The sequence below is a fragment of the Streptococcus loxodontisalivarius genome (assembly GCF_016908645.1).
Lineage (GTDB): Bacteria > Bacillota > Bacilli > Lactobacillales > Streptococcaceae > Streptococcus > Streptococcus loxodontisalivarius.
On record NZ_JAFBEH010000002.1, the window covers coordinates 57,672 to 105,187 of the forward strand.

General features: G+C 40.2%; 48 protein-coding genes and 1 pseudogene (1 of these 49 only partly in view). 42 read left to right on the forward strand and 7 right to left on the reverse strand.

Annotated elements, in window-relative coordinates; all coding sequences use genetic code 11:
• From JOC28_RS01030 to JOC28_RS01040, 3 genes are all read left to right on the forward strand, one after another.
• On the forward strand, positions 1–658 hold the final stretch of the coding sequence (locus JOC28_RS01030; RefSeq protein ID WP_205008788.1) for a YhgE/Pip domain-containing protein. It extends 1,829 nt beyond the left edge of the window; only the last 658 of its 2,487 coding nucleotides appear in the window; its start codon lies off the left edge, out of view; its stop codon occupies positions 656–658.
• A gap of 92 nt (positions 659–750) precedes the next feature.
• Positions 751–1,104, forward strand: coding sequence for a DUF1304 domain-containing protein (locus JOC28_RS01035; protein ID WP_205008789.1), 354 nt, complete (start codon positions 751–753; stop codon positions 1,102–1,104).
• Between the two features lie 114 nt (positions 1,105–1,218).
• Positions 1,219–1,824 carry an NUDIX domain-containing protein gene (locus JOC28_RS01040; protein WP_205008829.1) on the forward strand — a complete coding sequence of 202 codons (606 nt, stop codon included), beginning with the start codon at positions 1,219–1,221 and terminating at the stop codon, positions 1,822–1,824.
• Between the two features lie 33 nt (positions 1,825–1,857).
• Here JOC28_RS01040 and rpmG read toward each other — a convergent pair whose 3' ends face one another.
• The 3 genes from rpmG to JOC28_RS01055 form a co-directional block, all read right to left on the reverse strand.
• Positions 1,858–2,007 carry a 50S ribosomal protein L33 gene (rpmG, locus tag JOC28_RS01045; RefSeq protein WP_001265622.1) on the reverse strand — a complete coding sequence of 50 codons (150 nt, stop codon included), beginning with the start codon at positions 2,005–2,007 and terminating at the stop codon, positions 1,858–1,860.
• Between the two features lie 15 nt (positions 2,008–2,022).
• Positions 2,023–2,205: a 50S ribosomal protein L32 gene (gene rpmF, locus JOC28_RS01050; protein ID WP_000290414.1), complete on the reverse strand. Its 183-nt coding sequence runs from the start codon at positions 2,203–2,205 to the stop codon at positions 2,023–2,025.
• Positions 2,206–2,305: 100 nt separating this feature from the next.
• Positions 2,306–4,156, reverse strand: coding sequence for an APC family permease (locus JOC28_RS01055; RefSeq protein WP_205008790.1), 1,851 nt, complete (start codon positions 4,154–4,156; stop codon positions 2,306–2,308).
• 214 nt (positions 4,157–4,370) lie between these two features.
• On the opposite strand from JOC28_RS01055, the gene JOC28_RS01060 reads away from it, so the two are divergent.
• The 14 genes and pseudogenes from JOC28_RS01060 to JOC28_RS01125 all read left to right on the forward strand — a co-directional run bounded on the left by JOC28_RS01060 (position 4,371) and on the right by JOC28_RS01125 (position 21,342).
• Positions 4,371–5,735 (forward strand): PTS transporter subunit EIIC, encoded by a 1,365-nt coding sequence (locus JOC28_RS01060; RefSeq protein ID WP_205008791.1) that lies wholly within the window; start codon positions 4,371–4,373, stop codon positions 5,733–5,735.
• A gap of 247 nt (positions 5,736–5,982) precedes the next feature.
• A complete protein-coding gene (gene hisS, locus JOC28_RS01065; protein WP_205008792.1) occupies positions 5,983–7,260 on the forward strand; it encodes a histidine--tRNA ligase in 1,278 nt (425 codons plus the stop codon).
• A 184-nt stretch (positions 7,261–7,444) separates the two neighbouring features.
• A complete protein-coding gene (locus JOC28_RS01070; protein ID WP_205008793.1) occupies positions 7,445–8,170 on the forward strand; it encodes a MerR family transcriptional regulator in 726 nt (241 codons plus the stop codon).
• Between the two features lie 455 nt (positions 8,171–8,625).
• Positions 8,626–9,465, forward strand: a complete 840-nt coding sequence (locus JOC28_RS10790; RefSeq protein ID WP_338058051.1) for an ABC transporter ATP-binding protein — start codon at positions 8,626–8,628, stop codon at positions 9,463–9,465.
• The gene (locus tag JOC28_RS01080; RefSeq protein ID WP_205008794.1) at positions 9,458–10,195 is read left to right on the forward strand and encodes a hypothetical protein; all 738 of its coding nucleotides are present in this window, start codon (positions 9,458–9,460) and stop codon (positions 10,193–10,195) included. The genes JOC28_RS10790 and JOC28_RS01080 overlap by 8 nt, the downstream gene beginning before the upstream one ends.
• Positions 10,196–10,214: 19 nt before the next feature.
• The gene (locus JOC28_RS01085) at positions 10,215–10,940 is read left to right on the forward strand and encodes a MerR family transcriptional regulator (RefSeq protein ID WP_205008795.1); all 726 of its coding nucleotides are present in this window, start codon (positions 10,215–10,217) and stop codon (positions 10,938–10,940) included.
• 84 nt (positions 10,941–11,024) lie between these two features.
• Positions 11,025–11,729, forward strand: coding sequence for a TMEM175 family protein (locus tag JOC28_RS01090; RefSeq protein ID WP_205008796.1), 705 nt, complete (start codon positions 11,025–11,027; stop codon positions 11,727–11,729).
• Between the two features lie 155 nt (positions 11,730–11,884).
• On the forward strand, positions 11,885–13,639 hold the full coding sequence (gene aspS / locus JOC28_RS01095) for an aspartate--tRNA ligase (RefSeq protein WP_205008797.1): 1,755 nt from the start codon (positions 11,885–11,887) through the stop codon (positions 13,637–13,639).
• Between the two features lie 81 nt (positions 13,640–13,720).
• Positions 13,721–14,662, forward strand: a complete 942-nt coding sequence (locus JOC28_RS01100; RefSeq protein WP_205008798.1) for a YitT family protein — start codon at positions 13,721–13,723, stop codon at positions 14,660–14,662.
• 27 nt (positions 14,663–14,689) lie between these two features.
• Positions 14,690–15,571 carry a YitT family protein gene (locus JOC28_RS01105; protein WP_205008799.1) on the forward strand — a complete coding sequence of 294 codons (882 nt, stop codon included), beginning with the start codon at positions 14,690–14,692 and terminating at the stop codon, positions 15,569–15,571.
• 9 nt (positions 15,572–15,580) lie between these two features.
• Positions 15,581–16,450, forward strand: a complete 870-nt coding sequence (locus JOC28_RS01110; protein ID WP_205008800.1) for a YitT family protein — start codon at positions 15,581–15,583, stop codon at positions 16,448–16,450.
• A 245-nt stretch (positions 16,451–16,695) separates the two neighbouring features.
• A pseudogene (locus tag JOC28_RS01115) lies at positions 16,696–18,102 on the forward strand (PTS transporter subunit EIIC); the annotation flags it as partial.
• Positions 18,103–18,206: 104 nt separating this feature from the next.
• Positions 18,207–19,715, forward strand: coding sequence for a prolyl oligopeptidase family serine peptidase (locus tag JOC28_RS01120; RefSeq protein ID WP_205008802.1), 1,509 nt, complete (start codon positions 18,207–18,209; stop codon positions 19,713–19,715).
• A 10-nt stretch (positions 19,716–19,725) separates the two neighbouring features.
• Positions 19,726–21,342, forward strand: a complete 1,617-nt coding sequence (locus tag JOC28_RS01125) for a DUF1593 domain-containing protein (RefSeq protein ID WP_205008803.1) — start codon at positions 19,726–19,728, stop codon at positions 21,340–21,342.
• A gap of 39 nt (positions 21,343–21,381) precedes the next feature.
• Here JOC28_RS01125 and argS read toward each other — a convergent pair whose 3' ends face one another.
• On the reverse strand, positions 21,382–23,073 hold the full coding sequence (gene argS / locus JOC28_RS01130) for an arginine--tRNA ligase (RefSeq protein ID WP_205008804.1): 1,692 nt from the start codon (positions 23,071–23,073) through the stop codon (positions 21,382–21,384).
• Between the two features lie 400 nt (positions 23,074–23,473).
• On the opposite strand from argS, the gene argR reads away from it, so the two are divergent.
• From argR to JOC28_RS01165, 7 genes are all read left to right on the forward strand, one after another.
• Positions 23,474–23,911, forward strand: a complete 438-nt coding sequence (gene argR / locus JOC28_RS01135; RefSeq protein WP_205008805.1) for an arginine repressor — start codon at positions 23,474–23,476, stop codon at positions 23,909–23,911.
• Positions 23,911–24,261: a YlbF family regulator gene (locus JOC28_RS01140; protein ID WP_205008806.1), complete on the forward strand. Its 351-nt coding sequence runs from the start codon at positions 23,911–23,913 to the stop codon at positions 24,259–24,261. The genes argR and JOC28_RS01140 overlap by 1 nt, the downstream gene beginning before the upstream one ends.
• Positions 24,251–26,821, forward strand: coding sequence for a DNA mismatch repair protein MutS (gene mutS / locus JOC28_RS01145; RefSeq protein WP_205008807.1), 2,571 nt, complete (start codon positions 24,251–24,253; stop codon positions 26,819–26,821). Before JOC28_RS01140 ends, mutS begins: the two co-directional genes overlap by 11 nt.
• Positions 26,822–27,089: 268 nt before the next feature.
• Positions 27,090–29,057, forward strand: a complete 1,968-nt coding sequence (gene mutL, locus JOC28_RS01150) for a DNA mismatch repair endonuclease MutL (RefSeq protein WP_205008808.1) — start codon at positions 27,090–27,092, stop codon at positions 29,055–29,057.
• Positions 29,058–29,156: 99 nt separating this feature from the next.
• Positions 29,157–29,609 carry a helix-turn-helix transcriptional regulator gene (locus JOC28_RS01155; RefSeq protein ID WP_205008809.1) on the forward strand — a complete coding sequence of 151 codons (453 nt, stop codon included), beginning with the start codon at positions 29,157–29,159 and terminating at the stop codon, positions 29,607–29,609.
• Between the two features lie 426 nt (positions 29,610–30,035).
• Positions 30,036–30,626: a Holliday junction branch migration protein RuvA gene (gene ruvA, locus JOC28_RS01160; RefSeq protein WP_205008810.1), complete on the forward strand. Its 591-nt coding sequence runs from the start codon at positions 30,036–30,038 to the stop codon at positions 30,624–30,626.
• Between the two features lie 10 nt (positions 30,627–30,636).
• The gene (locus JOC28_RS01165) at positions 30,637–31,188 is read left to right on the forward strand and encodes a DNA-3-methyladenine glycosylase I (RefSeq protein WP_205008811.1); all 552 of its coding nucleotides are present in this window, start codon (positions 30,637–30,639) and stop codon (positions 31,186–31,188) included.
• A gap of 20 nt (positions 31,189–31,208) precedes the next feature.
• Here JOC28_RS01165 and JOC28_RS01170 read toward each other — a convergent pair whose 3' ends face one another.
• On the reverse strand, positions 31,209–32,057 hold the full coding sequence (locus JOC28_RS01170; protein WP_205008812.1) for a helix-turn-helix domain-containing protein: 849 nt from the start codon (positions 32,055–32,057) through the stop codon (positions 31,209–31,211).
• Between the two features lie 242 nt (positions 32,058–32,299).
• Here JOC28_RS01170 and JOC28_RS01175 point away from each other — a divergent pair, with 242 nt between their 5' ends.
• The 16 genes from JOC28_RS01175 to nrdG all read left to right on the forward strand — a co-directional run bounded on the left by JOC28_RS01175 (position 32,300) and on the right by nrdG (position 44,352).
• Positions 32,300–32,581 carry a hypothetical protein gene (locus JOC28_RS01175; RefSeq protein WP_239548718.1) on the forward strand — a complete coding sequence of 94 codons (282 nt, stop codon included), beginning with the start codon at positions 32,300–32,302 and terminating at the stop codon, positions 32,579–32,581.
• 33 nt (positions 32,582–32,614) lie between these two features.
• Positions 32,615–33,745 carry an ABC-2 family transporter permease gene (locus tag JOC28_RS01180; protein WP_205008813.1) on the forward strand — a complete coding sequence of 377 codons (1,131 nt, stop codon included), beginning with the start codon at positions 32,615–32,617 and terminating at the stop codon, positions 33,743–33,745.
• On the forward strand, positions 33,745–34,353 hold the full coding sequence (locus JOC28_RS01185; protein WP_205008814.1) for an ATP-binding cassette domain-containing protein: 609 nt from the start codon (positions 33,745–33,747) through the stop codon (positions 34,351–34,353). The genes JOC28_RS01180 and JOC28_RS01185 overlap by 1 nt, the downstream gene beginning before the upstream one ends.
• An 84-nt stretch (positions 34,354–34,437) precedes the next feature.
• Positions 34,438–35,709, forward strand: a complete 1,272-nt coding sequence (locus JOC28_RS01190) for a competence/damage-inducible protein A (RefSeq protein ID WP_205008815.1) — start codon at positions 34,438–34,440, stop codon at positions 35,707–35,709.
• Positions 35,710–35,745: 36 nt separating this feature from the next.
• Positions 35,746–36,888, forward strand: coding sequence for a recombinase RecA (gene recA, locus JOC28_RS01195; RefSeq protein WP_205008816.1), 1,143 nt, complete (start codon positions 35,746–35,748; stop codon positions 36,886–36,888).
• A 148-nt stretch (positions 36,889–37,036) separates the two neighbouring features.
• Complete coding sequence (spx, locus tag JOC28_RS01200; protein ID WP_205008817.1) at positions 37,037–37,435, forward strand: transcriptional regulator Spx; 399 nt, start codon at positions 37,037–37,039, stop codon at positions 37,433–37,435.
• Between the two features lie 142 nt (positions 37,436–37,577).
• Positions 37,578–37,847, forward strand: coding sequence for an IreB family regulatory phosphoprotein (locus JOC28_RS01205; protein ID WP_205008818.1), 270 nt, complete (start codon positions 37,578–37,580; stop codon positions 37,845–37,847).
• The gene (ruvX, locus tag JOC28_RS01210) at positions 37,844–38,263 is read left to right on the forward strand and encodes a Holliday junction resolvase RuvX (RefSeq protein ID WP_205008819.1); all 420 of its coding nucleotides are present in this window, start codon (positions 37,844–37,846) and stop codon (positions 38,261–38,263) included. Before JOC28_RS01205 ends, ruvX begins: the two co-directional genes overlap by 4 nt.
• Before the next feature lie 46 nt (positions 38,264–38,309).
• Entirely contained in the window at positions 38,310–38,615 is a 306-nt protein-coding gene (locus tag JOC28_RS01215; protein ID WP_205008820.1) for a DUF1292 domain-containing protein, read from the forward strand.
• Positions 38,616–38,681: 66 nt separating this feature from the next.
• Positions 38,682–38,810, forward strand: coding sequence for a hypothetical protein (locus JOC28_RS10795; RefSeq protein ID WP_275582116.1), 129 nt, complete (start codon positions 38,682–38,684; stop codon positions 38,808–38,810).
• A 51-nt stretch (positions 38,811–38,861) separates the two neighbouring features.
• The gene (locus JOC28_RS01220) at positions 38,862–40,454 is read left to right on the forward strand and encodes a glycosyltransferase family protein (protein WP_465270017.1); all 1,593 of its coding nucleotides are present in this window, start codon (positions 38,862–38,864) and stop codon (positions 40,452–40,454) included.
• 93 nt (positions 40,455–40,547) lie between these two features.
• On the forward strand, positions 40,548–42,749 hold the full coding sequence (nrdD, locus tag JOC28_RS01225) for an anaerobic ribonucleoside-triphosphate reductase (RefSeq protein WP_205008822.1): 2,202 nt from the start codon (positions 40,548–40,550) through the stop codon (positions 42,747–42,749).
• Between the two features lie 21 nt (positions 42,750–42,770).
• Positions 42,771–43,040 (forward strand): IreB family regulatory phosphoprotein, encoded by a 270-nt coding sequence (locus JOC28_RS01230; RefSeq protein ID WP_205008823.1) that lies wholly within the window; start codon positions 42,771–42,773, stop codon positions 43,038–43,040.
• Entirely contained in the window at positions 43,022–43,153 is a 132-nt protein-coding gene (locus tag JOC28_RS10800) for a hypothetical protein (protein WP_275582117.1), read from the forward strand. Before JOC28_RS01230 ends, JOC28_RS10800 begins: the two co-directional genes overlap by 19 nt.
• A gap of 100 nt (positions 43,154–43,253) precedes the next feature.
• Positions 43,254–43,787, forward strand: coding sequence for a GNAT family N-acetyltransferase (locus JOC28_RS01235; RefSeq protein ID WP_205008824.1), 534 nt, complete (start codon positions 43,254–43,256; stop codon positions 43,785–43,787).
• Positions 43,753–44,352 carry an anaerobic ribonucleoside-triphosphate reductase activating protein gene (gene nrdG / locus JOC28_RS01240; protein ID WP_205008825.1) on the forward strand — a complete coding sequence of 200 codons (600 nt, stop codon included), beginning with the start codon at positions 43,753–43,755 and terminating at the stop codon, positions 44,350–44,352. The genes JOC28_RS01235 and nrdG overlap by 35 nt, the downstream gene beginning before the upstream one ends.
• A 168-nt stretch (positions 44,353–44,520) precedes the next feature.
• Here nrdG and yaaA read toward each other — a convergent pair whose 3' ends face one another.
• On the reverse strand, positions 44,521–45,246 hold the full coding sequence (yaaA, locus tag JOC28_RS01245; RefSeq protein ID WP_205008826.1) for a peroxide stress protein YaaA: 726 nt from the start codon (positions 45,244–45,246) through the stop codon (positions 44,521–44,523).
• A gap of 31 nt (positions 45,247–45,277) precedes the next feature.
• Entirely contained in the window at positions 45,278–45,844 is a 567-nt protein-coding gene (locus JOC28_RS01250) for a macro domain-containing protein (RefSeq protein WP_239548745.1), read from the reverse strand.
• 78 nt (positions 45,845–45,922) lie between these two features.
• On the opposite strand from JOC28_RS01250, the gene JOC28_RS01255 reads away from it, so the two are divergent.
• Both JOC28_RS01255 and JOC28_RS01260 read left to right on the forward strand, forming a co-directional pair.
• Positions 45,923–46,249 (forward strand): winged helix-turn-helix transcriptional regulator, encoded by a 327-nt coding sequence (locus JOC28_RS01255; protein WP_205008832.1) that lies wholly within the window; start codon positions 45,923–45,925, stop codon positions 46,247–46,249.
• A 206-nt stretch (positions 46,250–46,455) separates the two neighbouring features.
• The coding region (locus JOC28_RS01260; protein ID WP_239548753.1) for a collagen binding domain-containing protein at positions 46,456–47,516 on the forward strand (1,061 nt) is incomplete at its 3' end.

Here is a 47,516-nt window from a genome sequence, read left to right on the forward strand (position 1 = left end):
GGCTAGCCAACACCTTTCTCTCGTTTCAGTCGGTGATGACAATGCTACTGCAGTGTCAAGTCCTGTGTCTAGCAAGAAAACAGACAAGGATAATGTCAAAACTAATGGGGTGGGACTGGCTCCTTACATGATGTCGGTTGCCTTGATGGTAGCGGCACTTTCAGCCAACGTTATCTTTGCTAAGCACTTGGATGGTAAGGATTTCGATTCTCGTTGGGATTGGGCTAAGAGCAAGCTCTTGATTAATGGAACCATTGCGACTTTGGGTGCTGTGATTCTCTATGGTATCGTTAGATTGGTTGGAGTTGATCCTAGCTTTAAATTGGAGACACTAGGTTTCACTATCTTGATTTCCTGGACCTTGATGGCACTTGTGACCGCCCTTATCGGCTGGAACAGTCGCTTTGGTTCATTTGCAGCGCTGATTGTCCTGCTTTTACAGTTGGGATCTAGTGCGGGGACTTATCCGATTGAGCTTAGTCCAAAATTCTTCCAAGTTATTCAACCTTACCTTCCGATGACTTATGCAGTGTCAGGACTTCGCCAGACGATTTCTATGACAGGGCAGATTGGTCAGCAGTTAGGAGTGCTATCTGGCTTCCTTCTAGCCTTTATGCTTTTGGGACTTCTGGTCTATCATCCAGAAAGTCAGGATTAGTTTCGTTGGAAAATAGCAGAGCAGATTATTTGCTTTGCTATTTCTTATGAGCTAGACTAGAACAGTTAAGAAATTTAAGAAAAGGAAAAATCATGTCAATTATTACACTTATCTTGGCTATCTTGGTAGCCTTGGAACATGTTTACATCATGTATCTCGAAACATTTGCTACACAATCTGATAGCACAGGCCGTGTTTTCAATATGTCTAAGGAAGAACGCCAACGTGATTCAGTCGACAAACTCTTTAAAAATCAAGGGATTTACAATGGTCTGATTGCCCTCTTTATGCTTTACGGTATCTTTACAGGCAACGTGACTGTTGTGACTATTTTCCTATTAAATGTTGTTTTTGCAGCAGCCTACGGCGCTCTAACAGCGGATAAGAAAATCATCTTGACTCAAGGTGGTTTGGCAATCTTGGCTCTCATCAGCCTACTCTTTTAAGCTAAAAATCCATCTAGTTTTTGCTAGATGGGTTTTGTCTTTTAACATCAAAAAGTTGACCAAATCTCCTAACTTCTGTAAGATGAAGGGGATAGAAAGCGAGTAAACATGGATATTAAAGCGATTTTAGAAAACTATACTCCAAAGCCTTTGGGAGAGGAGTCACGCTATGCGGTTTTTCTTCCCCTCATTTGGGATGGTAAGGACTGGCAGGTGCTTTATCAGGTGCGCAGTCAGCATATTTCTCAGCCTGGTGAGGTTTCCTTTCCAGGTGGGCGCGTGGAGGCAGGCGAGACCTATCAAGAGGCTGCCCTGCGTGAGACGGTAGAGGAGCTCAACCTTGCTCCCAGCCAGATTGATATTTGGGGAGAGATTGACTATTTCGTCTATCAGACCAGAAGTATTCATTGCTTTGTTGGTCAGCTTAAGGTGGACAAATGGCAGAGCATCAAAGCAAATGAAGAGGTTGACCGCCTCTTTACAGTAGCTTTACGAGATTTGCTAGCCCATGAACCAACCTATTATGAGCTAAAAGCTGATGTGAAACTGGATAATCAGTTTCCCTTTGACCGCATCAGAAATGGGAAAGACTATGGTTTCAGTCATCAAAATCGTAGCATTCCTTTTTATGAAGCCTTTCCAGAAAATATCTGGGGCATGACAGCCCAGTTTACACACCGCTTTACAGAGATTTTAAAAGAAAACAACAAAAAAGCCTAGAAACATGAGTTTCATAGGCTTTTTTTAGTTCAATTATTTAACCTCTGTGAAAACAACGTGTTTACGAAGTTTTGGTGAGTATTTTTTCAATTGAAGACGGTCTGGAGTGTTACGTTTGTTTTTTGAAGTAAGGTACAAGCGTTCACCAGATTCTTTGTGTTCAAGTGTAATATTTACGCGCATGGTATCTCCCTTCTATTATTTAGCTTCGTTAGCTTTAGCGATTTTACGTCCTTTGTAGTATCCTTTAAGTGATACACGGTGTGAACGTGAGTAATCTCCAGTAGTTTCGTCAAATTGTACTGATGGTGCAGTCAATTTGTAGTGTGTACGACGTTTGTTTTTCTTCGCTTTTGAAGTGTGACGTGCAGGTACTGCCATTTTTTTGTTTCCTCCGATTAATTTTTAATGTTCTTGATTTTCATCAACTGTACCATAATAACACAACTTTTTTGTAAAGTAAAGTTACTTGACAGATTTTTTAGTCTTTTAAGTGGAAGGAGTAAGATGCGATGACAATATCCTCATTCCAACGTAGATAGTATTTCAAGCGTAGGCTCATTTGGTTGTGAAGGAGATTTTGCCAAGATTTTTTAGGGACAAACTGTGGGATTAGGACCGTTAGGGTTTCTTCTTTCTCACGGGCTTCTTGGCTAGCTTGACGGACATAGTCCACAGTTGGTTTGATCACATCACGATAGCTGCTGACAACGTTGACCAACTCTAGACCAGGAAACTCTCTCTGGAATTCTTCCTGGAGCTCAGCGTCCTTATCTTTTGTTTCTGCGGTTGAGACATGCAGAGCAGTCACGTTGTCTGTCAAAGATTGAGCATAGCTGATGGCTTCGATACTAGCCTGTGTCAGATTTCCGATGAGGACCAAGACACGGTTACCTTTGTAGTGGGTAACCTTGGCTTGACTTTCTTGAATGCGGAGCTGTTTAGCAACATTGGTGTAGTGGCGTTTGATAGCGTAGAACATTACCATAAGAACACCGATAATTGGGAAGAAGAGCCAGATGTCTGCAAGGCGGAATACCAAGAGAATGGCAATGATACCATAACAGATAAGGGCACCAACGACGTTTGCGCTAGCTTTTTTGAGATAGTTTTGTGGGCTCTGCTTTTTCCAATAAAGGACCATACCAGTTTGCGCTAAAGCAAAGGGAATGAAAACACCGATTGTGTAGAGGGGAATCAAGCCTTCGGTTGAACCGTTTGAGGCTAAGAGTAGGACAATGGCACCTACGGCTAGGGTAATAATTCCGTTTGAGTAGCCGAGGCGAGCACCTTTTTCAAGGTAGAGATGGGGCATGTATTTATTCTTAGCCATGTTAAAGGAAAGAATAGGAAAGGCTGAGAAACCAGTATTGGCAGCGACAGCCAAAATCATAGCAGTAGCAAGCTGGAAGATGTAAAAGAGAACCTGACCAATCATGCTTGAACCAAAGACTTTTTGAGCAATCTGTGCCAAGATAGTGACCTTGCTAGAAGGCAAAACTCCCAGCCAGTAGTTGAGGAAGGTGATTCCGACAAACATGAAACCGAGAATGGCAGACATGATGACCAAAGTCTTGACGGCATTTTTCGTTTTTGGCTTTTTGAAAAATGGCACAGCGTTTGAGATGGCTTCGACCCCTGTCAATGAAGCAGATCCGCTGGTAAAGGCTCTAAGGAGAAGGACGATAGACATCCCAGAAATAGATTGTCCAACATGAGCCGTTGCTGCATAGTCCAGTTGACCTGTTAGAATTTTAAAAATCCCAAAGACCAAAAGGAAAATGGTTGAAGCGATAAAGAGATAGACTGGTATAAAGAGAGCTGAAGCAGACTCTTGAAGTCCTCTCAAGTTCATCAACATAAGAATCAAAACCAGAACAATAGAAATGGTCAGATTATAGGGATGAAGCTGTGGAAAGGCTGAAGTGATAGCATCCGCACCTGATGAAACGGATACGGCAACGGTCAGCATGTAGTCAATCAGAAGACTCCCTCCAGCTAGTAAGCCCAGGCTAGGATTGAGATTTTCAGTTGAAACCATGTAGGCACCACCACCGCTAGGATAGGCGTGGATAACCTGGCTATAAGAAATAGTCAAGCTAATCAGCAAAATCAAAACCCCAATACCGATAGGGAGTGACCACCAGATGGCTGCAGCTGACAGGGCGGTAAGAACGAGAATAACCTGCTCTGGACCGTAAGCGATAGATGACAAGGCATCACTAGACAACATAGCGAGGGCTTGAGATTTACCAAGCAGATGCTCATCTCCAGCTCCGTCGTCTGACTTTAGGGGAGACCCTAAAAGGACGTTTTTTAGTTTTTCCAACATCCTAAACATTCCTCCAATAAATGCAATATGAAGGCATTATAGACTTATTATTGCGGAAAAGCAATCATTTTAAATGACAATTAGATTAAAAGTGCTTCTATTCAGAGCGGTTATAGTTAAAAACTATGGGAAAGCATAGAAAATATATATTTTACGCCTATAATCTTTTAAGGTAAGATAGTTTTAAAATCAAATGAATGAAAAAGAGGTTTTTATGAATTATCAAGAACTAGCAGATATCATTTTAGAAAAGGTCGGTGGCAAGTCCAATGTCACAAGTCTGACTCACTGTGCGACTCGTCTTCGTTTTGTTTTGAAAGATGACAGTCTGGCAGATGATGAGACAATTAAGGCGACCAAGGGAGTCGTTGGTCTAGCTAAGAGTGGCGGTCAGTATCAGATTGTTATTGGTTCTGATGTGCAGAGCGTTTATCGTCCTTTGACAGAACTATTGGATCTAGATGAGTCTGGTCAACAGCTTGAGGAGACTGATAAGGCAGAAGGTCTAGGTCAGAAGATTCTAGCAACTATTTCTGGGATTTTCACACCGATTCTTCCTATCATTACTGCAGCGGGTATGATCAAGGCAGTGCTATCACTCCTTGTCGTCTTTAAAGTTGTAACGGCAACGGATACTAACTATCAGATTCTTAACTTTATCGGTGATGCTGGTTTTTATTTTCTTCCTATTTTCCTTGGTGGAACGGCTGCGCGTCAATTTAAGTCAAATCAATACTTGGGTATGCTGATTGGTGCTATTCTCTTGCACCCAACGTTCACGACCTTGGTAACAAGTTTGAAGGAATCAGGAGATAGTCTTGCCCTGTTTGGTCTTCCTATTAGTCTTGTTTCTTACTCATCAACGGTTATTCCAGTTATCTTGTCTGTATGGTTTATGGCATACGTGGAACGTTTTGCGGATAAGATTTCACCTAAGGCAGTTAAGTTCTTCCTTGTTCCAATGATTACAACCTTGGTGACTGCAGTCATCGCTTTGGTTGTGATTGGTCCCTTGGGCTCTATCTTAGGTGACTGGTTGGCAGCTTTCTTCACTTGGTTGGAAAATTTCGGTCCATGGGTAGTGCCTACCTTGGTTGGTGTCTTCTCACCTTTCCTTGTTATGACAGGGACTCATTATGGTTTGGTTTCGCTCGGTATCAACAATCGTATGACTATTGGTTACGATACGATTGCTCAACCAGGGATGTTGCCATCTAACGTTGCACAAGGTGGTGCAGCGCTAGCTATTGCCATCAAAACCAAAGATGCCGATAAAAAAGCCCTAGCTTCATCAGCTGGTATTACAGCCATTTTTGGTATCACTGAGCCAGCCCTCTACGGGGTAACCTTGCAGAATCGCGCTGCTCTTATCGGTAGTATGGTGGCAGGTGGTATCGGTGGTTTCTTCTTGGGAATTATGGGTGCCCGTAACTTCTCAGGCGGTTCACCAGGTCTTCTGACGGTTGCGGCTTATATCGGTGACAATACACTCTATTATTTCTATGTTGCCTTGGCAGGGATTGCCTTGTCTGTCCTTATCGCATTTGTTGTGACCTTTATTCTTTATAAGGAAGATTAGTCATGATTGTGGGAGTGGGTTGAATTTTCAACCTGCTCTTCTTTTTCTATCGAAAAATGTTTGAAAACGTGGTAAAATATAGGGGATTACGAGAATAGAGAAAGGAGAAGGTCTGCAAACCTGTCAGGGAAACTGAACACGGTCGGAAAAGCTCGGAAAATAGATAAATCGTCTTAGAAATCAGGATTTCTAGCCGATTTCCTAATTTTCAATCGCTTTTTCTGTGCGACCTTTGTATCTTATTATTATGAAACTTCAAAAGCCTAAGGGGACGCAGGATATTCTGCCTCTTGAGAGTGCTAAGTGGCAGTATGTTGAAAATGTTGCACGTGAAACCTTCAAAAAGTACAACTATGGTGAAATTAGAACACCTATGTTTGAACACTATGAGGTCATTAGTCGTTCTGTTGGTGATACGACTGATATCGTGACCAAAGAGATGTACGATTTCTACGACAAGGGTGACCGTCATATCACGCTTCGTCCAGAAGGTACGGCTCCAGTTGTTCGCTCTTTTGTTGAGAATAAGCTCTTTGCACCTGAGGTTCAAAAGCCTGTTAAGATGTACTATATCGGTTCAATGTTCCGCTATGAGCGTCCTCAGGCAGGTCGTCTTCGTGAATTCCACCAAGTCGGCGTAGAAGCTTTTGGCTCTAGCAATCCAGCGACGGATGTTGAGACCATGGCTATGGCTTACCAGCTCTTTACAGAATTGGGGATTAAGGACATCACGCTTCACTTGAATTCATTGGGAAGCCCAGCGAGTCGTGCAGCCTATCGTCAAGCATTGATTGACTACTTGACACCAATTAAGGACAGTCTTTCAAAAGATAGCCAGCGTCGTTTGGAAGAAAATCCGCTGCGCGTGCTAGATTCTAAGGAAAAAGAAGATAAGATTGCGGTTGAAAATGCTCCATCTATCTTGGACTATCTTGATGAAGAAAGTCAAGCTCACTTTGATGCCGTTCGTGAGATGTTGGAAGCCCTCAATATTCCTTATGTCATTGACACCAACATGGTGCGCGGTCTTGACTACTATAACCATACGATTTTTGAATTTATCACTAAGGTTGATAAGTCAGACCTAACTATCTGTGCAGGTGGTCGCTATGACGGCTTGGTTGAGTATTTCGGTGGTCCTGAGACAGCTGGTTTTGGATTTGGTTTGGGTCTTGAGCGCCTACTCCTTATCCTTGACAAACAAGGTATCCAACTTCCTCTTGAAGAGAGCTTAGATGTTTATATTGCAGTTTTGGGCGATGCGGTTAATAGCAAAGCGCTTGAGCTTGTTCAAGCTATCCGTATGCAAGGTTTCTCAGCAGAACGTGATTACCTTGGACGCAAGATCAAGGCACAGTTCAAATCAGCAGATGCCTTCAATGCTAAGACAGTTATCACCTTAGGAGAAAGTGAAGTGGAGACTGGACAAGTCACTATCAAGAACAATCAGACTCGTGAGGAAGTAACAGTAAGTCTAGAGGAAATCAAGTCAGATTTTGCTACAATTTTCAAAAAAGTAAACTAGGTTGACAGTAAGTTGACACAGTCCAGTCCAGTTAGACCACACGTCTGCTGGGCTTTTTTTCTAAGCTCTGCTATTTTTCAAAAAATACCTAGGGTTAGGGCTTGTAAGTGACCTAGAGTTATGAGCTAAGATGTAAGAGAACAGAAAAAAGATTTTCTGTATCTCAATAAAGGAGGTGAAGGAAATGTCGCAAAGCTATTCGACTGGAGAAGTTGCAAAACTGGCTGGCGTAACAGTCAGAACAGTCCAATACTATGATCAAAAAGGGATTCTTAGCCCTAATGATATTAGTGAGGGTGGACGACGGATTTATAGCGAGGAGGATCTGAGAAATCTACAAGTCATCGTCTTTCTCAGGGAACTAGATTTTTCCCTAGATCAGATTCGCCGTTTCATGGCTGAAGAGTCAGCGGATAAGACTTTGGAGTTGCTTTTGCAGGAGCATATCTCAGACTTACAGAAGGAGAGAAATCAATTAAAAAGCAAACTTGACATGTCTGTCAATCTACTTGACAAGGTCAAAAGTCAGGGCTCTACTTCTCTCGAATCTTTGGCAGATATTTCACTTACCATGAAAAATCAAAAAGCTTGGCGGAAATTGCAATGGAAAATGTGGGCTTTATGGCTCCTCTTAGTCTTACTATTGACAGGATTGAGTTTGTGGCTAGGCAGCGGTGCTTATAGGTGGATCATTCTACCACTTGTAGTAGTATATCTGATCATAGCTATCTGTATGGCAAATTGGTATAGAAGTCGAGTTGCCTATCTCTGTCCCAACTGCCATCAAACCTTTGAACCTTCTTTCAAAGAATTTACCTTGGCGGCTCATACTCCTAAGACAAGGCGATTAACCTGTCCTCATTGCCACAGAAAATCTTACTGCTTGGAATTGGCGAAAGAGAAAGAATAGCTGTTAAGCAAGGAATGTACTTTGTGTTTATCAGAGATTGAAAATAAGGTTGACCTACAAGGAAATAAACGCATATATTCTACTATTTAAAAAAATACCTAGGGTTAGGGCTTGTAAATGACCTAGAGTTATGAGCTAAACTGATGATGAACAGCAAAGTCTTTCTGTATCTCAATAAAAGGAGTCATTATGAATATTTATATTTTACTACCTCTCATATTGCTATTACTATCTTATATTTTATTTTTAATTTTAGACATTTTAAGTCATAAAGAAACTAAATTTTTACCTTGGTGGCTTTGGATAATTATTTCATGTGTCAGTCTTCCCTTTGGTGGAATCATCTATTTATTAGTTGGTAGAGAACGTTAGGTTTTTAATATGAAAAATAAAAAAATTTATTAAATATAGAAAATCTCTCGGTTTTTTTTGGAAATTTCCTTGCTTTAAACGATATCACTCTAAATATATCTAAAAGTGATGGTATCATTGGTTTAATTGGACCAAATGGTGCTGGGAAGACTACGCTTATTCACTCAATATTAAAAATAACTCACTATAACAATGGATATATTGAGAATTATGACACAAAAATAGCGTATTGTCCTGATACTCCAGAATTTCCAGATGACTTAAATGCAATAGAAGTATTATATTATTCAGCTTGGATTTCAGGACTTCCAAAACCAAAAGAACAATCTATATCCAATTTATTATCAATGGTAGGTTTAAGCGAATATAAAAACAATAAAGCCTCATCTTTTTCAAGAGGAATGAAGCAACGTTTAGGTATTGCTTCGTCTTTAGTTCTAAATCCAGAATTATTATTTTTAGATGAACCCACAAGTGCTCTTGACCCTTTTGGAAGAGAAGAAATCCTTGATATTATTAAAAAAATCTCAAAAAAGACAACAGTAGTTATATCAACCCATAATCTAACAGAAGTACAAGAAATTGCTAATAAGCTAATTGTTATCAACAAAGGTAGATTATTGTACACAGGAGATTTGACAGATTTTTTAGGGAAAGAAGAACTATCATCTATTGAACTCTACAACGTAAAAGGTTTAAAACAATTTATTGAAGTTTTTAAAAAAAATAATATTAAACTTTTTGAGTCAAAAAGTTCTGATGACAAAGTATTAATGTTTCCCCATTCAGATTTTCCAAAAGTCTTATCTTTGATTGATGAAAAACTATCACCGTATGTAAAATCTTGTAACGATAGAAAGCTTAATCTTTATGATGCATTTTATCGTATTGTTAATAAGAATGAGGAGACGGTCCATGATTAAATATGATTTTTTTCATTGGGTAAGAAGTAGAAAAATTTTTTTCCTTTTTTTTATTATAATTATTTGTACATTAGTAGCTACTTTTGGCACATACTATGCAAAAGATATTATCGATACTTTAGGAACTACTGGTGCAAAAGTAATAGTCCAAGAAATGCACTGGCGCGATATTGCTAGTTCTTATTTTAAATCTACGTCACAAATCTGCCTATTTGCTGCTATTTACTTAACTTCGACAGAATGTCAGTTAGGAAAAGTAGAGTCTGAGAAATTATTCTATCAAACAAGAATCAGTAGGGGAGGAAAAGTTTTATTATCTAAAGTCTTTACAGGTTTTTTAATAAATTTTGGTTCTGTATTTTTGGGAGGATTACTTACAATATACATTGTGAGGGCATTTTATAGTACGATTAATTTGAAAGAATTTCTTTTAGCAATAGCTATCCAAAGTTTATCATTTTGTTTATTTACTATTTTTGGAAATGCAATATCTCTATATTTGACCCCATTCATATCTGCGATGATACTTGAAATATTTATTTTATTTTCTAGCTTGATAGAAAATTTAAATTACTTTGGACAGTGGTCCCCATTTATATTGTTGACACCAAATAATTTTTTAAGCAATTTTGAAATTAGAGACTATTCGGAAAAATTCTTATCTTTATTAATAATGACCATAGTTTCCCTTATTTTAATCTGGTTTAAACCTGTCAAGCAAAGTAGATAAAATAAAGGAGGTGAAGGAAATGTCACAAAGTTATTCGACTGGAGAAGTTGCAAAACTGTCTGGCGTGACAGTTCGGACAGTCCAATACTATGATCAAAAAGGAATCCTTAGTCCCAGTGATATTAGCGAGGGCGGGCGACGGATTTATAGCGAGGAGGATCTGAGAAATTTACAAGTCATCGTCTTTCTTAGGGAACTAGATTTTTCACTAGAGCAGATTCGGCGTTTCATGGCTGAAGAGTCAGCAGATAAGACCTTGGAATTACTCCTGCAGGAGCATATCTCTCAGTTGCAGAAGGAGAGAAATCAATTGAAAAACAAACTTGACATGTCTGTCAACCTACTTGACAAGATCAAAAGTCAAAGTTCAACTTCCCTCGAATCTTTGGCAGATATTTCACTTACCATGAAAAATCAAAAAGCTTGGCGGAATTTACAGTGGAAGATGTCTATCATTATGGCTGCAATAGTTATAGCACATAGCGTGTTAGTACAGACTATGTCATACTTTAAGGTGACATGGTTACTTTTGGGGATTGTCCCAATCTCTGTGGTTGTTTACTCTGCTTTAATTTATTACTTTAAGAAGCAGACTCTGTATCTCTGTTCTAACTGCCATCAAACCTTTGAGCCTTCTTTTAAAATATTTGCATTGGCGACTCACACACCTAAGACAAGACGATTAACCTGTCCTCATTGCCATAGAAAATCTTACTGTTTGGAATTGGCGAAAGAGAAAGAGTAGCTGTTAGGCAAGGGCCGCTATGGTCCTTGTTTTTCTATACTCTTTTGATATAATGATTGGCAGTAATACATTCTGGAGTAACTCATGAAAAAAATGATTGAACGTTTTGATACCTTAAGCGATGCTATTATTGCTATTGTCATGACGATTTTGGTTTTGGAAATTCAGGCGCCCACGACTAGTGAGCAAATGCCTGATTTTATCAAAGAAGTCAGTCTCTTTCTGATTTCTTTTATTCTTTTAATCAATATTTGGTACCGTCGTACTAAGCTAATGAGTCGAACAGAAGTGAAAAAGATGGAGAGCCTTCTGCTGGATATTTCTGCTCATGGTCTTATGTCACTTTTCCCGCTGGCTATTAAGATGTTGGTTTCCTTTGAAATCCCCTGGGTGTCAGTTCTCTTCTTTGGTATTTTAAATGTTTTGGTTATCACACTTTTAAATCTGATTCCTATCATTGAGCAAGGGAGTAATTGGAAAGAAGATCAGCTTGAAACGATGGTCCACCAGTTTTACCACCATCGCATGACTTTGACACTTCTACTAAATCTCTTTATTATTCTATTGGCTTTTAGTCTTGGAAGATGGGGTGTCTATCTCTACTTAGGATTACCACTGGTCGATTTTTATGCTAACTATCGTCGTGATAAGCGATTTCATGAATATGTCAATCAGAATTCTGAAGAATTTCAATCGATGTTCCGTGAACGTATGGAAGAGATGGAACGTCGAAGAAATCAAAAAGTTGAGAGTAGGCGTCTGGAAAAAGGTGACCATAAATTTAAATAGCTCTGCTATTTCACAAAAACTAAAAAACTCTATCCAATTGGGTAGGGTTTTCTTTGGCTTTTTGCTATAATAAAAAGGAATGAATAAAGGCAGTTTTGCCTGTGAAAGAAAGAGGCTAAGCGGATGGGCTTGGCTGAAAAGAGGTAATAGATTTTATGAAACGTAGTATGTATGCTGGTCGTGTCCGTGCTGAGCACATCGGACAGGAAATCACCCTTAAAGGTTGGGTTGGTCGCCGTCGTGACCTAGGTGGACTCATCTTTATCGATTTGCGTGACCGTGAGGGCATCATGCAGTTGGTTATCAATCCAGAGGAAGTCTCAGCTGAGCTTATGGCGACTGCTGAAAGCCTTCGTAATGAGTTTGTTGTTGAGGTGACAGGTCTTGTCGCTGAGCGTCAGCAAGCCAACGATAATTTGGCTACTGGACAGGTTGAGCTGCAAGTTACTAGCTTGACAGTTTTGAATACAGCTAAAACAACACCTTTTGAAATCAAGGATGGTGTTGAAGTGTCAGATGATAACCGTCTTAAATACCGTTACCTTGACCTTCGTCGTCCAGAAATGCTTGAAAACTTCAAGTTGCGTGCCAAAGTGACTCACTCAATTCGTAACTACCTTGACGAGCTTGAGTTTATCGATGTGGAAACACCAATGTTGACCAAATCAACTCCAGAAGGAGCACGTGACTATCTTGTGCCATCTCGTGTTAGTCAAGGTCACTTCTATGCCCTTCCACAGAGTCCACAAATTACAAAACAGCTTTTGATGAATGCTGGTTTTGATCGCTACTACCAAATTGTTAAATGCTTCCGTGATGAAGATTTGCGTGGAGACCGTCAACCTGAGTTTACACAAGTTGACTTGGAAACATCATTCCTTAACGACCAAGAAATCCAAGATATCGTGGAAGGTATGATTGCCAAAGTCATGAAAGATACTAAGGGAATCGACGTTACTCTACCATTCCCACGTATGGCTTACGATGATGCAATGAATCTTTATGGTTCAGATAAACCTGATACACGTTTTGACATGCTTTTACAAGACTTGACAGAGGTTGTCAAGAATGTTGACTTCAAAGTCTTCTCTGAAGCAGCGGCAGTTAAAGCTATCGTCGTAAAAGGAAATGCCGACAAATACTCACGTAAAGACATCGATAAGATGACTGAGTTTGCTAAACAATTCGGTGCTAAGGGTCTTGCTTGGGTTAAAGTGACTGATGGAGCTATCGCTGGACCAGTTGCTAAATTCTTGACAGCAATCGAAGATAGATTGACAAGTGCTTTACAACTTGAAGAGAATGACTTGGTTCTCTTCGTAGCTGATACGCTTGAAGTTGCTAACAATACACTCGGTGCCCTTCGTGGACGTATTGCTAAAGAGCTTGACTTGATTGACAACTCTAAATTCAACTTCCTCTGGGTTATCGATTGGCCAATGTTTGAATGGTCTGAAGAAGAAGATCGTTACATGTCTGCTCACCACCCGTTCACATTGCCAACAGAAGAGTCAGCCCACGAGCTTGAAGGTGATCTTGCTAAGGTACGTGCGGTTGCTTACGATATCGTTCTTAACGGTTATGAGCTCGGTGGTGGAAGTCTTCGTATCAACCAAAAAGACATGCAAGAACGCATGTTTAAAGCACTCGGTTTCTCAGCAGAGGATGCTAATGAACAGTTTGGTTTCCTTTTGGAAGCAATGGATTACGGTTTCCCACCACACGGTGGACTTGCTATCGGACTTGACCGTTTTGTCATGCTCCTTGCAGGTAAGGACAATATCCGTGAAGTGATTGCCTTCCCTAAAAACAATAAGGCTTCTGACCCAATGACCCAAGCACCAAGTGTCGTAGCTGACAAGCAACTTGATGAATTGGCTTTGGGCATCAATCTCAGTTCAGAGGACTAAGAGACAACTGTTTAGTCATTTAGATTCTTATTTTTCTGAGTTCCCTCTCAGTGCCAAGGACTTCTTACAAGGAAACCTATTATGAACCGAAAAACATCGTTTAAGAAGAAACTCAAGTATTTTATTAGTCGAGAAGCTAAGAAGGTTGGCCTTTTGAAGACCCTTAGAAGTATTTCAAGAGAAAAATATGCAGAGAAGATTTCCGCTTCTCTGCTTTATGGTCTTCTTTCTGCAATCGCTGTCAATTTTTTCTTCCAGCCTGGTCATGTCTATTCTAGCGGTGTGACGGGTCTGGCTCAGGTCCTCTCAGCTCTCAGTCAGAGAACTTTGGGCTTTGAGATCCCTGTCTCTGTGACTTTCTACGCCATAAACCTGCCACTTTTGATTTTGGCTTGGTACAAGATTGGTCACAAGTTTACAGTCTTTACCTTTATCACCGTTACCCTCAGTTCGGTCTTTATTCAGTTGGTTCCAAAGGTAACGCTGACGCAGGATCCCTTGATCAATGCCATCTTTGGAGGTCTGGTTATGGGGACTGGGATAGGTTATGGGCTGCGCTCACGCATTTCCAGTGGAGGGACAGATATTGTCAGTCTAACCATCCGTAAGAAAACAGGTCGTGATGTGGGACGTATCTCTCTCATGGTAAATGGAGCTATCATGGTTTTTGCAGGTCTCTTGTTCGGCTGGCAATACGCCCTCTATTCAATGATTACAATCTTTGTATCAAGTCGTGTGACGGATGCCATTTACACCAAACAAAAGAAAATGCAGGCCATGATTGTAACCAGTCATCCTGATCGCGTTGTCAAGATGATTCACAAGAAACTCCATCGAGGCGTCACCTGTATCAATGATGCCGAAGGAACCTACAACCATGAGAAGAAAGCTGTGCTATTAGCCATTATTACCCGAGAAGAGTACAGTGATTTTAAATACTACATGAGCAAGACAGATCCTAAAGCCTTTGTATCTGTCGCTGAGAATGTGCATGTTATGGGACGATTTGTGGATATGGATTAGTTGCTAAGAGATGTTTTAGGAGAAATCATGCAGGTTGATTATACATTTAGACTAAGAAATTTTATTATGATTGCCTTGGGGGCGGCTATCTACGCCTTTGGTTTTGTTTATTTCAACATGGCTAATAATATTGCTGCCAATGGGATTGCAGGTTTGACCCTTGTTTTTCATGCACTCTTTGGGATTGATCCGACCTATACTGGTTATCTGGTCAATCTTCCCTTGGTCTGTCTAGGAGCCTATCTGTTTGGCAGGAAGGCTATGGTTTACACGATTGAGGGTATCGCCTCTATGTACTTTTTCATCTGGCTATTTCAAAGACTGCCTCTCTATGTTGATTTGCAGCAGGATAATCTGGTGATTTCTTTGATTGCAGGGATAATAGCAGGGCTGGGAGGCGGCTTGGTCTTTCGTTTTGGCGGTACTATCGGTGGCTCTGATATCATTGCAAGGGTTATTGAGGATAAGTTTGGTATTCAACTTAACCAAGCCTTGCTGGGTTTTGATGTGTTTGTCATGGTACTATCTTTGACCTATATTTCCATTCCTCAGATGATGTATGCCTTGATTGCTAGTTTTATGTATAGTCAGGTTGTCAATCTCATCCAAAATGGTGGTTATGCTGTGCGTGGAATGATTATTATTTCAGATCAAGCGGAAGCTATTTCCCAACACATCATGGAAGACTTGGGTCGAGGTGTGACCTATCTTAAGGGCGAGGGAGCTTATTCTGGTCAGGAGAAGAAGGTGATGTATGTGGTGCTCAGTCCCACAGATGCTAGAGAGGTCAAGCGTCTGGTTGAGGAGATTGATCAGAAGGCCTTTCTTTCCATCTTCAATGTGGATGAGGTTGTTAGTCCAGAATTTATCGCTTCTCGTAGTAAATATCGCAAACAAGTAAAAGTTTAGGGAGGATTTATGTTAGAAAAGAAAAGACAGGTTAGGGATCTGATTTTGATTGCCTTGGGGATTGCTATCTATACCTTCGGCTTTGTTCATTTCAATATGGCAAATCACTTGGCAGAAGGGGGGATTTCAGGGATTACACTGATTATCCATGCCCTGCTTGGTATCAATCCAGCCTATTCCTCTCTTCTGATTAACATTCCTCTTTTTGTCTTGGGAGCTCGGGTTTTAGGGAAAAAATCGCTAGCGCTAACGATTTATGGAACTGTACTTATGTCAGTTTTCATCTGGTTTTGGCAGCTGGTTCCTCTTAATCTTGGTCTGGAAGACGACATGATGTTGGTTGCAGTTGTAGCTGGTCTCTTTTCTGGTGCGGGGAGTGGTCTTGTCTTTCGCTACGGGGCTACTACTGGTGGGACTGACATTATTGGTCGTGTGGTCGAGGAGAAATTCGGCTTCAAACTTGGTCAGACCCTTCTCTTTATTGATGTTATCGTTTTGGTGGCATCGCTGAGCTATATTGATTTGAAGCACATGCTCTACACGCTTGTTGTGAGCTTCGTCTTCAGTCAGGTTTTGACCATCGTTCAAAATGGTGGTTACACCATTCGTGGTATGCTGATTGTGACAGAGAAATCCGAAGAAGCTGCGCAAGCCATTCTCAAAGAAATCAACCGAGGTGTGACCTACTTCAAGGGTCAGGGAGCCTATTCAGGGCGTGATCGCAAGGTGCTTTATGTGGTGCTCAATCCAGGTGAAGTCCGTGATGTCAAGGCTATCCTGGCAGAAATTGACCCAGATGCCTTCATCTCAGTTATCGATGTTGATGAAGTTGTCAGCTCCGATTTTAAAATTAGACGAAAAAATTATGATAAAGTATAGAAACTGGGATGACCTCCCAGTTTTTTTGATACTATCCTCTTAAAAAGTGATACTATCGGAGGAATATAAAAGTAAGCGCTTGCAAAATCAAGAGAAGTGATTTATGATAGTGCTATAAGGATTGTTACTGATTAACAGGCAAAACCTAAATGAATACAAGATACGGATGTGAATGCAGTCTCACATGCCTATTTGGTATTTGTTTAGGTTTTTCTTATTGTAAAAAGTCATTAGGAGGTTGTGACATGGCAAAAAAAGATTACACTGAGCTTGCTAAAGATATTGTCGCTCATGTTGGTGGCAAGGAAAATATTGCAGGGCTAAAACACTGTGTGACGCGTCTACGTTTTAATCTAAAAGATGAATCAAAGGCAGATGATGACTACCTTAAAGCGCGTGATGGTATTGTAACTGTTGTTAAAGCTGGTGGACAATACCAAGTTGTTATCGGAAATCACGTTCCAGATGTTTATGCCGATGTTCAGAAAGTAGCAGGGATTTCTGGAGACGGTAGTCTCGATATTGATGAGGGGGATGCGCCTAAGGGAAATCTGTTGAATCAATTTATCTCATTAGTATCATCAATTTTTCAACCTATGCTGGGAGCACTTTCTGCAGCTGGTATGCTTAAAGGTTTGGCAGCTATTTTGGCAGCCTGTGGCTTAAAAACAACGGATGGTGCCTATGTTATCATCAATGCAGCTGGTGATGGGGTCTTCCAATTTCTTCCTGTTATTTTGGCAGTAACATCAGCAAAACGTTTTAAAATGGAGCAGTTCACTGCTTTAGCGCTAGCTTTTGCTCTTGTCTATCCAAATATTGCAACAAGTTTTAGTGGTGATAGCCCACTGTATACACTGTTTAAGGGTAGCATCATTGAATCTGATATCTATGCAACCTTCTTTGGTTTCCCAATTATCTTCCCAGATTCAACCTATCTATCAACAGTTCTTCCAATTATTTTGACTATCTTTGTTGGTGCGAAAATTGAAGGTTTCTTCAAGCGTGTTATTCCAGATGTTGTCAAAGTCTTTCTCGTTCCTTTCTTTACAATCCTAATTACAGTTCCTCTAGCCTATATGATTATTGGTCCTGTTATGAACTGGGCTTCTGATATTATTGGTGCTGTTTTCCAAGGTATCTATGGCTTCAATCCAATTATCTATGGTATTGTTCTCGGGGCTCTTTGGCAAGTACTTGTTATGTTTGGTTTGCACTGGGGACTTGTTCCACTCTTCTATTTGGAAATTGCTCAGGGTTCTTCAACAGTACTCGTCGCAACTTTTGCAATCTGTTTTGCTCAGGCAGGTTCACTTCTTAATATTATGATGCGTACTAAGGAATCAAAAGTACGTGAACTTTCAATTCCAGCCTTTGTATCTGCACTATTTGGGGTTACTGAACCTGCGATTTACGGTATTACCCTCCCAATGCGCACACCATTTATTATGACTTGTATTGCAGGTGCTATTCAAGGAGCTTATCTTGGTTGGGCTGACGCCAAGGTTTATATCGCTGGAGGTATGGGTTTGTTCAATATTCCATCATTTATTGGTGAAACAAACTATGTTGTTCAATTTATCATTGCCAGCTTGATTGCCTTTATCCTAGGCTTCGTATTGACACAATTTGTTAAGATCCCTAAACTTTACGAAAAATAAACAGTGAAAGATAATATGCCCGTTTTCTGTGGTGTATTATCTTTTCTGTCTTTATATAAGCGTTTTAATGATTGAGAAAATGAGAGGTTTTAGAAATGAAAAAATCCCTGTCAAAAACATTAGTTGTTAGTTTTCTAGGAGGAGTTAGTTTACTAGGTGCAGCTAGCTCACCTGTTGCCGCACAAGAATCTGTTTCCATTTCTGACACAGCTATCGTTATTCAAGGTTACGAATTTGGTCCAGCAGTTCCCAAGATTGTACTCACTCTGGACAAGGCAGTGTCTTCGGTATCGAAAGAAGACTTAAAAGTGGAGACTGCTGGCGTGGAGCGTCAAGTTCAAAAGGTCTATCTATCAGATAAGGATGGAGATAAGACAGATAAGTCTAGTAAGTATATTACGATCCAGATGCCGGTGACTTTCAATACTGAGGCAAATGCTGCAGAAGCAACGCCATTTTCTTATAGTATGGAAACTTATCAGAATAATTGGGTGAGCACTTATCCTGTATCCATCCAGAATCTAAAAGTGACGTCAAATAAGGAAACCCTAGAGCTTGATAGTGATAGCGATGCTATTTCCAATCGTCAGTCTAAGCAATTAGCTGCCTTTAACAATCGCTCGAGCTACTCAGGAATCTACACCAATCCATTGACTCAGGCGGAGGAGGAGCTAACTCTGAACTATGCAGCCTACGAGCCTGAAAAGCTAGAATCAGGTGCTAAAAATCCCTTGATTATCTGGCTTCATGGTCAGGGGGAGGGTGGAACGGATACTGATATCACCCTATTGGGCAATGAGGTTACTGCCTTAACAAGCAAGTCTATCCAGTCTCACTTTACAGCTGGGAAACAAAGCGGTGCTTACGTTTTAGCAGTTCAGACACCAACTTATTGGATGGATGAGGGAGATGGAACAAATGGAGCTGGCGCAGGCAATTCACGCTATACAGAGATTCTGATGGATACCATCAAGGACTATGTTGCCAACCATCCAGATGTTGATAGTAATCGTATCTATTTGACCGGTGGTTCTAACGGAGGTTACATGACCTTAAACCTAGCAATCCATAATCCTGGTTACTTTGCTGCTCTAGTACCCCAAGCAGCTGCTTATTCATACTACCAATACGAACGCAATGAAGATGGAACTTATGTGACGGTACCTAGCGATACAAGTCTCTCAGGCACAGACTTTGTTCCAACCAATCAGATTAATTTTGACCAAGACCAGATCAACGCCCTTAAGGACACTCCAATTTGGTTTATCCACGCAGCTAATGATACTGTCGTAGATCCAAGTAAGTATGCCCTTCCAGTCTATAAGGCTTTGGTTGATAGCGGAGCTAGCAACAAGTGGTTCTCATACTATGAGTCAGTAGAAGGTAGTGATATGAAAAATGTTTCATATTTGGGACACTGGTCATGGATTTACTTCTTTAATAACCAAGTTTCAGGAGTGCAGGATCCTAATGCAGTTAAAAGCGCCAGCGATTTAACAGGCTTTAGCCCAGACAATAAAGATCAAGGAGGTAGCTCACAAGCAAGTGTAGGAGACACCAGCTATCAAAATATTTTTGATTGGATGAATGCTCAAGAAAAATAGGAGTAAAAAGATGAAGATGAAAAGATTAGTAGCACTCGGTGTGACGGGATTAGCTTGTCTAGCTTTGGTGGCTTGTTCAAGTCAGACAGATAGCAGTAAGGATACGACGACTTCCTCAAGTCAGAAAGAGACTAGCCAGACCATAAAGACAGCTAGTGATGGCAAGTACCGTACAGTCATTACGACAGATGGTGAAGTTGATGATATGAATTCAATGATTCGTTATCTTTACTATGCTAATGAGATGGATTTGGTGGGGATTGTTTTGACCAGCTCGACCTATCACTATGCGGGAGATAGTGAGAGGGGGATTGAGCCTTATCGTTGGACGGGGACTGATTGGATTTATAAAATGCTGGACGCTTATGAACAGGTTCAACCGAATCTTTCCAAGCATGCGGAAGGTTATCCAACCGCAGATGAGCTCCGCAATATGACCAAAATTGGAAATATCAGCAACGTTGGCGAGATGGATGAAGTTACCGAAGGGTCAGAATACCTCAAGAATCTTTTCTTAGACGAGGATGATTCAACTCTCTTTGTACAAACTTGGGGAGGTACTAATACCACTGCGCGTGCTCTTAAATCCATTGAGGAAGAATACAAGGATACGGACCAGTGGGATACGATTCAGCAGAAAATCTATGACAAGCTCGTGCTTTACATCATTCTAGATCAGGATGATAGCTATAAAGATTATATTGCTAAATCATGGCCAGACCTACAGATTATCAATGACCAATCAAGTTTCTGGTATTTTGCTTATCTCTGGCAGAGAAATGATGCTGCTTTGACAACAACTTTACAGGCAGACTGGCAGAAGGAAAATATTCTTGATAATCATGGACCGCTTCTAGATCTTTATGCTTCCATGGGAGATGGGAATTTGATTGATGGCGAGCTAGAAGAAGAACAGCGTGGCTCTAGTGATTATCTGGCAGCAAATCCGAATTATAATCAGTACGACTTTATCTCAGAAGGGGATTCACCATCCTACTTCTATCTCTTCCAGAATGGTCTTAATGATGTGACCCATCCAGAATACGGTGGCTGGGGTGGTCGATTTGGTCTAGTCAGTGACAATCTTTACCAAAATAATCAATTAGACTACAATCCTTATAGCAAACAATTTGAGTCTCAGTATACCTTGACGCGTTGGATTACAGATATCAATAATGATTTTGCTACGCGAGCTGACTGGGGAGTGGCTGAAAATTATGCTGACGCTAACCATGCTCCTGAAGCCACCGTCACAGAGGGCACAGCCTTGACTACCAAAGCGGGTGAAAAGGTGAGTCTAACAGCAGAAGCAAGCGATCCTGATGGCAACCAAGTTACTTACAAGTGGTGGCGCTATTTTGAGGCTGATACCTATCAAGAGTACAAGGGGGATAGCCAGGTTGTTGAGAGCACTCAGGACGGTCTTTCTCTAGGCTGGACACGTCAGTTGGATAAGGATGAGGTGGTAGACCCTATTAGCCTTAGTAATGCTGACACCAATAAGGTGAGCTTTACCGTGCCAGAAGATGCTAAATCAGGTGATACCCTCCATATGATTTTGGAAGTTCAAGATGATGGAGCACATCAACTTAAAGCTTATCAACGAGTGGTTATCACAGTTGAATAGAATATGAAAAAACGAAGCCAAAACAGCTTCGTTTTTCTATTACATTTCGTTTGGAGCTTCTACACCGAGTAGGCGAAGGGCTTCTTTAAGGACAGTAGCTGTTGCGTAGCTGAGAGCTAGGCGGCTGTCACGTTCTGGACTTTCATCCAAGATACGTGTGTGTGCATAGTACTTGTTGAAGCTCTGTGCCAAGCTGATTGCAAATTTTGCAACAATAGATGGCTCAAAGTTGTCTGCGGCACGCTTGATGATACGTGGGAAGTCTTGGATAAGTTTGATAATTTCCCAGCTTTCAGCGTCATTTAGGCTGTAATTAGTAGAAGCGTCAGCAGTGAAGTTGGCTTTGCGGAGGATAGATTGGATACGCGCGTGAGCATATTGAACGTAAGGTCCAGTTTCTCCTTCGAATGAAACCATAGCTTCAAGGTCAAAGTCATAACCGTTAAGGCGATCTGTTTTAAGGTCGTAAAACTTGATAGCACCGACACCAACAGCGTGTGCAACAGCATCTTTATCAGCAAGATTAGGGTTCTTGCTTTCGATTTGTGCCTTAGCACGGCTAATAGCTTCAGCAACAGTTGGCTCGAGCAGGATAACATTTCCTTTACGAGTTGATAGTTTTTTACCTTCCTTGGTAACAAGACCAAATGGAACGTGGGTAATGTCATCAGACCAATCAAAGTCCATTTCTTTCAAAACAGCCTTGAGTTGCTTGAAGTGGGCAGATTGCTCATTACCTACGACATAAACTGCCTTAGCGAAGTCATATTGACGTTTACGGTAAAGGGCAGCGGCAAGGTCACGAGTGATGTAAAGCGTTGCACCGTCTGATTTCTTGATAAGGGCAGGGTGTTCGATGCCGTATTTTTCAAGGTTAACGACTTGTGCACCTTGAGATTCTTCCAAAAGCCCTTTTTCAGTCAAGATGTCAACCACTTCGTCCATCTTGTCATTGTAGAAGGCTTCACCATTGAAGCTATCAAAGCTGACACCGAGTTCATCATAAAGACGGTTAAACTCAACGAGACTTTCATCACGGAACCATTGCCAAAGCTCAGTCGCCTCTTGGTCACCAGCTTCTAGCTTACGGAACCATTCACGTGCTTCTTCGTCAACACTTGGATCGTTTTCAGCTTCAGCATTGATGCGAACGTAGAGTTGCAAGAGTTCGTTGATTGGGTTAGCTTGAACAGCCTCTTTACTTCCCCATTTTTTATAGGCAACAATCAGCATCCCAAACTGTTTACCCCAGTCACCAAGGTGATTGATTTTAACAGCTTTGTAGCCGATTTTTTCAAAAATATTAGCCAGACTATCACCGATAACGGTAGAACGCAAGTGGCCGATTGAGAAAGGCTTAGCGATATTTGGTGATGACATATCGATAGCGACGTTACGGCCTTGGCCAATAGCTTGCGCTGCATAGTCAGAACCAGCTGAGATAACTTGTTCAAGGACATTAGCTGAGATTTTTGCTTTATCAAGGAAGAAGTTGATGTAAGGACCTACAGCCTCAACCTTGTCAAAGTTACTTGCATCGATTTGCTCAGCAATGTCACTGGCAATCATTTGAGGTGCTTTGCGGAGCACTTTAGCTAGTGAAAAGGCAGGAAAAGCCAAGTCACCCATGTCAGAATTTTTAGGTGTCTCAAGAAGATTGAAGATTGTTTCTTGGTCAAGATCAGGGACGACCTTGGCAATCTCCTCAGAAATCAGTGTTTTTGTATCCATGTTTTTCTCCTAAAAAGATAGTAGTCATCTTATTTTACCATACTTTTAGAGGAAAGTGGAGTAGGACCAAGTCTAAAAAAGTCAGAGTTTTTCTGAACTTTTAGGAATTTGAAAAAAGTAGTGAATTCAAAAAAGTGTGACTTTCTTCCTATTTAATTATGTATCTTTATTCCAAATCAGGAAATAGTCTTAATTAGAGATAAAAGACCGTGTCAAATCCCTGTTGCTGTTTCTTGCAAGAGGTGCCAAATAGGCTTAATTAAGCTTTAACTTTGAATAAAATTAAAGATAGAGATAAATCAATTTTAAATAAAATTTGGTCGATTTTGCTGAAATGTCCAATTTTTTTTGATATAATTCAAAGGATATTTATACAAAAAAGATGTGAAAAGGAGAAAGGATGAATAAAAAAGAACGCCACGTTAAAATCAAGGAAATGATTAAGACTGGACGTATTGGTACACAAGAGGAGATAAAGGATCGTCTAGAAGAAATTGGGGTTTATGTCACACAGGCAACCCTTTCTCGAGATTTGCGTGAGATTGGACTCATGAAATTACGAGCAGAAGATGGTAAACTATATTATAGTCTGACAGAAAGTGACAGCACACACTTTTCTGCAAATGTCAGTGAATATATTATTAAGGTTTCTCGTGCAGAATTCATGTTAGTTTTGACAACCCGTTTAGGAGAGGCAGATGTCCTAGCTAATGTGATTGATGGCGAAAAACGTCAAGAAATTCTTGGAACGGTTGCTGGTGCAGATACTCTACTTGTTATCTGCCAGAGCGCAGCCATTGCCAAAGAGTTAGAAAAGGAAATTCAGTCTGAAATCTAATGACTACTTATGATCAAGCTCTAGAGCGTTTGAAGGGGCTGCTGGAAAAACATGAAACAGTCCAAGCCTTCAAGAAAAGTCAGAATAAAATCAAGCAGCTTCCAGGATTAACCGATGATGTCATCCAGATGAAGGCTTACCAGCAGGAGGCAGTTCTCCTTCAAAAGATGGATAAGCCCAAGGCATCTGCTAGTAAGGAAGAGGCATCTCAGAAACTACAGCAGAGCCTAGATCAACTGCCCTTGGTTCAGACCTATCGCAGTCAGATGCAGGATGCTAGTGATCTTTTGAGTCATATCACAAAAAGGATTGAAGACAAGATAAACGAGGAGTTAGCCCATGGCAAATGAAAAAATCTCCCCAGGAATGCAACAGTATTTGGATATCAAAGCAGAATATCCAGATGCTTTTTTGCTATTTAGGATGGGAGACTTCTACGAACTATTTTATGAAGATGCGGTAAAAGCTGCGCAGATTTTAGAAATCGGTTTAACCAGTCGCAATAAGAATGCCGAAAATCCTATTCCTATGGCAGGAGTTCCACATCACTCAGCTCAACAATACATTGATGTCTTGGTTGATTTGGGTTACAAGGTAGCTATTGCCGAGCAGATGGAAGATCCTAAGCAGGCTGTTGGTGTTGTTAAACGTGAGGTTGTTCAGGTCATCACGCCAGGGACAGCAGTAGATTCAAGTAAGCCATATAGCAACAATAATTTCCTTGTTGCTATTGATAGAGATAGGAATCAGTTTGCCCTGTCTTATATGGATTTGTCAACGGGTGAATTCTATGTGACTGAGTTGCAGGATTTTGCAGCGGTTCGCAGTGAGATTCAGAACTTGAAGGCTAAGGAGGTTGTTGTCGGTTTTGAATTGACAGAGGAAGAAAGTCATATTCTGACCAAACAGATGAATCTCTTGCTATCTTATGAAACAACAGCTTATGAAGATTTACATCTTATTGACACCAAGTTGACAGAGTTAGAATCGCAAGCAGCAAGTAAGCTCTTGCAGTATGTTCACCAAACGCAGAAACGTGAACTCAGCCACCTTCAAGCAGCTCTGCACTATGAAATCAAAGACTACTTGCAGATGACCTACGCTACCAAATCGAGCTTGGATTTGCTAGAAAATGCAAGGACATCGAAGAAACACAGCAGTCTCTATTGGCTCTTGGATGAGACAAAGACAGCCATGGGGATGCGTCTCTTGCGAACTTGGATTGACCGTCCCTTGGTTAATGCTCAGGCTATCAAGGAGCGTCAGGATATTATTCAAGTGTTCTTGGATCAGTTCTTTGAACGTAGTGATTTGACGGAAAGCTTGAAGGGTGTCTATGATATTGAGCGACTGGCTAGCCGAGTTTCCTTCGGAAAGGCTAATCCTAAGGATTTGTTACAACTAGGTCAAACTCTAACACAGGTTCCTGTGATTAAGGCTATTTTGGAATCATTTGCTGCGCCAGAACTTGACAAACTTGTCAAGGACATTGACACCTTGCCAGAGTTAGAGAGTCTTATCCGCTCTGCTATTGACCCAGAAGCACCAGCAACTATAACAGAAGGTGGTATCATCAAGACTGGCTTTGATGAGCGTCTTGACCACTATCGTCAGGTTATGCGTGAGGGGACAAGCTGGATTGCTGATATTGAGGCTAAGGAGCGTCAGGCATCTGGCATTACGACTCTTAAAATCGACTACAATAAAAAAGATGGTTACTATTTCCATGTGACCAATTCCAACCTTTCTCTAGTGCCAGAGCACTTCTTTAGAAAGGCAACGCTCAAAAATTCAGAACGTTTTGGAACGGCTGAGCTAGCCAAGATTGAAGGAGATATGCTAGAAGCTCGTGAGCAGTCTTCCGATTTGGAATATAGCATTTTCATGCGTATTCGTGAGCAGGTGGAGCACTACATCCAGCGTTTGCAGCACCTTGCTAAGAGTCTTGCTACAGTTGACGTTCTGCAATCCTTGGCAGTGGTTGCTGAGAATAACCACTATGTCCGTCCAAGTTTCAATGATCAGCAGATTATTGCGATTGAAGAGGGACGCCATGCGGTTGTAGAGAAGGTTATGGGTACTCAGGAGTACATTCCAAATAGCATTCATTTTGATGCTGAGACCAGCATTCAGCTGATTACAGGTCCTAACATGAGTGGTAAATCGACCTATATGCGTCAACTTGCCTTGACAGCAGTTATGGCTCAGATGGGTTCTTTTGTGGCGGCTGACAAGGTTGACCTTCCTATCTTTGATGCCATTTTCACACGAATTGGAGCGGCAGATGACTTGATTTCTGGTCAGTCGACCTTTATGGTTGAGATGATGGAAGCCAACCATGCCATCCAAAGAGCTAGCGCTCAGTCACTTATTCTCTTTGATGAGCTTGGCCGCGGGACAGCTACCTATGATGGGATGGCGCTAGCGCAGTCCATTATTGAGTACATTCATGATCGTGTCGGTGCTAAGACCATGTTTGCGACTCACTATCATGAGTTGACAGACCTGTCAAGGACACTTGCTCACCTTGTCAATGTTCACGTGGCTACGCTTGAAAAAGATGGAGAGGTTACCTTCCTTCATAAGATTTCGCAAGGACCAGCAGATAAATCCTATGGTATTCATGTAGCCAAGATTGCTGGTCTACCAAACCAACTTTTGAATAGGGCAGACCATATTCTGACAGACCTAGAAGCTCACTCAGCTAAGTTAACAGAGGAAATAGTTGAACCTGAAACTCTAGTTCCAGAAGTAAAGCAAGCACAAACTCAGCTTGTCCAGGAACAGCTTTCCCTCTTTGCTGATGAAGAAGATAGTCAAGTCCTTGCCAAACTAAGAGAAACAGATCTGATGAACCTAACTCCAATGCAGGCCATGAACCTAATCTTTGAATTGAAAAATATGTTGTAAAACAAGTGGAGGCTGAGATTTCTCAGCCCCAAAAGATACTTCCGCCGTGATGAAAGTGTAAGAAATGTCTTTATAAAAGCATTTCTTACACTCGGAATATTTGAGACACTAGGCTCAAATATTAGTCATGGAATTTCGTAGGAAGTCGCTGATGTCCGACATCACTTAAGGAAAGTATCGAAAAAAGACTTTGTCTTCAACCAGAGGCTGAGATTTCTCAGCCTTTTTGCTTTGTGCTATAATGAAGAGAAGTAAAGCGAGGAAAATTATGTCAAAAATCATTGAATTACCTGAGGTTTTGGCCAACCAAATCGCAGCTGGTGAGGTTGTTGAACGTCCTGCCAGTGTGGTTAAAGAGTTGGTTGAAAATGCCATCGATGCCGGTGCTAGTCAAATCACAGTTGAAATTGAGGAATCAGGTCTCAAATCTATTCAAATTATTGATAATGGAGAAGGGATGGCTATGGCAGATGTCGCTATGAGTCTGCGCCGCCATGCCACCAGTAAAATTAAGAATCAGGGAGATCTTTTCCGTATCAGAACTCTTGGTTTTCGTGGCGAAGCTCTTCCGTCAATCGCCTCAATCAGTCACTTAACCATTAAGACAGCGACAGCTGGTGAGGAGCATGGGACCCTCTTGATTTCCAAGGGAGGAGTCATCGAGAGTGAGGAACCCATTTCAACGCCAGTGGGTACCAAGATTACTGTTGAGGATCTCTTTTATAATACTCCTGCCCGTCTCAAGTACATGAAGAGTTTGCAGGCGGAGCTTGGTCACATTATGGATGTGATTAACCGTCAGAGTCTAGCCCATCCTGAGATTGCCTTTAGTTTGATTTCAGATGGTAAGGAGATGACCAAGACGGCAGGGACTGGTGATCTGCGTCAGGCTATTTCTGGCATCTACGGACTCAATACAGCTAAAAAGATGGTGGAGATTTCAAACAGCGATTTAGATTTTGAAATTTCAGGTTATGTCAGTCTTCCAGAGTTGACACGTGCCAACCGCAATTACATTACCATTCTGATTAACGGTCGCTACATCAAGAATTTTTTGATCAATCGTGCCATTTTAGACGGCTACGGTTCTAAGCTCATGGTGGGACGTTTTCCGATTGCGGTGATTGATATTCAGATTGATCCTTACTTGGCTGATGTCAATGTTCACCCGACTAAGCAGGAAGTTCGTATTTCAAAAGAAGCAGAGCTCATGAAGCTGATTAGCGCTGCCATTGCTGAAAGCCTAAGAGAGCAAGATTTGATTCCAGATGCTCTGGAAAATTTGGCGAAATCAAGCACACGAGGTCAGGCTAAACCAGTACAAACCAGTCTTCCTCTCAAACAGAGCAATCTTTATTTTGATAGTCAGCGTAATGACTTCTTCCTCAAAGAGGAAAAACCAGCCCAGATTGAAGAAAGTCCAGTTCTCTTTGAGAGTAAGGAAGAAGTTAAAAACACTGTAAAAGAAGTTGACAACTCTGTCAACAAATCATCCAATATCCATTTTGCGCAACGCCAGGATATAACAGAAGAAACTAGTGAACATGATAGTCTTGATTTTAAAAACAAGGCTAAGATGGCTAAGTTGATTGACAATCTTGAAAATGAAGAAACCTCAACCTTTCCTGAGTTGGATTTCTTCGGTCAGATGCACGGCACTTATCTTTTTGCTCAAGGGCAGGGCGGTCTCTACATCATTGATCAGCATGCTGCTCAGGAACGTGTTAAATACGAATACTATCGTGATAAAATCGGTGATGTTGACGATAGTTTACAGCAGTTGCTAGTACCCTATCTCTTTGAATTTTCAGCGGATGATTACCTCAATTTGCAGGAAAAAATGACACTACTCAATCAAGTCGGTATCAACTTAGAACCATACGGAAACAATACTTTTATTCTAAGAGAGCATCCTATCTGGATGAAGGAAGAAGAAATTGAATCTGGTGTCTATGAGATGTGTGACATGCTGCTCTTGACCAACGATGTCTCTATCAAGAAATACAGAGCGGAGCTTGCTATCATGATGAGCTGTAAACGTTCTATCAAGGCAAATCATAGTTTGGACGACTACTCAGCACGTCATTTGCTAGTGCAGTTGGCACAATGTAAAAATCCTTACAATTGTCCGCACGGTCGCCCAGTTCTTGTCAATTTTACTAAGGCTGACATGGAGAAAATGTTCAGACGTATTCAGGAGAACCATACGAGCCTCAGAGAATTAGGTAAGTATTAAAGCTAGTATCTCTGTCACTAAGAATAGTCAAATGCAAGCAATGCTTTCTTTACAGCTCTGTCAACTCCTCCTATACTGAAAATATAGAAAGGAAAGAAGATGAACTTTAGCCAACAAATCAAATCATTGAGAGCTAAACATAAGATGACGCAGCAGGAAATGGCTGATCGTTTAGGTATCTCTCGTCAGGCTATTTCCAATTGGGAAAACGACCGCAATCTACCTGACATTGAAATGCTGATTAGTCTTTCTAGAACATTTGATATCAGTTTGGATGAACTGATTTTGGGGGAAAGTAATATGACAAACATGACTAGAAAATTGATTGATGATACAAGCAAGACTCGCCGCACGGCTATGAACTTAAGGATTTTAAAGATTGCTATTGCTCTGATTGCCTTTGGTTTTATCTGCTTTTTAGCGGCAGTCTTGGGACAACCAAGTTGGGAAAACCTACTAGCAGATGCTTCACGTATTTCATTTTTAGGAGGCTTGATAAGCTTTGTTATTCTCGGTGCTAAAAATATCCTAGAGCTTTTTAAAGCTAAATAGTCTGTATCCACCCTTCAGGGTGGATTCTGATTGAAGACAAAGTCTTTTTCCGATACTTTCCTTAAGTGATGTCGGACGTTAGGTGACATTATCCAGTGGATGATGTCAGGAAACCAGGGAATTCTTTTTGAGCCTCTTCGCTTTCCAGTTTCAAGGCTCAGACCTGAAACAGTCCACTGGACTGTTTCACTCTCAAACATTCCGAGTATAAGAAATGCTTTTATATAGGCATTTCTTATACTTTCATCACGGCGGAAGTATCTTTTGGGTGCTCGCTAACGCTCGCATGAAATAGGAAGATTTATTTTAAACAAGCAGAGCTTTTGTATCCAATTCCGTTGAAAGTTAGGTTTGTCTACATTTTGTATCCACCCTTCAGGGTGGATTTTTGTTATAATTGATAGATACTATTATAGAGGAAGTTATATGTACGATTATATTAAGGGTCAATTGACCAAGATTACAGCCAAGTTTATCGTTGTTGAGGCAGGTGGCTTGGGGTATATTATCAATGTTGCCAATCCTTATTCCTTCTCAGACCAGGTTAATCAGGATGTTCAGATTTATCTGCATCAGGTGATTCGAGAAGATGCCCATCTTTTATTTGGGTTTCATAGTCAGGACGAAAAAGAGGTCTTTCTCAAGCTGATTTCGGTATCTGGTATCGGTCCCATGACAGCGCTAGCTATTGTCGCCGTGGATGATAATGAAGGACTTGTGGCAGCTATCGATAATAGTGATATCAAGTATCTGATGAAGTTTCCAAAGATAGGTAAGAAGACAGCCCAGCAGATGGTTCTTGACCTAGCTGGTAAGTTTGTTGATACGCCTGTGGAAAATGGCAAAGCGACTAAGGCTAAAGCCAGCACTAATGAAAACTTGGAAGAGGCTATGGAAGCTCTCTTGGCACTGGGCTATAAGGCAGCTGAGCTTAAGAAAATCAAAGCCTTCTTTGAAGGAACTAATGAAACAGCTGAACAATATATCAAGTCTAGCTTGAAGATGCTCATGAAATAGGAGGTTTCACGTGAAACGTTGCGGATGGGTACCAGTAGAAAATGACCTTTACAGGGACTACCATGATCAGGAGTGGGGCAAGCCTCTCCATGATGATCAGGCTCTCTTTGAACTCCTATGCCTAGAGTCCTATCAGTCAGGTCTTTCATGGTTGACTGTTTTGAAAAAACGCACTGCTTTTAGGCAGGTCTTCCATAGCTATCAGATAGATCGAGTTGCTGATTTTTCTGAAGAGGAGATGGCAGCTGCGCTAGAAAATCCGGCTATTATCAGACACCGCTTGAAATTAGAAGCAACTGTTAATAATGCCAAAGCTATTCAGCGTTTGCAGGCAGAAGTTGGCTCATTTTCAGACTATATCTGGTCCTTTGTTGACCATAAACCACTTGTCAATCAAGTGTCAACCTATCTTGACAGACCAAGTCAGACAGAGCTGTCTCAGAAGATTGCTAAAGACTTGAAGAAACGAGGCTTTAAATTTCTAGGACCAACAACCATTTACTCCTTTTTACAAGCAGCTGGTCTTATTAATGATCATGAAGATAGCTGTGCTTTTAAATAAACGAAACTACCACTGAATTTTCAGCGGTAGTTTTTGATTTCATATTCAAGTGTTTGAATCAAGGCTGTTTCCTCAGTCAATGTTAGAAGTGAAAGTCCTTTTTCAATTAAGTTATCATCACCTTTGCAAATACCGAGACGTACCTGGGCAAAACCAAGGGAGTCATATCGTTTAGTTTCTTTTGCTAAGTTTAGGAGTTCAAGTGTTACTTTCTCACACTCTGACTTGAAATTATTGTAAAGATAGAGTGTGGAACAATTTGTCAGTAGTTTATCCTTAATAGGTTTAATATCAGCAAAATCTTGGTATTTTACAAGCTGGTTTAACATATTATCTATGATGAGCCTAAGGTTTTCAAGTGGGAAATAGAACAAGATAGCATTAAGCAACTGGAAATCTCTATAGTACCAGTTATCTGCTTTTTCAAGATTTTCCCAAACCTTTTGAGCAGTTTGATTGAGAAGCTCATTGTGATTTTTGGGACCATTCTCTCTTAGTTGGATTACCAAGGTCAGTATATTATTGATAGATTCAATAGGAATATCATGAGTTGTTTCTAGGTACTGTGTACAGAGTTTTTGAAGTTCCTCTAACTCTGCTGTACCAGTGATAGATAGGTTTTTTGAAATCTGATTAAGAATTTCTTGTCGCTTACTTGGTTGATAGACATGGCAAATATAGTGAAATTCCTCAAGACTCATATTAATTTGATCGAGAAGAAAAATCATATTTTCAATACTAGGTATAGATTGGCAAGATTCAAATTTTGACAAGCTAGTTCTAGAGATTTGATTAGCACAAACTTCCGTTTGAGATAGACCTTTAGATAGTCGGATTTCCTTGTAGATTTTTCCAAAATCCCATCTCATCAAGATACCTCCTAATTTAAATGTGAATAAAGTTTACAAAACATAAAACGATATTGCTTATATGCTAATATTATAACAAATAAATACAAAGGAGGTATGAAAATAAAACTCAAAATATTTGCGAATCTTGTAGTTTTTACGGTAATAGTAATCATATTAAAATTAATGAATGAAGGAATATTTCCGTGGAAATTATGATGATATACTTTTATATTTGGTTTATTTTCTTAGGAGGTTTAAAAATGAAAAAAGTGATAAAATTTATTAAGCGAAATATATTATTGATAGCAATAGTCACTACTCTACTAGGAACTTTTGCATACAATACTGTTTCCTCAATTCAAGTAGCTACAGTTGTTAACACTAAATATGAAATTCATTTTGTTTATGGAGGACGTAAAACGACATATAGCTGGAGACAATTACAGTATCGTAACAGTTTTAGATACACAACTACTAGTGTCAGAAGGGATTATGGTATAAATCCAGGATATTTTTATACCTACTATTACACCACATACTAGTTTTACGGTTAGTTAAATAAGGAGAGTGGTGCCATGAGAATGTCTTACTTTGAATTGAAACGATTTATTAATAATCCTAAAAATAGAATCTGTTTTATCTTTATTATTCTTCTAATCTTTGGCTTGTCTTTGTTTCATCAATTAAATAATCAAAGCTCTGATAATGTAGTTTTAGATAATGTAAGAATGAATCTTCAGCAATCTCAACAAGAACTAGAAGTTTTAGAGCAAAAAGTAAAGGCGACCCCCTCAGATAGTGACTTATCCGAGAAACTAGAAGATGTAAAGACAGAAGTTGATATTATGTCTAAAGAAATCCTTGCTTTAGAAGATAATGCTCTAGATACTTTTATAGATTTAGAGCATGAGCTTGATTTGCATCGCTTACAATTGATTAGTCAAAAAGGCTCAGAAGAGTATCAGGAAATAAAAACAAGAATTGATTACTATGATGCTGTCAAAAGCTCAGGAGGATCTCCTAGTATATCGATTAATGATACAGAGGAATCCATTTTTACGACTTTTAGTTCAATGATATCATGGCTCTCCTCAACAACATTCTTTATTCTGTTTACTGTTCTTGTATCGGACCTAGTGAGCAGAGATTTAGAGAGTACTCAAGTCAGATTTTACCAACTTATGGGAGGTAAAAAGGTTAGTCAGTTACTTTCTAAACTATTGGTAGCCGTTTTTGTTACATTTTTTCTTACGATTCTATGTTTTCTAGTGTTATTGCTTATTAAAGGTTTTTTAACAGGATTTGGAATATGGAATTATCCTTATTTACTTATTGAGGGCACTATTGTTCCAATTTGGAAGATAGGAGTTAAGACGGTTTACATCTTTTTGATCAGCTTGATTTTTATGACCAGCTTAGGTCAACTATTATCTCTTATTTTGAAAAAGAGTATTCTTGTAATTGGATTGATCACAGTTATTTTGACCGGCTTTATGACCCTATCTATGGAGGAATGGTTTCAACCTTTTAAGGCATTCATCCCGATTGAGTACATGGGTTACGGTCAGATAGTTAATGACAGTAAATATCTTCCAGATAATCCAATAGTAATTGCAACTATTTATTTAGTCGGTTTGAGCATAGTATTTATGCTACTTTCTTGTTACCTTTATAAAAGATACACATATAGAAAGGTTGGGAAGTAATGAAAGGATTGAGGATTAAAAATATAACAAGTAGTACTTTTAATAAATTATCTTTTGACTTTCCTGCCACAGGATTGTATGGTTTAATTGGAAAAAATGGAGTAGGTAAGAGTACCCTATTTACGATTATCAACGGAGAAACTGAAATAAAGCAAAATGAAAAGTATTTATCTGTTGGAGGTGTAGCCTATATTCCCGATTTAAATATATTTGATAAGAACTTATCTGCGAATGACTATTTAAAATTATTATCTTCTTCAGAAAGAACTACATTTGAAAGCTCGCTAAAGCTAATGGGAGGTTCAGATTTTTTAAGCAGAAGAATCAGTAGCTATTCTTTAGGAATGAAGGAACTCTTTGCTTTACTATATCTATTATCTCTCCAGCGAGAAGTAGTTATTCTAGATGAATTAATTGATGGTTTAGATGAGCAGAAGAGATTTAAAGCTTACGATCTATTAAAGAAACATAGTCGTAATAAATTGATACTGCTTACTTCTCACAATTTATCGGAAGTATTTGAGAATTGCGATAGGGTCTATTTATTAAAAGAGAGCTCGTTAGTAGAAGTTGGCAGTCTGAGTGAGGCTCATTCAATAATAAATTAAAGAAAAAGCTTTCAACTTTTCGTAGTTGGAAGTTTTTTTGCTACAATAAGAGACGAAATACGAATAGTAAGGTAGGCGAGGAAAATGAAAGCTGAAATTATTGCAGTAGGAACTGAGATTCTGACAGGACAGATTGTGAACACCAATGCTCAATTTTTATCAGAAAAATTGGCTCAGTTAGGGATTGATGTTTATTTCCAGACAGCTGTTGGAGATAATGTGGATCGTTTGACAGAGGTGATTGATTTGGCATCACAGCGCTCAGACTTGATTATTCTGTGTGGTGGTTTGGGTCCGACTGAGGACGATTTAACCAAGCAGACGCTAGCAGCCTACCTTGGACGCCCTCTTATTTTTGATGAAGAGGCTAATCAAAAGCTAGACCGCTTTTTTGCCATGAGACCTGAGCACAGTCGCACGCCTAATAATGAACGTCAGGCGCAGCTGATTGAAGGCTCAATTCCATTGCAGAATATCACAGGTCTTGCTGTTGGTGGTCTTTTGGAGGCAAATGGTAGAAGTTATGTCGTTCTTCCTGGGCCTCCAAGTGAGCTTAAGCCCATGGTAAATGAAAACTTGGTACCACTTTTGTCTCAGGATAATGCCAAGCTATATTCACGTGTTCTGCGTTTCTTTGGTATCGGTGAGAGTCAGCTGGTGACGATTCTGGCAGATTATATTGAAGAACAGACAGATCCTACCATTGCTCCTTATGCTAAGACAGGTGAGGTGACGCTTCGCCTATCAACAAAGGCAGGAAGTCAGGAAGAGGCTGATGCTAAGCTAGATCGCTTAGAAGCTCAGCTATTGTCTGTTAAGACCTTGGATGGTCAACTGCTGGAAAATCTACACTATGGTTATGGGGATGAGAATAGTCTTGCTCAGGTTGTCTTCCAACTGCTAAAATCAAACGATAAGACAATCACAGCAGCAGAGAGTTTAACCGCAGGGCTATTTCAAGCTTCCTTGGCAGATTTTTCAGGCTCTTCACAGGTCTTTAATGGTGGTTTTGTCACCTATAGCATCGAAGAGAAATCAAAAATGTTGGGCATTCCCTTGGCAGACTTGCAAGAGCATGGTGTGGTAAGTAGCTTTACTGCACAAAAGATGGCAGAGGGAGCTCGTTTGAAGACAGGTGCAGATATCGGTGTTTCTCTGACAGGTGTGGCTGGTCCTGGTGAATTGGAAGGTCATCCTGCTGGAACAGTTTTCATTGGACTTGCGACTGAGGAAGAGGTGACTTCGATAGAGGTTCTTATCGGAGGTCGTAGCCGCTCAGATGTTCGTTATATCAGTTGCTTACATGCTTTCAACTTAGTACGCAAAACTTTATTAAAGGGTAAACATTTGCTATAATAAGTGGGATGTATCTCTAACTAGAAAGGGAGAAAAATGGCAAAAAAAACAAAGAAAACAGAAGAAATTTCTAAAAAATTTGGTGATGAGCGCCGTAAGGCTCTCGATGACGCTCTTAAAAATATTGAAAAGGACTTTGGTAAAGGTGCCGTTATGCGTCTTGGCGAACGTGCAGAGCAAAAAGTTCAAGTCATGAGTTCAGGCTCTCTAGCACTTGATATTGCTCTTGGTGCGGGTGGTTATCCTAAAGGTCGTATTATCGAAATCTACGGACCAGAGTCATCAGGTAAGACAACAGTTGCCCTCCATGCCGTAGCTCAAGCTCAAAAAGAAGGTGGGATTGCTGCCTTTATCGATGCTGAGCATGCTCTTGACCCAGCCTATGCTGCAGCTCTTGGTGTTAATATTGATGAGTTGCTCTTGTCACAACCTGACTCAGGTGAACAAGGTCTTGAAATTGCAGGGAAATTGATTGACTCAGGTGCGGTTGATTTGGTCGTTGTCGATTCAGTTGCTGCCCTTGTACCTCGTGCTGAAATTGATGGTGACATCGGTGATAGCCACGTTGGTTTGCAAGCTCGTATGATGAGTCAAGCCATGCGTAAACTTTCAGCCTCTATCAATAAAACTAAAACAATTGCTATCTTTATCAACCAGTTGCGTGAAAAAGTTGGGGTTATGTTTGGTAACCCTGAAACAACTCCTGGTGGACGTGCTCTTAAATTCTACGCCTCAGTTCGTCTAGATGTTCGTGGTAATACACAAATCAAGGGTACTGGTGATCAAAAGGATCAGAATGTCGGTAAGGAAACTAAGATTAAGGTTGTTAAAAACAAGGTAGCTCCGCCATTTAAAGAAGCCTTTGTGGAAATCATGTATGGTGAAGGTATCTCACGTACGGGTGAGCTAGTTAAAATTGCCACAGACCTTGATATCGTGCAAAAAGCAGGTGCTTGGTATTCTTACAATGGTGAGAAGATTGGTCAAGGTTCTGAAAATGCTAAGAAATTCTTGGCAGATAACCCAGCAATCTTTGAAGAAATCGATCACAAGGTACGTGTGAAATTTGGTTTGATTGAAGCTGATGAAGAGACTGAAGAAGTTTCAGCTGAAGAAATTATCGAAACAAGCGATGACTTGGTTCTCGATCTTGATAATGGAATCGAAATCGAAGAATAAGCTCTCTTTAACCAAGACAAATGGTCAAAAAGAGTTATTTTTGATAAAAAGTCAACTAAAAAACGTAAAATAGGTCCAAAGACCTATTTTTTCATGGACCATATCGTGTTATACTATAACTATCATGGGATAGAAAGTGAGAATGAACATGATTAAGATTTATACGATTTCAAGTTGTACGAGCTGTAAAAAAGCGAAAACTTGGCTAAATGCTCATCAACTCCCTTACAAAGAACAGAATCTAGCAAAAGAACCTTTAACAAAAGAAGAAATTTTAGCAATTTTATCAAAAACAGAGAATGGTATCGAAAGTATTGTCTCTTCAAAAAATCGTTACGCTAAAGCTCTCAACTGTGACATTGAAGAGTTGAGCTTGAGTGAGATGATTGATTTGATTCAGGACAATCCCCGTATTCTTAAGAGTCCAATTTTGATCGATGACAAACGTCTCCAGGTTGGTTACAAAGAAGATGATATTCGTGCCTTCTTGCCACGCTCAATTCGTAGCGTTGAAAATACTGAGGCTCGTCTTCGCGCAGCCTTGTAATTTCTAAATGATAGGAGTCAGACCAGAAGTCTGATTCCTTATTTTTATGCCTAGGTGAACCTCTTTAATTTGTGGAAAAATAGGATTTCTGATATAATATTGTGATAGTAAATCATGATTTTAGTAGAAAGAAGGTGTAAGCATGGGATTTACAGATGAAACAGTAAGGTTCAACCTTGATGACAGTAATAAACAAGAGATTAGTGATACATTGACTAATGTCTATCATTCTCTTGATGAAAAAGGCTATAACCCAATCAATCAAATCGTAGGCTACGTGTTAAGTGGTGACCCTGCTTATGTGCCTCGTTACAATGATGCGCGTAACCAAATTCGCAAATATGAACGCGACGAGATTGTTGAAGAACTCGTCCGTTACTACCTACAAGGAAATGGAATTGACGTCAAATGAGAGTAATGGGATTAGATGTCGGTTCAAAAACCGTAGGTGTTGCAATCAGTGACCCGCTTGGTTTCACAGCACAGGGTGTTGAGATTATCAAGATTAACGAGGAAGCTGAAGAATTTGGTTTTGAGCGTTTGGCTGAGCTGGTTAAGGAGTACAAGGTTGACAAGTTTGTCCTTGGACTTCCTAAGAATATGAATAATACAGAAGGTCCTCGTGTTGAGGCAAGCAAGGCTTATGGTGATAAGATTGCAGAACTCTTCGGACTTCCTGTTGATTATCAGGATGAGCGTTTGACGACTGTTCAAGCAGAGCGTATGTTGGTTGAGCAGGCAGATGTCAGCCGTGGTAAGCGTAAAAAGGTTATCGACAAGTTGGCTGCGCAGCTTATTTTACAAAACTATCTAGATAGAATGTTTTAAGAAAAATCACTTACACTAGTGATAAACGATATTAAGGAGACATAAAATGGCACACAATCACGAACACGATCACGAAGCAGAAGTTATTACATTGGTAGACGAGCAAGGAAATGAAACACTTTTCGAAATCCTTTTGACTATCGATGGTAAAGAAGAATTTGGTAAAAACTATGTTCTTTTGGTACCAGCAGGTGCTCAAGAAGATGACAATGGTGAAATCGAAATTCAAGCCTACTCATTTACTGAAAATGAAGATGGTACAGAAGGCGACCTTCAACCAATCCCTGAAGATTCAGATGTTGAATGGGATATGATCGAAGAAGTCTTCAACAGCTTCCTTGACGAAGAATAAGAAATAATCAACCTGGGTTTTATCAGGTTGATTTTTTTTCGAATTATTCATAAGAGGAGGTATCTTATGAATAAAAAAACGAAGCTCTCTAATAAGGAAGCAGAGGCTCTTCAAGTTTATCAGAGCAAGAAGCTCCATCATTTTAGGGAAATTTTGGCTTATTGTGCTATCCTTGAAAAATTGACTAAACTGTAGTTTTTGATATACTGGAAGTAATATAATTCAAGGAGTATTGAAGTGAACGATATGACATCAGATTTTTCAACTGATACACAGCAGACGAGTTACAGCCGTTCTCAAAAGGTGACTGCAACTAAGCCAGAACAGACAGAAGGTAAACCGGAGCGTCCTCTTGTTAAAACACCTAAGGCTAAGGGCTGGCACCGTCTTCTGATTGTAATTCTCAGCCTGCTTGTGACAGGTCTGTCAGTTGCTGTACCTGCTTTTTCAGATTTTGCAAATAGCGTACAGTCTCAGCACCTTTACACAGGATTGATGTTTTCTAGAGGACAACTTCCTTATACAGATATTTTTGCGACGGGTGGTTTCCTTTACTATGCCTTGATTGCTTTGAGTTACCATATGAAGTCAACAGCTTGGCTGCTCATTGTGGAATTTTTAGCTTTCTATATTTCAGGGATTTATCTCTATCGTATCGTTGCTTACTTTACAAATAAGGCTCAATTCGCTTCTGGTGCTAGTGTTATCTTCTATCTGGCTAATCTTTCGCTTGGTTTTGGTGGAATGTATCCTATTCAGTTTGCTATGCCATTCGTTTTGATTGCCCTTTGGTTTTTGGTTAAGTATTTTGCTGAGAAGACAACGGATGAAGCCTTTATTCTCTATGGTTTCACAGGTGCTCTAGCTATCCTGTTTGATGCTCGTACCTTGATTTTCTGGATTGTTTCATTTTTGGCAATTATTATCTACAATATTGGACAAAAACATTTTATGAGAGGATTTTATCAGGTTCTCTGTCTTGTTTTTGGTTCCATTTTAGTAATCTACTTTACAGGCTATTTTGTCTTCAATCTACAGATGACATCTGATTATTTGGCAGATACCCTAACCTACTATTTGACGAATCTGCCTTTGATGCGAGATAATATCTATCTTTCAATTGCCTTTCAGATTGCTCTCTTCCTTTGTTCTGGGCTGCTTGTCGGCTTTGTTATGTACTTTAAGCATATCAGAAGTCAGGCAACAGATAAGTTGGTGAAAACAGTCATATTTGCAACAGCCTTGATTTATGCCTTGTATGCTATCTTCTCGCAGTCATTCAGTACCTACTTGTTGCTCTACCTCTTGCCATTTGCCCTCAGTCTTGTAGCCTTGGGAATCAACGATGACCATGATCTGTCATTGACACGTACCTCACATCGTCGTGTAAGACCAGTTGGACTCCAGACTAAGTTCCTTACATTTTTTGTGACTGCTAGCTTCTTCCTACCAGTTGCAGCCTTTGCTTATGGTATTGGTGCACCGCTGGTATCCTATGTTGCTAACCTTTCGGTAAATGCAGAGCGCAGCACTTTGGCTGACTATATTAGCAAGGAAAATAGCACATCTGGAACAATTTATGTTTGGGATAGCTCGGCTAAGATTTACATTCAGAGCAAATCACAATCTGCTTCAAAATTTGTTCTTCCAGTAAACGATACGGCAAATAGTAGCAATTATTCAGATTTGCAGGATCAATTGATTCAGGATTCAGCAAGTTATATCATCGTAAATAATGCGCAATCATTACCATCGTCTGTTAAAGATAATTTGAAAAATAATTATGAGACAGTCTCAGTGGATAATGTCTCTCACTTCACTGTTTATCAGAAAAAATAGATAAAATCAATATATTGTGGTAGAAAATAAATCATACCACAATATATTGATTTTTTTTTGACCTTGTACTATAATGGATGGCGAGGTGATGAAATGATTATACTTGAAAAGGAAACCGTAATTGCAAAACCGATGACTGTTATTAAGCGAGATGGACGTCGTGTTAGCTTTGACACAGAGAAGATTTACGATGCTCTCTTGAAGGCAGCTACTAAGGTAACTAGTCTCTCTCCAAGACTAGAAGTCAAACTTCAGGGAATCTGTGATCAGGTTGTTGCTGAAATTGTTCAACGTTTTGACAAGGATATCAAAATCTATGAAATTCAGAGCATTGTTGAGCATGAACTTCTGGAATCTGATGAGGTTGCCATTGCACAAGAATATATCAACTACCGCACTAAGCGTGACTTTGAACGCCATCAGGCGATGGATATCAATGTCACTATCGATAAATTAATTCATAAGGACCAGACAGTTGTCCATGAGAATGCCAACAAGGATAGCGATGTCTTTAATACTCAGCGTGACTTAACCGCAGGGATTGTCGGCAAATCAATTGGTCTAAAAATGCTTCCTTCTCATGTGGCAAATGCCCACCAAAAAGGTGATATTCACTATCATGATTTGGATTATAGTCCTTATACTCCAATGACCAACTGCTGTTTGATTGATTTCAAAGGCATGTTGGCCAATGGTTTCAAGATTGGGAATGCTGAGGTTGAGAGTCCAAAATCAATTCAGACAGCGACAGCTCAGATTTCTCAAATCATTGCTAATGTTGCTTCTAGCCAGTACGGTGGCTGTACGGCTGACCGTATCGATGAATTTTTGGCACCATACGCAGAGCTTAACTACAAGAAGCATTTGGCTGACGCAGAAAAATGGGTGGCAGCTGACAAGCGTGAAGACTATGCGCGTGAGAAGACTCAAAAAGACATCTATGATGCTATGCAGAGTCTTGAATACGAAATCAATACGCTTTTCACATCAAATGGTCAAACGCCATTTACATCGCTTGGTTTTGGTTTAGGAACCAATTGGTTTGAGCGTGAGATTCAGAAGGCTATTCTCAATATCCGCATCAAGGGATTGGGATCTGAGCACCGCACTGCTATTTTCCCAAAACTCATCTTCACAGTGAAGCGTGGGCTTAATCTTGAAGTGGGAACGCCTAACTATGATATCAAGCAACTAGCCTTGGAATGTGCGACGAAGCGTATGTATCCTGACATGCTGTCTTATGATAAGATTGTCGAGTTGACAGGTTCTTTCAAGGCACCTATGGGTTGTCGTTCATTCTTGCAAGGTTGGAAAGACGAAAATGGTGTCGAGGTTAACTCAGGTCGTATGAATCTGGGTGTCGTTACGGTTAATCTACCACGTATCGCCCTAGAGTCTAAGGGAGATCTTGATAAGTTCTGGTCACTCTTTGAAGAGCGTATGGGGATTGCTAAGGATGCTTTGACTTATCGTGTGGAGCGTGTCAAAGAAGCAACGCCAGCTAACGCACCTATCCTCTATCAGTATGGAGCTTTTGGTCAACGTCTTGGTAAGTTTGACAGTGTCGATGCTCTTTTTAAAAATCGCAGAGCGACCGTCTCACTTGGTTACATTGGTCTCTATGAAGTGGCTACTGTTTTCTACGGTGGTGACTGGGAATCAAATCCAGAAGCTAAAGCCTTCACGGTTGACATCGTTCGTCAGATGAAGGAGCTCTGTGCTGACTGGTCTGATGAGTACGACTACCATTTCTCAGTCTACTCAACGCCATCAGAAAGTTTGACAGATCGCTTCTGCCGTCTCGATACAGAGAAGTTTGGTATCGTAACCGATATCACTGATAAAGAGTACTACACCAATTCTTTCCACTATGATGTGCGTAAGAATCCAACACCATTTGAAAAGCTAGAGTTTGAAAGAGCCTATCCAGAAGCAGGGGCGACAGGTGGTTTCATTCACTACTGTGAGTACCCAGTTCTTCAGCAAAATCCTAAGGCTCTAGAGGCTGTTTGGGATTACGCCTATGACCGTGTTGGCTATCTAGGAACCAATACACCGATTGATCGTTGCTACAAATGTAATTTTGAAGGTGACTTCACCCCAACAGAGCGTGGTTTCATGTGTCCCAACTGTGGCAACACTGATCCCAAGACTGTTGATGTTGTTAAACGTACCTGTGGTTATCTAGGAAACCCGCAAGCTCGTCCAATGGTTAAAGGACGCCACAAGGAAATCGCTGCGCGTGTCAAACATATGAATGGATCAAGCATTAAGAATCCTGGACAAAGTGAATAGAAAAAGAGGAAGGAGAGGTTCATGACATCAGATAAAACCATGGTTTATTTCAATTCAGACAAGCAGGATTTAAAGGAAGATTTGACTTTGGTTTGGGATGCCATTGATGAACTGGGTTACAATTCAGTCAATCAATTAATCGGCTATCTGCTGAGTGGTGATCTGACCTTTATTCCTCATCATAAAAATGCAAGACAAGTCTTGAAAGACTATCAACCAGATGATATCCTAGAAGTGTTGGTAAAAAATTATCTACAGAAAGGAGACCATCAATGGGAAAATATCAATTAGACTATAAAGGTATGCAGCAAGTTGAACGTTTTCACGAGAAAAATTCAACAGGTAAAAATGACAAAAAAGCACGTGTACAGGAGCTTTTGAAAAAAGCAGGGAAGAAGAAATAAGCTTGAGAGATTCTTGATCTTTATTTTGAGCTGTGCTTATTTTTACAAAAAGAGAGAGCTGAGTATCTAACTCAGCTCTTTTACTATAAAGGAGGTTTGTATGCTTGTTTTAAGACGACCAGAAGCGACAGATGAGGCTGCTATTTTGGAGATGATGGCAGAGTTCATTGAAGCTGACTCAGCTCACGATGGTGGCTTTTGGCAGCCTGACCAGTTTCATTACGGGGATTGGTTAGAGGCTAATCAGCTGGCTGAGATGGGAATTGGGATTTCAGATGGATGGGTTCCGGCTATACAGTTTGTTGCTTTTGACAATGGCAGAGCTATCGGCTTTCTTAGTTTACGCTTAAGACTCAATGATCACTTGATCAATCACGGTGGTCATATCGGCTACTCTGTCAGACCTTCGGCGCGTGGGAATGGCTTTGCTAAGGAGATGTTGAAACAAGGTATCAGCGCAGCTATTTCCAAAAATATCCCCAAGATTTTACTTACCTGCCATGAGGAGAATGCGGCTAGTCGTGCTGTGATTTTGGCTAATGGTGGTGTCTTAGAGGATATTCGTGAGGGAACAGAGCGCTACTGGATAGGAGGAAATCATGAACAATCCAAAACCCCAGGAATGGAAGAGTGAGGAGCTCAGCCAAGGTCGGATTATTGACTATAAGGCCTTTAATTTTGTAGATGGTGAGGGAGTTCGTAACTCTCTTTATGTGGCTGGCTGTATGTTTCACTGCGAGGGCTGCTATAATGTGGCCACTTGGTCCTTTAATGCAGGAATTCCCTATACAGAAGAGCTGGAAGAACAAATTATGGAGGATTTAGCACAACCTTATGTGCAAGGGCTGACGCTGTTAGGAGGCGAGCCTTTCCTCAATACTGGTATTCTTCTTCCCTTGGTCAAACGTATTCGTAGAGAGCTTCCTGACAAGGATATCTGGTCATGGACAGGCTATACTTGGGAAGAGATGCTGCAAGAGACTGATGATAAGTTAGAATTGCTGAGCTTGATTGATATTTTGGTAGATGGACGTTTTGACCGTAGCAAAAAGAACCTCATGCTACAATTTCGAGGTTCTTCTAATCAACGTATCATCGATGTTCAAAAGTCTTTGGCAAGCGGACAAGTTGTCCTCTGGGATAAACTCAACGATGGCGATCAGGCATATGAACAAGTAAGCCGAGATGATTTGATATAGTGGATTGAATAAAGGTTAGGACGTCGTTAAGTCGCTTCGATGAACGTCAGTTCTATCTTCAGCTCCTTGCCTAGTCCTATTCCTTTCTCAATCCACTATATAAAACTTGAATAAGTAGACTAGAGTTTAGAAGAATGCTTGTCTAGAAGTAAAAAGGTTTGAGATTTCTCAAACCTTTTTTGTATAAACGAGTTGATGCTCTGTTGATAAGTCTGGTCGGAAGAGAAAGTCTGAGAAGGTCAGCTCTTTCAACTTATCCACAGACTGAACTTGCTCTTGGCAGGCAGCTGTTAAAAAGGCACCTCGAGCTTTTTTTGAAATGGTGGAATGTGTTTTGAGTTGGCCATCTTTTTCTTCCATGAATTTCACGGTAATGAACTGGTCTCGAATTTTTTTTGAGAAGACTTCTTCAAATTCGCTAGATAGTAGGGAAATAATCTGTCCCTTTTTCGAAACGAAATCATCGTAATCATGACGCCAGTAGGCCTTGAGACTTTGACCATCGACAGACATTTTGGTATGAAAATCGTGTCGATGCTCTGCTATTGGCCCATAGGCCGGAATAATACCATAGAGAGAAGAGGTGATAAAGACGCAATTCTTGAGATAGTCATTTTGACTATCGATAAGATTTTTATCGATATAGCGATACATGAGACCATTAAAAAGCTGGATAGCTGGGTAGGAAGGAGCTGTTCCAGATATGATATCTCTGATACGTGCTTCCTCTTTTTCAGCAGCAGCTTCTTTGATCTTATAGGCATTGGCTAGTTGAGAGAGGCTCATCTGGCTCATTTCTTGGATGATAGCAGAGCTTTTGTCGCTCATTTCATGTGAATAAGTCTCCTGAGGGACTTTCATTTCTTTAGCGGTTGGAATTAAAAATGTTAACATAGTTTCATTGTAAAAAAGAAAGTTTACTTGGTCAAGTAAGTAAACTTTGGTAGATGTCTAAATCTTGGTCCTTGAAAACATTGATGACTACGATAATATCGTGGTCTTTTTGAAAGTCTTCAATGGTTTTGAGGGCATTTTTTGCGGCTAGGTCGTTAGGAAAGTGAAATTCACCAGTGGATATGCAGGGAAAGGCAATGCTTTTTAGTCCTTTTTCCACAGCTAGCTCTAAAGATTGTTGATAAGAGGAAGTTAATTGCTTCATTTGAGCCAAACTTGGTTTATCCACAATAATTGGTCCAACTGTGTGGATAACATATTGAACTGGAAGATTCAAGGCTGGTGTGATTTTAGCTTGACCAGTTTCCTCATCATGTCCCTGATCTTCCATGATTTGCTGACAAGCCATTCGCAACTGGAAACCGGCCTGACTGTGGATAGCATTAACGATGGCATCAACTTTCAGACGGGTGATGTCCCCCTGCCAGAGATAGAGTTTATCACGAATTGGCTGCATGTCATTTAAACTTAGAGGATATTTTTCTTCTAGTTGCTCCTGCAGATAGGCATCCTGCTTTTCATAAAAAGCATCAGGCAAGTCTTGTGGTGTCAGGCTATTAAGGATAGCTCGGATATAGCTTTCTTCCTGACCTGCGATCTTGAGCTCTGGATCTAGATACCTGCCTGTCCAGTTGAAGTTACTCTGTCTCTCATTGGAGACAAGTGGAAAATATTGATTTTGAGAGATTTATTGCAAGGTACAATGCGTTTTGGTGAGTTGAGAAAATCTATTGGGAGCGTCAGCCAGAAGGTTTTAACCAGCCAGCTCCGCGATATGGAGGCGCAAGGCTTGGTAAATCGTAAGGTTTATGCCGAAGTGCCGCCCCGTGTTGAATATTCACTGACTGATACAGGAATGAGCTTGTCTCCAGTCATCGATGCCATGTGGGACTGGGGAACTGTTTATAAGGAACAGTGTGATTCTTCTATAATAAATTCATAAATTTCCGAAAAATTTTTATGCATATAAGGCAAAACTCTTTGTTTTAAATATAAAAAACAAGGTGTTTTTTTATGTTTAAAATACATATTATTGAAATATACAAATATGTTTGTCTTTTATAATATATTGACAAATATGATAAAACAGGAGTATAATCGGGTTTGGTAAAGTTTTATTTGCTAATAATTAAGGGAGTTAACTGAAAAATGAAAAAATTATTTTATTTTTTGACGGTGTTTTTATTTAGCTTTTTTGCAATTTCAAACACAGTAAAGGCTGATGATGTTAGTAGTAATATTTCATCACTGACAGTCTCGCCTAGTAATGTAAGTGATGGTGGGAAGACAACTGTACGATTTACATTTGATGAGCATGCACAAAAGATAAAATCAGGTGATACCATTAATGTTACTTGGCAAAATTCTGGGACAGTTTATGGATCAGGTTTTAGCAAGCAAATTAGTTTAGAGATTCAAGGAAAACATGTAGGTGATATGGTTATCACTGATGGAGAAGCTCGTGTAACTTTTAATGATAACATTGAAGGTTTACAAAATATTACTGGTTGGGGAGAATTTGAAATTCAGGCTCGAAATTTAACGGATACAACTGAGGAGCATACGGGAACTTTTGTAATTAATGGTGGAGGGCAATCCACTACAGTGAGTGTTACTAAGGGAAAATCAGGGACAAGTAGTGTTTTCTACTATAAAACTGGTGATATGTTAACAACTGATACAGATCATGTTCGTTGGTTTTTAAATATTAATAACGATAAGGTATATGTATCAGATGTTGTTCGTATTGAAGACGAGATTCAATCAGGTCAGACACTGGATATGAGTAGCTTCTATATTACAGTTACAGGTCAGAGAAACGAAAATTATTATGGAGATGATGCCTTAACAAAATTCTCAAATGATTTTCCAGGTTCAGTGATCTATGCGGATGCAACAACTGGAAAGATTAGTGTTTATATACCTCAACAATGGGTATCGCTTAATAGTATTAGTATTATGTATTTGACAAAAGTGGAGAATCCAAATCAAAAAACTTTTGAAAATAATAGTAAGGCATGGTACCAAGAGTACAATAAAGAAGCTGTAAATGGTAAAGACTTTAATTTTTCTGTAGCGAATGTACGTGCAGATGGCGGTGCTGACGGAAATCGTACAACGACGACAGAAAGTACAACTGAGTCAACAACAACGACAACAGAAAGTACGACTGAGCCAACAACAACGACAACAGAAAGTACAACTGAGTC

Excerpts from the sequence above, each read along its gene's own strand:
- JOC28_RS01035 (WP_205008789.1), top strand. The coding sequence starts at position 751 with ATGTCAATTATTACACTTATCTTGGCTATCTTGGTAGCCTTGGAACAT.
- rpmG (WP_001265622.1), bottom strand. The coding sequence starts at position 2,007 with ATGCGCGTAAATATTACACTTGAACACAAAGAATCTGGTGAACGCTTG.
- rpmF (WP_000290414.1), bottom strand. The coding sequence starts at position 2,205 with ATGGCAGTACCTGCACGTCACACTTCAAAAGCGAAGAAAAACAAACGT.
- JOC28_RS01055 (WP_205008790.1), bottom strand. The coding sequence starts at position 4,156 with ATGTTGGAAAAACTAAAAAACGTCCTTTTAGGGTCTCCCCTAAAGTCA.
- JOC28_RS01060 (WP_205008791.1), top strand. The coding sequence starts at position 4,371 with ATGAATTATCAAGAACTAGCAGATATCATTTTAGAAAAGGTCGGTGGC.
- hisS (WP_205008792.1), top strand. The coding sequence starts at position 5,983 with ATGAAACTTCAAAAGCCTAAGGGGACGCAGGATATTCTGCCTCTTGAG.
- JOC28_RS01070 (WP_205008793.1), top strand. The coding sequence starts at position 7,445 with ATGTCGCAAAGCTATTCGACTGGAGAAGTTGCAAAACTGGCTGGCGTA.
- JOC28_RS01080 (WP_205008794.1), top strand. The coding sequence starts at position 9,458 with ATGATTAAATATGATTTTTTTCATTGGGTAAGAAGTAGAAAAATTTTT.
- JOC28_RS01085 (WP_205008795.1), top strand. The coding sequence starts at position 10,215 with ATGTCACAAAGTTATTCGACTGGAGAAGTTGCAAAACTGTCTGGCGTG.
- JOC28_RS01090 (WP_205008796.1), top strand. The coding sequence starts at position 11,025 with ATGAAAAAAATGATTGAACGTTTTGATACCTTAAGCGATGCTATTATT.
- aspS (WP_205008797.1), top strand. The coding sequence starts at position 11,885 with ATGAAACGTAGTATGTATGCTGGTCGTGTCCGTGCTGAGCACATCGGA.
- JOC28_RS01100 (WP_205008798.1), top strand. The coding sequence starts at position 13,721 with ATGAACCGAAAAACATCGTTTAAGAAGAAACTCAAGTATTTTATTAGT.
- JOC28_RS01105 (WP_205008799.1), top strand. The coding sequence starts at position 14,690 with ATGCAGGTTGATTATACATTTAGACTAAGAAATTTTATTATGATTGCC.
- JOC28_RS01110 (WP_205008800.1), top strand. The coding sequence starts at position 15,581 with ATGTTAGAAAAGAAAAGACAGGTTAGGGATCTGATTTTGATTGCCTTG.
- JOC28_RS01120 (WP_205008802.1), top strand. The coding sequence starts at position 18,207 with ATGAAAAAATCCCTGTCAAAAACATTAGTTGTTAGTTTTCTAGGAGGA.
- JOC28_RS01125 (WP_205008803.1), top strand. The coding sequence starts at position 19,726 with ATGAAGATGAAAAGATTAGTAGCACTCGGTGTGACGGGATTAGCTTGT.
- argS (WP_205008804.1), bottom strand. The coding sequence starts at position 23,073 with ATGGATACAAAAACACTGATTTCTGAGGAGATTGCCAAGGTCGTCCCT.
- argR (WP_205008805.1), top strand. The coding sequence starts at position 23,474 with ATGAATAAAAAAGAACGCCACGTTAAAATCAAGGAAATGATTAAGACT.
- JOC28_RS01140 (WP_205008806.1), top strand. The coding sequence starts at position 23,911 with ATGACTACTTATGATCAAGCTCTAGAGCGTTTGAAGGGGCTGCTGGAA.
- mutS (WP_205008807.1), top strand. The coding sequence starts at position 24,251 with ATGGCAAATGAAAAAATCTCCCCAGGAATGCAACAGTATTTGGATATC.
- mutL (WP_205008808.1), top strand. The coding sequence starts at position 27,090 with ATGTCAAAAATCATTGAATTACCTGAGGTTTTGGCCAACCAAATCGCA.
- JOC28_RS01155 (WP_205008809.1), top strand. The coding sequence starts at position 29,157 with ATGAACTTTAGCCAACAAATCAAATCATTGAGAGCTAAACATAAGATG.
- ruvA (WP_205008810.1), top strand. The coding sequence starts at position 30,036 with ATGTACGATTATATTAAGGGTCAATTGACCAAGATTACAGCCAAGTTT.
- JOC28_RS01170 (WP_205008812.1), bottom strand. The coding sequence starts at position 32,057 with ATGAGATGGGATTTTGGAAAAATCTACAAGGAAATCCGACTATCTAAA.
- JOC28_RS01175 (WP_239548718.1), top strand. The coding sequence starts at position 32,300 with ATGAAAAAAGTGATAAAATTTATTAAGCGAAATATATTATTGATAGCA.
- JOC28_RS01180 (WP_205008813.1), top strand. The coding sequence starts at position 32,615 with ATGAGAATGTCTTACTTTGAATTGAAACGATTTATTAATAATCCTAAA.
- JOC28_RS01185 (WP_205008814.1), top strand. The coding sequence starts at position 33,745 with ATGAAAGGATTGAGGATTAAAAATATAACAAGTAGTACTTTTAATAAA.
- JOC28_RS01190 (WP_205008815.1), top strand. The coding sequence starts at position 34,438 with ATGAAAGCTGAAATTATTGCAGTAGGAACTGAGATTCTGACAGGACAG.
- recA (WP_205008816.1), top strand. The coding sequence starts at position 35,746 with ATGGCAAAAAAAACAAAGAAAACAGAAGAAATTTCTAAAAAATTTGGT.
- spx (WP_205008817.1), top strand. The coding sequence starts at position 37,037 with ATGATTAAGATTTATACGATTTCAAGTTGTACGAGCTGTAAAAAAGCG.
- JOC28_RS01205 (WP_205008818.1), top strand. The coding sequence starts at position 37,578 with ATGGGATTTACAGATGAAACAGTAAGGTTCAACCTTGATGACAGTAAT.
- ruvX (WP_205008819.1), top strand. The coding sequence starts at position 37,844 with ATGAGAGTAATGGGATTAGATGTCGGTTCAAAAACCGTAGGTGTTGCA.
- JOC28_RS01215 (WP_205008820.1), top strand. The coding sequence starts at position 38,310 with ATGGCACACAATCACGAACACGATCACGAAGCAGAAGTTATTACATTG.
- JOC28_RS10795 (WP_275582116.1), top strand. The coding sequence starts at position 38,682 with ATGAATAAAAAAACGAAGCTCTCTAATAAGGAAGCAGAGGCTCTTCAA.
- JOC28_RS01220 (WP_465270017.1), top strand. The coding sequence starts at position 38,862 with ATGACATCAGATTTTTCAACTGATACACAGCAGACGAGTTACAGCCGT.
- nrdD (WP_205008822.1), top strand. The coding sequence starts at position 40,548 with ATGATTATACTTGAAAAGGAAACCGTAATTGCAAAACCGATGACTGTT.
- JOC28_RS01230 (WP_205008823.1), top strand. The coding sequence starts at position 42,771 with ATGACATCAGATAAAACCATGGTTTATTTCAATTCAGACAAGCAGGAT.
- JOC28_RS10800 (WP_275582117.1), top strand. The coding sequence starts at position 43,022 with ATGGGAAAATATCAATTAGACTATAAAGGTATGCAGCAAGTTGAACGT.
- JOC28_RS01235 (WP_205008824.1), top strand. The coding sequence starts at position 43,254 with ATGCTTGTTTTAAGACGACCAGAAGCGACAGATGAGGCTGCTATTTTG.
- nrdG (WP_205008825.1), top strand. The coding sequence starts at position 43,753 with ATGAACAATCCAAAACCCCAGGAATGGAAGAGTGAGGAGCTCAGCCAA.
- yaaA (WP_205008826.1), bottom strand. The coding sequence starts at position 45,246 with ATGTTAACATTTTTAATTCCAACCGCTAAAGAAATGAAAGTCCCTCAG.